General features: G+C 53.3%; 59 protein-coding genes and 1 other annotated feature. Of the genes, 29 read left to right on the forward strand and 30 right to left on the reverse strand.

Going from position 1 to position 55,840, the window contains the following annotated elements; genetic code table 11:
• The coding region (locus tag SJY36_RS00010; protein ID WP_386172125.1) for a recombinase family protein at positions 1–234 on the reverse strand (234 nt) is incomplete at its 3' end.
• A gap of 259 nt (positions 235–493) precedes the next feature.
• On the opposite strand from SJY36_RS00010, the gene SJY36_RS00015 reads away from it, so the two are divergent.
• The 5 genes from SJY36_RS00015 to SJY36_RS00035 all read left to right on the forward strand — a co-directional run bounded on the left by SJY36_RS00015 (position 494) and on the right by SJY36_RS00035 (position 4,212).
• On the forward strand, positions 494–895 hold the full coding sequence (locus SJY36_RS00015) for a UvrD-helicase domain-containing protein (RefSeq protein WP_386172128.1): 402 nt from the start codon (positions 494–496) through the stop codon (positions 893–895).
• A 51-nt stretch (positions 896–946) separates the two neighbouring features.
• Positions 947–1,704 (forward strand): IS5 family transposase gene (locus tag SJY36_RS00020; RefSeq protein ID WP_386172131.1). Its coding sequence is split into 2 segments (ribosomal slippage): positions 947–1,268 and positions 1,268–1,704, totalling 759 coding nucleotides; the frame shifts between segments, so codons are not numbered across the junction.
• Positions 1,705–1,731: 27 nt separating this feature from the next.
• The gene (locus tag SJY36_RS00025; RefSeq protein ID WP_386172134.1) at positions 1,732–2,178 is read left to right on the forward strand and encodes a hypothetical protein; all 447 of its coding nucleotides are present in this window, start codon (positions 1,732–1,734) and stop codon (positions 2,176–2,178) included.
• 11 nt (positions 2,179–2,189) lie between these two features.
• Positions 2,190–3,424, forward strand: a protein-coding gene (locus tag SJY36_RS00030) for an IS3 family transposase (RefSeq protein ID WP_386172136.1) whose coding sequence is annotated in 2 segments (ribosomal slippage) — positions 2,190–2,484 and positions 2,484–3,424 — 1,236 coding nt in all. Because the reading frame shifts where the segments join, the coding sequence is not laid out codon by codon here.
• Positions 2,477–2,593 (forward strand) — a sequence feature (AL1L pseudoknot). It overlaps the preceding gene by 117 nt.
• A gap of 104 nt (positions 3,425–3,528) precedes the next feature.
• Positions 3,529–4,212 carry a Tn7 transposase TnsA N-terminal domain-containing protein gene (locus tag SJY36_RS00035; protein ID WP_386172139.1) on the forward strand — a complete coding sequence of 228 codons (684 nt, stop codon included), beginning with the start codon at positions 3,529–3,531 and terminating at the stop codon, positions 4,210–4,212.
• 214 nt (positions 4,213–4,426) lie between these two features.
• Here the strand turns inward: SJY36_RS00035 and SJY36_RS00040 are convergent, their stop codons facing one another.
• Complete coding sequence (locus SJY36_RS00040; RefSeq protein ID WP_102877914.1) at positions 4,427–4,675, reverse strand: hypothetical protein; 249 nt, start codon at positions 4,673–4,675, stop codon at positions 4,427–4,429.
• A gap of 174 nt (positions 4,676–4,849) precedes the next feature.
• On the opposite strand from SJY36_RS00040, the gene SJY36_RS00045 reads away from it, so the two are divergent.
• The 14 genes from SJY36_RS00045 to SJY36_RS00110 all read left to right on the forward strand — a co-directional run bounded on the left by SJY36_RS00045 (position 4,850) and on the right by SJY36_RS00110 (position 16,488).
• Positions 4,850–5,254 (forward strand): hypothetical protein, encoded by a 405-nt coding sequence (locus SJY36_RS00045; RefSeq protein WP_244915716.1) that lies wholly within the window; start codon positions 4,850–4,852, stop codon positions 5,252–5,254.
• Between the two features lie 46 nt (positions 5,255–5,300).
• Positions 5,301–5,930 carry a lytic transglycosylase domain-containing protein gene (locus SJY36_RS00050; protein WP_386172144.1) on the forward strand — a complete coding sequence of 210 codons (630 nt, stop codon included), beginning with the start codon at positions 5,301–5,303 and terminating at the stop codon, positions 5,928–5,930.
• The gene (locus SJY36_RS00055; RefSeq protein WP_092841485.1) at positions 5,927–6,217 is read left to right on the forward strand and encodes a TrbC/VirB2 family protein; all 291 of its coding nucleotides are present in this window, start codon (positions 5,927–5,929) and stop codon (positions 6,215–6,217) included. Before SJY36_RS00050 ends, SJY36_RS00055 begins: the two co-directional genes overlap by 4 nt.
• A 12-nt stretch (positions 6,218–6,229) precedes the next feature.
• Complete coding sequence (locus tag SJY36_RS00060; RefSeq protein ID WP_092841487.1) at positions 6,230–6,508, forward strand: type IV secretion system protein VirB3; 279 nt, start codon at positions 6,230–6,232, stop codon at positions 6,506–6,508.
• On the forward strand, positions 6,498–8,861 hold the full coding sequence (locus tag SJY36_RS00065) for a type IV secretion system protein B4 (RefSeq protein WP_386172148.1): 2,364 nt from the start codon (positions 6,498–6,500) through the stop codon (positions 8,859–8,861). The genes SJY36_RS00060 and SJY36_RS00065 overlap by 11 nt, the downstream gene beginning before the upstream one ends.
• Before the next feature lie 217 nt (positions 8,862–9,078).
• Complete coding sequence (locus tag SJY36_RS00070) at positions 9,079–10,224, forward strand: lytic transglycosylase domain-containing protein (RefSeq protein ID WP_386172151.1); 1,146 nt, start codon at positions 9,079–9,081, stop codon at positions 10,222–10,224.
• A 53-nt stretch (positions 10,225–10,277) separates the two neighbouring features.
• Entirely contained in the window at positions 10,278–11,066 is a 789-nt protein-coding gene (locus SJY36_RS00075; protein WP_263954958.1) for a type IV secretion system protein, read from the forward strand.
• Positions 11,067–11,078: 12 nt separating this feature from the next.
• Positions 11,079–11,732 (forward strand): virB8 family protein, encoded by a 654-nt coding sequence (locus SJY36_RS00080; RefSeq protein WP_263954936.1) that lies wholly within the window; start codon positions 11,079–11,081, stop codon positions 11,730–11,732.
• 1 nt (position 11,733) lies between these two features.
• Positions 11,734–12,426, forward strand: coding sequence for a TrbG/VirB9 family P-type conjugative transfer protein (locus tag SJY36_RS00085; RefSeq protein ID WP_092841492.1), 693 nt, complete (start codon positions 11,734–11,736; stop codon positions 12,424–12,426).
• A gap of 2 nt (positions 12,427–12,428) precedes the next feature.
• On the forward strand, positions 12,429–13,799 hold the full coding sequence (locus tag SJY36_RS00090) for a TrbI/VirB10 family protein (protein WP_386172156.1): 1,371 nt from the start codon (positions 12,429–12,431) through the stop codon (positions 13,797–13,799).
• Positions 13,800–14,789: an ATPase, T2SS/T4P/T4SS family gene (locus SJY36_RS00095; protein ID WP_386172159.1), complete on the forward strand. Its 990-nt coding sequence runs from the start codon at positions 13,800–13,802 to the stop codon at positions 14,787–14,789.
• Complete coding sequence (locus SJY36_RS00100) at positions 14,786–14,992, forward strand: hypothetical protein (protein WP_299720546.1); 207 nt, start codon at positions 14,786–14,788, stop codon at positions 14,990–14,992. Before SJY36_RS00095 ends, SJY36_RS00100 begins: the two co-directional genes overlap by 4 nt.
• A gap of 11 nt (positions 14,993–15,003) precedes the next feature.
• The gene (locus SJY36_RS00105) at positions 15,004–15,393 is read left to right on the forward strand and encodes a hypothetical protein (protein WP_386172163.1); all 390 of its coding nucleotides are present in this window, start codon (positions 15,004–15,006) and stop codon (positions 15,391–15,393) included.
• A 15-nt stretch (positions 15,394–15,408) separates the two neighbouring features.
• Entirely contained in the window at positions 15,409–16,488 is a 1,080-nt protein-coding gene (locus tag SJY36_RS00110) for a type IV secretion system protein (protein WP_386172166.1), read from the forward strand.
• A 136-nt stretch (positions 16,489–16,624) separates the two neighbouring features.
• Here the strand turns inward: SJY36_RS00110 and SJY36_RS00115 are convergent, their stop codons facing one another.
• The 5 genes from SJY36_RS00115 to SJY36_RS00135 all read right to left on the reverse strand — a co-directional run bounded on the left by SJY36_RS00115 (position 16,625) and on the right by SJY36_RS00135 (position 24,306).
• Positions 16,625–17,992: an IS1182 family transposase gene (locus SJY36_RS00115; RefSeq protein ID WP_386172169.1), complete on the reverse strand. Its 1,368-nt coding sequence runs from the start codon at positions 17,990–17,992 to the stop codon at positions 16,625–16,627.
• Between the two features lie 83 nt (positions 17,993–18,075).
• Complete coding sequence (locus SJY36_RS00120) at positions 18,076–18,711, reverse strand: LysE family translocator (RefSeq protein ID WP_386172172.1); 636 nt, start codon at positions 18,709–18,711, stop codon at positions 18,076–18,078.
• Positions 18,712–18,868: 157 nt separating this feature from the next.
• Positions 18,869–21,037: a type IV secretory system conjugative DNA transfer family protein gene (locus tag SJY36_RS00125; RefSeq protein WP_386172175.1), complete on the reverse strand. Its 2,169-nt coding sequence runs from the start codon at positions 21,035–21,037 to the stop codon at positions 18,869–18,871.
• Positions 21,030–23,744 (reverse strand): relaxase/mobilization nuclease domain-containing protein, encoded by a 2,715-nt coding sequence (locus SJY36_RS00130; RefSeq protein WP_386172178.1) that lies wholly within the window; start codon positions 23,742–23,744, stop codon positions 21,030–21,032. Before SJY36_RS00130 ends, SJY36_RS00125 begins: the two co-directional genes overlap by 8 nt.
• Positions 23,731–24,306, reverse strand: coding sequence for a transposase (locus SJY36_RS00135; protein WP_386172180.1), 576 nt, complete (start codon positions 24,304–24,306; stop codon positions 23,731–23,733). Before SJY36_RS00135 ends, SJY36_RS00130 begins: the two co-directional genes overlap by 14 nt.
• 697 nt (positions 24,307–25,003) lie before the next feature.
• Here SJY36_RS00135 and SJY36_RS00140 point away from each other — a divergent pair.
• The 4 genes from SJY36_RS00140 (at position 25,004) to SJY36_RS00155 (ending at position 27,432) form a co-directional block, all read left to right on the forward strand.
• Entirely contained in the window at positions 25,004–25,711 is a 708-nt protein-coding gene (locus tag SJY36_RS00140; protein WP_092841512.1) for a ParA family protein, read from the forward strand.
• Positions 25,712–25,714: 3 nt separating this feature from the next.
• Positions 25,715–26,341 carry a hypothetical protein gene (locus SJY36_RS00145; RefSeq protein ID WP_386172183.1) on the forward strand — a complete coding sequence of 209 codons (627 nt, stop codon included), beginning with the start codon at positions 25,715–25,717 and terminating at the stop codon, positions 26,339–26,341.
• A gap of 390 nt (positions 26,342–26,731) precedes the next feature.
• The gene (locus tag SJY36_RS00150) at positions 26,732–26,962 is read left to right on the forward strand and encodes a hypothetical protein (RefSeq protein ID WP_263954946.1); all 231 of its coding nucleotides are present in this window, start codon (positions 26,732–26,734) and stop codon (positions 26,960–26,962) included.
• 53 nt (positions 26,963–27,015) lie between these two features.
• The gene (locus SJY36_RS00155; protein WP_092841516.1) at positions 27,016–27,432 is read left to right on the forward strand and encodes a hypothetical protein; all 417 of its coding nucleotides are present in this window, start codon (positions 27,016–27,018) and stop codon (positions 27,430–27,432) included.
• Between the two features lie 179 nt (positions 27,433–27,611).
• Here the strand turns inward: SJY36_RS00155 and SJY36_RS00160 are convergent, their stop codons facing one another.
• The 6 genes from SJY36_RS00160 to SJY36_RS00185 all read right to left on the reverse strand — a co-directional run bounded on the left by SJY36_RS00160 (position 27,612) and on the right by SJY36_RS00185 (position 32,946).
• A complete protein-coding gene (locus SJY36_RS00160; protein WP_386172187.1) occupies positions 27,612–28,211 on the reverse strand; it encodes a DUF6927 domain-containing protein in 600 nt (199 codons plus the stop codon).
• Positions 28,211–29,107 (reverse strand): ArdC family protein, encoded by an 897-nt coding sequence (locus SJY36_RS00165; RefSeq protein WP_386172189.1) that lies wholly within the window; start codon positions 29,105–29,107, stop codon positions 28,211–28,213. Before SJY36_RS00165 ends, SJY36_RS00160 begins: the two co-directional genes overlap by 1 nt.
• A gap of 1,274 nt (positions 29,108–30,381) precedes the next feature.
• The gene (locus SJY36_RS00170; RefSeq protein ID WP_386172192.1) at positions 30,382–31,839 is read right to left on the reverse strand and encodes a DUF4942 domain-containing protein; all 1,458 of its coding nucleotides are present in this window, start codon (positions 31,837–31,839) and stop codon (positions 30,382–30,384) included.
• Positions 31,836–32,168 carry a hypothetical protein gene (locus tag SJY36_RS00175; protein WP_386172195.1) on the reverse strand — a complete coding sequence of 111 codons (333 nt, stop codon included), beginning with the start codon at positions 32,166–32,168 and terminating at the stop codon, positions 31,836–31,838. Before SJY36_RS00175 ends, SJY36_RS00170 begins: the two co-directional genes overlap by 4 nt.
• Positions 32,165–32,575, reverse strand: coding sequence for a hypothetical protein (locus SJY36_RS00180; RefSeq protein WP_386172198.1), 411 nt, complete (start codon positions 32,573–32,575; stop codon positions 32,165–32,167). The genes SJY36_RS00175 and SJY36_RS00180 overlap by 4 nt, the downstream gene beginning before the upstream one ends.
• Complete coding sequence (locus tag SJY36_RS00185; RefSeq protein WP_386172200.1) at positions 32,572–32,946, reverse strand: hypothetical protein; 375 nt, start codon at positions 32,944–32,946, stop codon at positions 32,572–32,574. Before SJY36_RS00185 ends, SJY36_RS00180 begins: the two co-directional genes overlap by 4 nt.
• A gap of 482 nt (positions 32,947–33,428) precedes the next feature.
• Here SJY36_RS00185 and SJY36_RS00190 point away from each other — a divergent pair, with 482 nt between their 5' ends.
• Entirely contained in the window at positions 33,429–34,865 is a 1,437-nt protein-coding gene (locus SJY36_RS00190) for a tetratricopeptide repeat protein (protein ID WP_386172202.1), read from the forward strand.
• A gap of 631 nt (positions 34,866–35,496) precedes the next feature.
• Here SJY36_RS00190 and SJY36_RS00195 read toward each other — a convergent pair.
• The 3 genes from SJY36_RS00195 to SJY36_RS00205 all read right to left on the reverse strand — a co-directional run bounded on the left by SJY36_RS00195 (position 35,497) and on the right by SJY36_RS00205 (position 37,446).
• Positions 35,497–36,441, reverse strand: coding sequence for a hypothetical protein (locus SJY36_RS00195; protein WP_299720641.1), 945 nt, complete (start codon positions 36,439–36,441; stop codon positions 35,497–35,499).
• 87 nt (positions 36,442–36,528) lie between these two features.
• Entirely contained in the window at positions 36,529–36,897 is a 369-nt protein-coding gene (locus SJY36_RS00200) for a hypothetical protein (protein ID WP_092841435.1), read from the reverse strand.
• 198 nt (positions 36,898–37,095) lie between these two features.
• On the reverse strand, positions 37,096–37,446 hold the full coding sequence (locus SJY36_RS00205; RefSeq protein ID WP_092841437.1) for a single-stranded DNA-binding protein: 351 nt from the start codon (positions 37,444–37,446) through the stop codon (positions 37,096–37,098).
• 571 nt (positions 37,447–38,017) lie between these two features.
• On the opposite strand from SJY36_RS00205, the gene SJY36_RS00210 reads away from it, so the two are divergent.
• The gene (locus tag SJY36_RS00210; protein ID WP_299720636.1) at positions 38,018–38,386 is read left to right on the forward strand and encodes a thermonuclease family protein; all 369 of its coding nucleotides are present in this window, start codon (positions 38,018–38,020) and stop codon (positions 38,384–38,386) included.
• Between the two features lie 49 nt (positions 38,387–38,435).
• Here the strand turns inward: SJY36_RS00210 and SJY36_RS00215 are convergent, their stop codons facing one another.
• The 8 genes from SJY36_RS00215 to SJY36_RS00250 all read right to left on the reverse strand — a co-directional run bounded on the left by SJY36_RS00215 (position 38,436) and on the right by SJY36_RS00250 (position 43,853).
• Positions 38,436–38,615: a hypothetical protein gene (locus SJY36_RS00215; RefSeq protein ID WP_386172206.1), complete on the reverse strand. Its 180-nt coding sequence runs from the start codon at positions 38,613–38,615 to the stop codon at positions 38,436–38,438.
• Between the two features lie 362 nt (positions 38,616–38,977).
• Entirely contained in the window at positions 38,978–39,337 is a 360-nt protein-coding gene (locus SJY36_RS00220; protein WP_386172208.1) for a hypothetical protein, read from the reverse strand.
• Between the two features lie 226 nt (positions 39,338–39,563).
• Positions 39,564–40,031, reverse strand: a complete 468-nt coding sequence (locus SJY36_RS00225; protein WP_263955040.1) for a hypothetical protein — start codon at positions 40,029–40,031, stop codon at positions 39,564–39,566.
• On the reverse strand, positions 40,031–40,447 hold the full coding sequence (locus tag SJY36_RS00230) for a type II toxin-antitoxin system VapC family toxin (RefSeq protein WP_092841447.1): 417 nt from the start codon (positions 40,445–40,447) through the stop codon (positions 40,031–40,033). Before SJY36_RS00230 ends, SJY36_RS00225 begins: the two co-directional genes overlap by 1 nt.
• Positions 40,447–40,692 (reverse strand): type II toxin-antitoxin system VapB family antitoxin, encoded by a 246-nt coding sequence (locus SJY36_RS00235; protein WP_092841449.1) that lies wholly within the window; start codon positions 40,690–40,692, stop codon positions 40,447–40,449. The genes SJY36_RS00230 and SJY36_RS00235 overlap by 1 nt, the downstream gene beginning before the upstream one ends.
• Positions 40,693–40,834: 142 nt before the next feature.
• The gene (locus SJY36_RS00240; RefSeq protein ID WP_299720623.1) at positions 40,835–41,416 is read right to left on the reverse strand and encodes a DUF882 domain-containing protein; all 582 of its coding nucleotides are present in this window, start codon (positions 41,414–41,416) and stop codon (positions 40,835–40,837) included.
• Between the two features lie 139 nt (positions 41,417–41,555).
• Complete coding sequence (locus SJY36_RS00245) at positions 41,556–43,394, reverse strand: ParB/RepB/Spo0J family partition protein (protein WP_386172213.1); 1,839 nt, start codon at positions 43,392–43,394, stop codon at positions 41,556–41,558.
• Between the two features lie 63 nt (positions 43,395–43,457).
• A complete protein-coding gene (locus SJY36_RS00250; RefSeq protein WP_386172216.1) occupies positions 43,458–43,853 on the reverse strand; it encodes a DUF3768 domain-containing protein in 396 nt (131 codons plus the stop codon).
• A gap of 422 nt (positions 43,854–44,275) precedes the next feature.
• On the opposite strand from SJY36_RS00250, the gene SJY36_RS00255 reads away from it, so the two are divergent.
• A complete protein-coding gene (locus tag SJY36_RS00255; RefSeq protein ID WP_386172218.1) occupies positions 44,276–45,448 on the forward strand; it encodes a DUF3644 domain-containing protein in 1,173 nt (390 codons plus the stop codon).
• A gap of 220 nt (positions 45,449–45,668) precedes the next feature.
• Here SJY36_RS00255 and SJY36_RS00260 read toward each other — a convergent pair whose 3' ends face one another.
• Positions 45,669–46,184, reverse strand: a complete 516-nt coding sequence (locus SJY36_RS00260) for a hypothetical protein (protein ID WP_386172221.1) — start codon at positions 46,182–46,184, stop codon at positions 45,669–45,671.
• A 373-nt stretch (positions 46,185–46,557) separates the two neighbouring features.
• Between SJY36_RS00260 and SJY36_RS00265 the strand changes: the two genes are divergently transcribed.
• Both SJY36_RS00265 and SJY36_RS00270 read left to right on the forward strand, forming a co-directional pair.
• The gene (locus tag SJY36_RS00265) at positions 46,558–46,821 is read left to right on the forward strand and encodes a hypothetical protein (protein WP_386172223.1); all 264 of its coding nucleotides are present in this window, start codon (positions 46,558–46,560) and stop codon (positions 46,819–46,821) included.
• A 258-nt stretch (positions 46,822–47,079) separates the two neighbouring features.
• Positions 47,080–47,751, forward strand: a complete 672-nt coding sequence (locus SJY36_RS00270; RefSeq protein ID WP_386172226.1) for an SOS response-associated peptidase — start codon at positions 47,080–47,082, stop codon at positions 47,749–47,751.
• 8 nt (positions 47,752–47,759) lie between these two features.
• Here the strand turns inward: SJY36_RS00270 and repC are convergent, their stop codons facing one another.
• From repC to SJY36_RS00290, 4 genes are all read right to left on the reverse strand, one after another.
• Positions 47,760–48,995, reverse strand: a complete 1,236-nt coding sequence (gene repC, locus SJY36_RS00275) for a replication initiation protein RepC (RefSeq protein WP_386172229.1) — start codon at positions 48,993–48,995, stop codon at positions 47,760–47,762.
• Positions 48,996–49,600: 605 nt separating this feature from the next.
• Positions 49,601–50,365 (reverse strand): hypothetical protein, encoded by a 765-nt coding sequence (locus SJY36_RS00280; RefSeq protein WP_386172232.1) that lies wholly within the window; start codon positions 50,363–50,365, stop codon positions 49,601–49,603.
• A gap of 203 nt (positions 50,366–50,568) precedes the next feature.
• A complete protein-coding gene (locus SJY36_RS00285) occupies positions 50,569–51,579 on the reverse strand; it encodes an RcgR family putative quorum lactone hydrolase (RefSeq protein WP_386172235.1) in 1,011 nt (336 codons plus the stop codon).
• A complete protein-coding gene (locus tag SJY36_RS00290) occupies positions 51,569–53,365 on the reverse strand; it encodes an RcgA family putative transporter (RefSeq protein WP_386172238.1) in 1,797 nt (598 codons plus the stop codon). Before SJY36_RS00290 ends, SJY36_RS00285 begins: the two co-directional genes overlap by 11 nt.
• Positions 53,366–53,637: 272 nt before the next feature.
• On the opposite strand from SJY36_RS00290, the gene SJY36_RS00295 reads away from it, so the two are divergent.
• Positions 53,638–54,639 carry an IS30 family transposase gene (locus SJY36_RS00295; protein ID WP_386172241.1) on the forward strand — a complete coding sequence of 334 codons (1,002 nt, stop codon included), beginning with the start codon at positions 53,638–53,640 and terminating at the stop codon, positions 54,637–54,639.
• 491 nt (positions 54,640–55,130) lie between these two features.
• Here SJY36_RS00295 and SJY36_RS00300 read toward each other — a convergent pair whose 3' ends face one another.
• Complete coding sequence (locus SJY36_RS00300) at positions 55,131–55,784, reverse strand: DUF2848 domain-containing protein (protein ID WP_386172244.1); 654 nt, start codon at positions 55,782–55,784, stop codon at positions 55,131–55,133.
• Positions 55,785–55,840 lie beyond the last annotated feature (56 nt).

The following is a 55,840-nucleotide window of genomic DNA, read 5'->3' on the forward strand; positions in this document are numbered from 1 at the left end:
TGAAATCAGGTCCGCAATAGACCGCCCTACCCTGTCCAGCTTCCAGACAACCAAAGTATCGCCTTCGCCCAACAGATCCATCGCCTCGGAAAAACCTCTCCGGGTCTCTGCCACCGTCGCTCCGCTCTGCGCCTTGTCAGTGACGATGCGACCGCACCCGGCTTCAGTCAGCGCCTCGATCTGTAGATCAAGGTTCTGTTCGTCTGTAGACACGCGTGCATAGCCGATTTTCATGAAAGCTTTGTGCATCAGGTTTTTGCGGCAGTCCACCTCAAAAGAAATCAATGACTTGGCGGAAGGCAAAAAAGTGCCGCAAAAAGGGTCGTTTTAGCAACAATGAACATGATGGCTCGTTTGCCCAGCAAAGAGAGAACTGCTTCTTCGGATCATTCTGTTAGACAGGCTTCAACATAGTGTCGCAGTGCTACGTTGTTAAACGATCAAGACAGGTCCACAGTAGCACAGAAAAAATAGTCATTGAGAGAAAAGTATTTTGAATTCATCAGCCAATCTTAGCCAGAAAAAGGCTATCGAGCACTTTGATGGTCCAGTGTTGATTATCGCAGGCCCTGGCTCAGGTAAAACCTTTACACTTGTTGAGCGCGTCGTGGCGTTGATAGAGGCCGGAAAGGCTACGGCAGAAACCCTTCTAGTCGTAACTTTCACAGAAAAAGCGGCACAAGAGCTAACAACCCGAATTTCAAACCGATTGCTGTCCGCTGGGCTTAGTTTCAACGTCAACGAGATGTACATTGGTACTTTTCATTCTCTATGCCTTCGCGTCTTAAAGGATCATAGCGAGTTCACGAGGTTAAAGCGCAGTTTCAATCTTCTCGACCAATTTGATCAGCAATACTTTCTGTACCAACGGCTAGGGTCAGGACCCATTAATTGATTGAGGTTGTCGCGTTGTCATGATTCATGATCCCCAATCTTGGGGGATGTCATGAGCAACTTATACTGGCTTACGGAGGCGCAAATGCAGCGTCTCCGGCCTTACTTTCCAAAGAGCCGAGGTCGTGCCCGCGTGGATGACTGTCGTGTCCTGAGCGGCATTATCTTCATCAATCGCAATGGGTTAAGGTGGTGTGACGCACCAGCCGAGTATGGCCCACCAAAGACGCTGTATAATCGCTGGAAGCGTTGGAGTGATATGGGCGTGTTTGCCCGGATCATGATGGGACTGGCCGAGCAGGCCCCCGACAACAATACCATCTCAATCGACGCCACCTACCTCAAGGCACATCGTACTGCATCCAGCCTACGGTTAAAAAAGGGGGGCGAGGACGCCTAATCGGGCTGACCAAGGGCGGAATGAACACCAAGTTGCATGCTGTCACTGACACCAGCGGTCGCCCAGTCCGCTTGTTTATCACTGCAGGTCAAGTCAGCGACTATACTGGCGCTGCGGCTTTGATGAATGGCCTGCCAAAAGCCGAATGGCTTCTCGCTGATCGAGGGTATGATGCTGATTGGTTCCGCGAAACCCTTGTAAATAAGGGTGCAAAGCCCTGCATCCCGGGACGCAAATCGCGCAAGAAGACCGTCAAGTATGACAAGCGACGATACAAACGCCGCAACCGCATCGAAAGGATGTTCGGCAGGCTCAAAGACTGGCGACGTGTCTCAACCCGTTATGACCGCTGCCCAAAGGTCTTCCTCTCCGCAATCGCCCTCGCCGCAACCGTCATCTTTTGGTTATGAGTCCTGACCCTAAAAGAGTTCAAAGGCATGGCGATGTTTCGCACCCCGAAGTCGAAGGTCTTTGTTCTTCAGGCCACGATGCGCTGTTTCCGTTCAATCGGCGAAACCCAACACACAGCCCACGTATATCTGTCCGCTGAGAACCTTCAGATCTTGAATGACGAGCTCAGCCAAAACTTCAGGCTTTCTGCGGACGACCTGAACAATGCAAACAGCCACAAACAGCGGTATGACATCTTAGTCAAGGAACCGGTCGAGAGGATCAAGCTGCAACGCGTTCGCCGTTCTTTTGAGCTGATCGAGAAGGAACTGGCTCCAAATCAGGAGCTTGGCATCAATCGCGCTGATAAGAGTGCTTGGCAGATGCTGACCGGGAAGTACAACCTTCTCGAGACCGTACAAAGCGGCATCGAACCCTCTCAGATTGGTAAAATAAATCGCCCCGAGTTTGTCGGAGACCATCAACTTAAGTAAGGATGATGGTTATGACAAAAAGCAAAATGGCAAATCGCTACTCGCCAGAGGTCCGCGCTCGCGCGGTCCGAATGGTGTTCGAGCATCAAGGCTCCTACGAAACGCAGGCGGGCGCGATCGCGGCCATTGCACCCAAGATCGGCTGTATTCCCCAAACCTTGAGCGGATGGGTCAAGCAGGCTGAGAAGGACAGCGGCATGCGCGACGGAGTGACAACCGAAGAGCGTGATCGCATCAAGACGCTGGAACGGGAAAACCGTGAGCTGCGCCAAGCGAATGAAATTCTCCGCAAGGCATCAGCTTATTTTGCGCAGGCGGAACTCGACCGCCCACTCAAGCGATGATCGGCTTCATTGATGATCAAAGGGCTGTTTACGGTGTCGAGTCAATCTGCAGGGTGTTGCCGATTGCGCCGTCAACTTATTACCATCGTCTGGCATGCCTCGCTGATCCGGCCAAAGCTTCTGCCCGGTATCAGCGGGATACAGAGCTGCGCCCGGAGATCAAACGTGTCTGGGATGAGAATTATCAGGTCTACGGGGTGCGCAAGGCCTGGCATCAGTTGAAACGTGAGGGCTTTGAGGTTGCAAGATGCACGGTGCAACGGTTGATGAAACAGATTGGCATCCGTGGGGCTGTGCGGGGCAAGGTGGTCAAAACAACCGTGCCTGACACGTCAGCGCCTTGTCCGCGTGACAAGGTGAACCGCGTGTTCCGAGCACCAGCTCCGAACCTTCTCTGGGTCAGCGATTTTACGTATGTGTCGACGTGGCAGGGCTTTGTCTATGTGGCCTTCGTCATCGATACGTTTGCTGATCGCATCGTCGGATGGCGGGTCTCACGATCCGCCAAAACGGACTTTGTTCTCGATGCTTTGGAGCAGGCCCTGCATGACCGACGGCCGGTCCAGAAAAGTGGATTGGTTCACCATTCGGATCGCGGCGGTCAATATTTGTCCATTCGTTACACCGAGCGTTTGGCTGAGGCTGGCATCGAACCGTCGGTAGGCAGCGTCGGGGATTCCTATGATAACGCCCTCGCTGAGACAATTAACGGTCTCTACAAAACAGAGCTGGTCCATCGCCAAGGACCGTGGCGCAACATGCAGGATCTGGAACTGGCCACCCTCGGCTGGGTCGATTGGTTCAACAACCGGCGTCTACTTGGTCCCATCGGAAACATCCCGCCAGCAGAGGCTGAACAGAACTTCTATGCACAGCACGACGTGCTCGATATGGTCGCGTGAAATGAAGCTATAGGTCTCCGGTAAATCCGGGGCAATTCAAAACGGCTTCCTCCAAGACCATCGACCGAACGGAACTGAGGCAGAAAGTCGAGTTCTCGGAGATCATGCTTGTTTCCGAAGTCGCGAGGTATTTGGGGCGCAGCCCGTTGGAAATCGAGGCGATCCTTCAGTCCACTGGTGAAGGCATTCAGAACATCCTCGACGCGATCAATGAATATAACGAATTGCTCTACGACGTGGTGATCCCGCGTCTCTTTGGCCTCTTGTATGATTTGGAGCAACACGAGATCAAAGAAGAACATGAAGTCGAACTCGTGCGATTGCCGGAGAACGGCTCATACTCCGTAATGGCTGATCCAAAGCTTGTGGTGAGAGATGACGATGTCGAAGATGAGCTTGTTTCCTCGAAATCGTTTCACCTTGATACATATGCCTTTGACTCGCGGCCAGAACAGACGCTCTTTTGGGATTTGATCCGAGAAGGAGCCGTCAAGAAACTGTACTTCACCGGGATGCTTACCCACGGCCAGTCGGAGTTCTTCATCCAGTACGTCGATCCGGAGTCAAGGATGGTCCGAAGCTATTATCCCGATTTCCTATTCGAAAAAGACGACGGGACTTACGTGATCGTTGAGGTTAAAGGTGATAATATGATCGACGATCCCATTGTACAGGCCAAACGCGAGTACGCCGAGCAAATGGCTGAAGCGTCAGGTATGGAATATGCGATCATTCGGGGTACGGATGCAGAGGCTCATAATTTCAGCTTTCTATTACCAGCATCGTAGTTGAGGAACTTGCCACGGTTTCAAACATGGAATGCGCTAAGATTTGATTCAATTCAATGTGTAGTCTCATCATTAAGAAACTGCGCCAACTCGGCATATTTTGAAGTGATTTTCGCGGGATTTCTTGTGTACGTCCAACTGTAGCAAAAGACCTCCACACTCGCATGAGGTACCGCAATGCAGGTGCAAATCAAGTCAACTGGTAGGTATCGCCTCAATTCGCCACTTGCTGAACGAAGCGCCCATATTCCTGACTGACTTCCTGCGCTTCCGTGAACGCCCTCGCCCGTTCACCCTCCATGCATCGAAAATAGTCTTGAATATTTGTGATGTAGTGCTCGAAATCTTGTCGGATAAGGTCTTCATATTCACGCGTGGAGGCCGGATCGCTCGGTACAAATGGTCTGGACGGTGCCAAACACGTCTCGGCTTGCGCCGAATGGGCCATAAAAACAAACCACATTATAACAGTGTATGTCTCTTTCTTCGACTTAGACATGATGCTTGTGCCCCTAAGATACTTGGAAAAATTCATCCTGCTGCTTAAAGGTAGTTTATAGAGAGACTTTCATCGAGTGACAATATTATAACTTGATGCTGATCTTATAAGATTGTATTGCGGTGGTACCTGAGAAGGGTGCCACTGCTGCTGACCATGGAGGTGACGCAGATCGTGGCGACAAACATAAACAAAGAAGCCCCTAATGTGGTCACAGAAACACATTTCAAGACCCTTGTTGACAGCGGTTATCAAGCAGAGGTTGTGTGCAAAACCAAAGCTACAAAGAAAGCTGCGGTTTGGTACGGCATCTGGATTATCCGCGTCGTCAACAAGGAACGCACTTACGAAAAGCTGCTCGTCCCAGCCCGCAAAAAGCTCGGCGACGACGACGAAATTGCAGTCCGTACCTTTAAGACAGCCAACGGCCTTATCTCGTTCCTCGAAAGCATGGGCTTCACACAAGTCAACATTCCGATGCTTGAAGGTGGTCGCACGCTGCACGCCCTGCCAGAAACGCCTATCGAGAGTAGCGACAGCTAGTCTTGCTGCTTTAACACTCGCCAGCACCCCTGCTCTTGCGCAGGGCATGGTGCTTGTAATGAACGGCGACGGCTCACTGAGTGAGTCTACTGCGCAAGACAATTTTGCACGAAATTACAATGATGGTGTCGGCCAAGGTTCAGCTGCCGAAGGGCTGCAATTTTTCGGTCAAGGCACCGCTGTTGATAGTGAGACAGCAGATGGCGACTTCCGCGTTGCCTCTGTTGCACCAACGACCGCTGTGCCACGCCCTGAAATTCTTCAAGCAATCGACGCAACAGCTATGCGCTACGCAAGCCACCCTGCCCTGCGTCGTGCTGGGCTTACGGTGACTGAATGGCGTTTAATGTTCCGAGCAAACATTGAAATCGAGAGTGCCTACAACGTCGGCGCTCGGAGTCAGGTCGGCGCAATAGGCCTTGGGCAACTCATGCCTGAGACAGCGCGGGACCTGAACGTCGATCCCCACAATTGGCAACAGAATCTCGACGGGTCGGCCCGGTATCTTCTCATGATGCTGGTCCAATTCGGGGATGCGCGATTGGCATTGGCTGCATACAACGCTGGCCCCGATGCTGTGACGCGCAACAACGGTATCCCGCCTTATCGGGAAACCCAAAATCACGTCAGCAGGGTGCTGGCTGTGTTTAACCGGCTAGAAGGAGAAAACTCATGAGGCCAAATACGACCAACGTGGTGACACTGATCGGTGTATTCCTGATGCTGGCACAACCGGCATTAGCGCAATCCATCGACCTCTCACCTGTCCAAAGTGTTCTGCAAGGCATCGTCGATGCGATTACCGGCCCGCTCGGTATCGTGATCGGCACACTGGCTCTGATCGGTGTGTTCTTGTCGTGGCTCTTTGGCATCCTCGATTTCCGTCAAGCCCTTTGGGTGATCATCGGGATCGCAGGCATCGCAGCCGCACCAACAATCGTCGCTGCAATCTGGACCACATAAGGAACACTAGGAATGGCTGCACAAGTGCCACTTTTCAAAGGACTGCTCAGACAGCCGAAACTACTCGGCTTGCCCGTTATGTATGCGATGGTGTGGTTGTTCGGCGGCGTTCTGGTGTTTCTGTGGACACAACATTGGGTGGTCGCGGTTCTTGCCGTGGCCGCCTACCCCGCTCTGCGTAAAGCCGCAGATTGGGACCCGAATTTCTTGGACGTGGTTGTGACGACCTTGCAGGAAACGCCACCCACGACCAACCGCAAAATCCACGATGGAGATAGCTATGCGCCTTGAAGATGGCTTTGACGCTGCATCGCTGTTGCCCCATTGGGTTGCGAAGGAAAAACACCTCGCACAGATGCTTCCCTATGTCAGTCTGGTAGACGATCAAACGGTTCGCACACGCGGCAATGAACTGTTTCAGTGCATCCGTCTCGATGGCATCAACAGCTACACCAAAGACGACGACGAACTGGACAAGGTGCGTGATCTGTTTGCGCAAATCGTTTCCGATAGCGGCCACCAGTTTGCATATTATGTTCACAAGGTTTCCAAGCCCATTGATCCCACAATGAAGCCTATTGAGGGTGATAGCTTTGCGGCGGCGGTCGATGAACAGTGGCGTGACTTTCTGGAAAATGCCGGAATGCGGGATAAGACCCTCACGCTGACAATCATGCACCGGCCCACAACTGCGAAGAAGGTGCCGTTCTCGCCAAAGAAATCCATTGAGGTTTTGCGCGAAGAAACTGCGAAACGTATGCGCGCGCTGCGCGAGGCTGTTGGCTTTATCAGCACCACATTCGTAGACATGCAACCGCGTCTGCTGAACGCGGAAAGCGGCGAACTGTTGGGCTTCCTTGGCAGTCTCAACACCGGCGAAGAAACCCCGCTCTACCTCGGCACAAAATACGGTGTGGTTGCGGATGCTGTCGCCAATACTCGGGTCACATTCAAGGGCGATAGCTTTGAACTGACTGGCGGTTCGGTCGGTAAGAAAATCGGCACAACATTAGCGATCAAAGATTATTCCGAGAGAACGCCGTGCACGATGTTCGACGAACTCAATCTGCCTATCGACATGGTGATCACGCATTCTTTCACGCCAGTAAACAGCAATACGATGGATGATCGTATCAAGCGTCAGATGCGCTTGATGCAAACCACCGATGATGGCGCCGTGACGCAATATGAACAACTCGCCGCCGCGCGTGATGAACTTCTCAGTGGCCGTCTCAGCTTTGGCGATCACCATATGTCGGTGACGCTCTTTGCCAATTCTGTTCCTGAACTGGATGACTTCACGGCGGAGATACGCAGTAGTGCGCTAACGCAGGGTATGAAAATCATCAAAGAAGGCTTCGCGTTGCGGACCCACTACTTTGCCCAGCACCCCGGCAACTCGGTCAAGCGCAGCCGCAAGGCAATCGTGACGAGTAAGAACTTCGCGTCATTTGCAGCGTTTCACCGCACCCCGTTGGGGAAAACCGGCGATAACGTGCCTTGGGGCGTCCCGATCACAATGCTCCCCACGCCCGAACGCTCCGGCTTTTGGTTCAACTATCACGAAAAGGGCTCACCTGACGCGGAACCTACGGGCGGTCACACGCTGATCTTTGGTCGGCAGGGTGCCGGTAAGTCGGTCTTGTCGGCTTTCCTTGCCACGCTTGCTCGGCGGGCCGGTGCGCGGGTCTTCGTCTTTGACTACCGCCTCGGTATGGAAATGGCCGTCCGCGCAAACGGCGGCACATATTCTTCGATCAATGCGGGCGAACCAACAGGTTTGAACCCGCTGTGGACCGAGACGGATGTTGAAGGTCAGGCGTGGATGAACGAATGGCTTATGTCTTTGTTTAGCCGCGATGATAAGTCATACACGCCCCTGCAACGCACCAAAATCCAGGAGGTGATCCGCCAGAACGCCGAAGCCGCCGATCCGTCCTTGCGGAATTGGGATGATCTGGCGTCTCTGTTCGCGGCAACCGATGATGATGGCGACTTGCAACAGCGGGCGCGTGAATGGGCTGCTGACGGACGTTACGGTTGGATTTTCGGCCAGAACCTTGAAGACAGCTTTTCGCTGGATGGCGATTTTGTTGGCTTCGATCTAACAGGCATTTTGGACGATTCCAGTGAACGCGAACGCATGGCTGTGCTTTCGTATCTGTTCCGCCGTGTGGAACGGACCATGAAAGACCTCAAGCCAACCCTGATCATCGTGGATGAAACATGGAAGTCGCTCGACAACCATTACTTTCGCGAAAAACTGGAAAGCTGGCTCTTTTCCGTGCGGAAACAGAATGCGGTCGTTGTGATGATGACCCAATTCCCAAGCCAACTCAAAAAGACCGGCGTTGCAGAGACCATTTTGCAAGCGGTGCCGACGCAAATCTTGCTTCCCAATTCTAAAGCGAAGGCGGCTGACTATGACCTCCTGAGCCTCGAAGACAAGGAACTTGATGTGATGCTCACAACTCCAAGCGCGTCGCGCCTGGGGCTTGTGAGAGACGATCAAGGGTCAGTTGTTGTCAATGCTGATCTGAGCGCCCTTGGGCCGCTGCTAACAATCCTCGGCGGGATGAAAAAAGGAGAACAGTTGGTGGGTGCCGATTACCGCCAACGTCCAGACTTTTGGAGAGTCAAATGACAAGAACTGTATTATTGCTTCTCGGCCTCGCATCGCTGTCAGCGTGTGGTGAGTATCAAGGCTTAACGGCAAATTGCTTCGACAACACTTCTGATGTGGTCACACGTTCGGCCAATTCAATGAGCTTTTTGCCGCAATCCGGTGGGCGCTTGTCTACTTCGACTGCACCCGTTGACGATTGCAACTTCACCCCTCTGGGTGGACCGGGGGGCCAGTGATGCGCCCTACCCTATCAACAACGGCTCTTTGCCTAATCTGGGCAACATCATCGTTCGCTCAAGGTGTGCCAACGGTTGATGGGGGCCTGATCATTCGCAACGAAGCCGCCAACCTGCGGCGTGAGGCTGATCTTGCGACACAGGCCGAACGTCTTTCGACCGCCGAGGCCATCGCGGAAATTGAAGCCGAACAGCTTGAAGTGCTGCAGAACATCCTCGACGCACAATCCAGTTTTGGTGGGCAGAATATTCCTGCAATGGTTCAAGGTCTCGAAGACGGCGCATTACCAGAACAATCTGCTGACGCCCTTTACTCACCGACCGACACCAACCCTGCTGGGAATCAAATGTTTGGGGACGCAAACCTGAACATCGAACAGCTTATCATCCGTGTGGCACAGGAAACGCACGGATTGAACGGCGTCAATCAGGCAGGTCTTTCGGTCGTACAATGGCGTTGTCTTTTGCAAGCTCTGATCTGGCAGGAAAGCCGGTTTACCATCGGCGCGCGGTCGCCAGTGGGCGCGTTCGGCCTAACCCAGATTATGCCACCTACGGCGGGTGATCTGGGTATCTACCCCGCTTACTATGACAGCCCGTATTTGCAGGTTGAAGGCGGCGCACGGTATCTCGCGCAGATGCTTCGTATGTTTGATGGCAACATCATCCACGCGCTTGCTGCCTATAACGCTGGACCGGGCAACGTCCAAAACTACGGTGGTGTTCCGCCTTTCCAAGAAACCCAGCATTATGTGCAGGTGATCCCCCAGAAATATAACGAATATCTGACCCGCGTTGGTGGGATTGATGCTTTGGGAACCATCGACCCTGCGTTGTTGGCGAACTCCAACCTGTCCATTACGGGCAGTGGTGCGAGTTTCTACGCTAATAGCTCGATGCAGAACGTAGAAGCTGCGGCCCTTCGCATTCGCAATATCGTGCAGCGGATCGGCCAGACCGAAGACATTCAAGAGTTGATGGCTCTGAATACCTATGCGCGGGCCGAACTGGTCAGGTTGGTGTCCGTGCTGACCCGTCTCAAAGCTGCCCGCACACGTCCTCTGAGTGATGCTGAAATGGCTATGGCTGCGGCTCAACTCAGAGAGCAACAATTTATGGACTTCACATTGGAGGAACTCGACTAATGGAAAAATTCACCCAACCCCGTGCGTTTCTGCGTCAAACAATCATTGCAAGCATGATCGGCACAGCCGCATTCGTTGCCGCGCCCAGCCTTATGGGGGGCGGCGCGGCCTATGCGCAGGGCGTCCCAACGGTTGATACGCAGAACATCGCACAAGAAATTCAACAGCTTCGCCAGATGATTGAAGACGAAGTTCTGCAAAACGAACAGTTGCGCCAAGCTGTGGCACAGTTGGAGACGTTGCGCGAGCAATACGCCCAACTACAGGATACCTATGCCGCGCTGACAGGCCTGATGGATCTTCCTGAAATCATCACGACGCAGTTCGAAGACGAACTGAACGGCCTGCTCGATCAAGAATTTGGTGACATTATGGGCACCATCGACGCGATCCAGAACGGCGACTGGTCCCAGCTTGCCGGAAGTGGATCCGGTGAAATTCAGACGCAAATGACGCGCGTGTTGGCCGATGCCGGTTTCGATGAAGACACATTGTCAGAAATGGCAAACAGCGGCGTTGCCGGTGCTGAACGTGCGGCCCAACAGGCGACGACTGGCGCGGTCATGTCCGCGGCGGCGCAGAATAGCTATGAGGACGCCGGACAATCGCTTGAGCGCGTGGATAGGCTCGTCGGCATGATTGGTGACATGGAAGAACTCAAGGACAGCGTAGACCTCAACACACGGGTCACGGCTGAACTTGCAATCGCTCTGGTTGCCCAATGGCAGTTGGAAGCCGTGCAAACCGTCGGCGCTGGTTCGACTGGCGTACTGGATGCCGCGACCTTGGCCGAAGAACAGCAATTCATGGACTTCACGCTGCCAACTTTGAGCGCAGATTAAGGAAAAAAGACATTGGCTACTGAACAGGAACACATCGAAGAAGAACTGATTTACGGCGCTCGGCGTCGTGAACAGTTGTGGCAAAAGCTCGGTCTGGGCGGCATGGCGTTTGGAATTATTGGGTGCTTGTCAGCGGCGGCGGTTGCTGTTCTCGATGTAGACCCTGAGCCAGTTGTCGTCCCCTTCAACCCAGAAACCGGCATGGCTTTGCCTAATGCTCAGGTGCAAACTCAGCGCATAACGGAAAATCAGGCGATTATCGAAAGTGTCGCCTTCCGTTATGTGACTGACCGCGAAACATACAACCAGCTCGACAATGACGTGCGGGTTCGGAGCATCCTTGAAAGGTCAGACGGCGCGGCGCTCGCTTCTATGCGGGCGCTTTGGGACAGCGCCAACCCGAACTATCCGCCCGAACTTTACGGAGACAATGCGCGTCTCGAAGTTGAGGTTTTGAGCATCAACCGCATTGGCGTCAACCGTGCGCAGGTCCGGCTTCGCAAACGCCTGACTTCAAATCAAGGCGTCCAAGCCGGTTTGTTCACCGCCACAATGCTCTTCGAATTTAGACCCGAAGAACGTCGATCCATTGATGACGTTTGGAGCAACCCATTCGGGTTCACGGTCACAGAATATTCTATCCGCTCAGACAGATTGGAGAACTAGGATGAATGTATTGAAGCCAACCATTCTGTCGCTGGCGCTGGCTCTTGTAGCCGGTCCGGCACTTGCGGAATACACACCACGATCCGGCCCGAACGATAGCCGGGTTCGACTGGCCACCTATCAGGAAGGCCAAGTTTACCGTCTCAGTGTAAGCCTGACGCACGTTACCACGGTAGAATTTGGCGAAGGTGAGACAATCCGGTCGATCATCGCTGGTGATACGGAAGGTTTCCAGCTTGACGGTGTTCCTGGTGGACGGGCGTTCGCAGTGAAACCCAATGCGCGTGGTGTCCATACGAACATCACGGTCTACACCAACCGTCGCAGCTATTACTTCAACGTCACAGAAGCATCGTCACCGACATACTATGTCGTTCAATTCCGTTACCCCGAAGATAACGTGCAACGTGTCAACGCGGTCGCGCAGCAAGCCCCGAACTACAACTACGCTGCAAGCAGTCAGACAGCTTTCACCCCAACATCGGTATGGGACGATGGCACGTTTACCTACTTCCGTTTCGCACGAAACGCACCAATCCCCGCGATTTTCCGGTCTACCAACGGACGTGAACGGACGGTCAATTCTCAGCAAATCGAAGATGGCGTCCTGCGCGTGTCAGGTGTCAGCGGTCAATGGGTTCTTCGCCTCGGCGATGAAGTTGTCTGCATCCAAGTCACCAATGGAGGGACATAATTATGAGTGAAGCAGATGACCTCAAAGCGCGGCTTGCTGCATTAGAAAATTCGGGCGGCGGCACTGGCGGTAGAAAAAAACCGTCACCCATAGTCGCAATTGCTGGCATCGGCGGCATCGCAGCCCTTGGCGGGCTTGCTTTTGTTGCCTTGCAGCCCGAAACCGAAGCGCCAATGCCCGTCGCACAGCCCGAGGAATTTCAGTCCCAGGGCGACGGCTTTGGTGAGATTGCGCCGTTCGTCCCCCCTGCCCCACCAGAGCCAGAGGTTCAAATTGTGGAAACACAGGCCGAACCGAACGCGGAACTTCTCGCGCAACTCGCAGCTTTGCAGGCCCAAATCGAGGCCATACAAAATGCGCCCGAACCCGTTGTTGAAGAAGACACGGCGGCGGCTGACGCTATCAACGCTTTGACAGAGCAAATCTCAGCTTTGCAAGCATCGTCTGAGGCAGCACAACAGCAATTCCAAGATGAACTGGAAGCCCGCGACCGTGATCTTGAACGGCTGCGCATGGACCTCGAATTGGCACAGCTTCAATCGCCTACACCCGCTCCGCTTGGCCCGTCTCAAGACGAACTCTTGGAAGCTGAACGCCAACGTCTCGCCCGCGAAGAAGAAGCGCGGCGGATAGCGGAACTCGAACAACGTCGTGCAGCAGAACTGGCATTTCAAGAGGCTCGCATTCTTTCCCCGACTATCGCTTTCGGTGGTGGTTCGGGGGCTGGTGATACCGAATTGAGCGAACGGACATTGGGCGCTGTTCAGGATTTCGTTGCCAATGGTGCGCTGCCTACGCAGGTTACGCAGGCAGAAGTGATTGCAAACCCCGCAAACACGGTCGTTCAAGGCACAATGATCCAAGCCGTCACCGAAACGGCGCTAGATAGCACCCTGCCCGGCCCGATCCGTGCCATTATCTCTGACGACGTGCATTCCTTTGACGGGTCGCGTGTGCTGATCCCGCGTGGATCACGTCTCATTGGCCGGTATCAGTCCGGTGTGGAAATAGCGCAGCAACGTGTAACTGTGGCTTGGGACCGGATTATCCTTCCTAATAACCAAACGGTTGTCATCAGCTCTTTCGGTGGTGATGAACTCGGCCGTTCCGGTGTGACCGGCGTTGTCGATACCCGCTTCGATGAACGCTTCGGGTCGGCGGCGTTGATTTCCTTGATCACAGCCTTGCCCGGTGCAGCCGCAGCGCAGGTCGAAAATGATACTTCCGCAGAAGTCCTAGAAGATGTTGGGGATGATCTGGCGGATAGCACAGACTCTGTTCTCAACGACTACCTTGCGATTGGTCCTGTGATCTATGTCGATCAAGGGTCGCGCATCACGGTCATGGTCGACCGTGACGTGGAGATTTTCTAAATGGCAGGCAACTATTTCCAAGTCACGCTGGACAAGCTGCCAGAAGCAAAAAGGGCTGATGCAATCGAAATTTGCATCAACCCCGATGGCTCGATCTGGGGCGAGTTTCAGGGCGATCACTTTATGAGCCGTCTCGATACCGTCTGGGACACTCGGCAAATCGGTGATCTGGCAACGCAGATTGCGGCAGCGGCGGAAACCAAGATCAGCCGTGATAAGCCTATTGTGTCGTGCAGCGTCGATTACCATGGGCGGGCTGTCCGTGCGCAAGTGATCCAAGATCCTGTCGTGCGCGGCGGGTATTCCATCGCCTTGCGGTTCTTCTCAACCATGTCGCTCGATGACATTAAGCTCAAATTCCTCTTTGGTGAGGAGATCAGTCTGGAAAATAACCGCAAGGAACGGAATCTAGAACTTCGCAAGATTGTTCTCGCCGGTGACATTGATGCTGCGATTAAATTCTGTGTCGATAAGCGGCTGAACGTCATTGTCTCGGGTGGCACATCGACTGGTAAAACCGTCGCTTGCCGCAAGATCATCAATTACATTGACGAGGCCGAACGGCTGATCACGATTGAAGAAGCGGCGGAACTGGTCCCAACGCAGCCAAACACGGTCACGCTTATCTCGAACAGAGACGTGCCGGTTCAAATGGCTGACGTTCTTTTGACCTCCACCCTTCGAATGCGGCCTGACCGGATCATTCTTGGCGAGGTGCGTGGGAAAGAAGCTTTGACCTTCCTTGAAGCGATCAACACGGGGCATGGTGGCTCGATGACAACGCTCCACGCTGAAACGCCCCAGTTGGCGGTTCAACGCCTTGCTATCGCGGCACTGAAAACAGATGTGCCGATGACTTACCAAGATATGATAAGATACATCGAAAGCTCGATTGATGTTATTATTCAAGCCGGTCGCCATGAAGGTAACCGGGGCATTACTCAATTCTATCTACCGGGCGAAACAGATCAGGAAGGAGACGGAAAATGATCTATTTTGAACATGAAGTTTTGACCTTCGGGACAAGCACGAAGAAAGAAATTAACGCTATGGCAGCGTCTTTGAAAGACTGGGGCGCGGCTGGCTATGAAGTGGTCAGCGTCGTTCCCATCCAAATTGGCGGGGCGATAGTAACCGTTTTCCTCAAACGGGAAGTGGTCGTGGAAAACGATAGTGATGGTAAGGCAGCATGATAAAATCAATATTGATCGTTGCAGCACTTGTTAGCGCCGTCGCCAGTGGGGCGGCGGCGCAGTCCGTTTCTACCAATAGCAACAATGACTATGCTTTCTGTGAAAACCGGCCAGATCGACCAGCCATCGTGGAAGACATGCCATTCCGTGAAGCCCACCGGGGCATTCTTATTCAACGCCTGTACGCCGCCAATGCGCTGGAGAGTGTGGTCGAGCGGAATGATTGTTCGTGTGAAACACGGTTTCCTTCGTGGGATAGTGCTGTCGAACAGTATCTCGAACTCTACGCTGGTATCGAAGATAGGCATGAAATTCGGTCTTTGACCTCTGAGTTTACCCGATCAATCAATGACTATCGCAAGCTGGCTCGACCAATCTGCGAAGAAGTCGGAAACTGGTAGGGGAGAAACGAGAAAATGAGTGTTGTTACGTTCTTTGTCGAAACTGCCGACAACTTCTTGGACGATGCCGCAGAAACGCAGTTTGGTTCTGTCGCCGCGACCGTCGGTACCCTTCTAATAGTCGCAATGACAATCGTTGTCTTGATGGTCCTGATCAATGCTGTTTTCCAATATAAATCTATGGATGGAAGGCAAGCATTCTGGCTAGCGGTGAAGCTAACCTTAGTTGGGGTGTTTGCAACGAACTGGGCTCAATTCAATTCGTTTTCCACGGCAATACTCAGTGGCATTGACAGTATTGCCGGTTCCCTTGTTGCGTCGGTAGGGGGAGGAACCCCTGGTCCGTCAGGCACATTTGCAGAGGAATTTGATGGGATCATTGAACAGTTTGGACTCTACATGAATGCGATTGGTGACAATATGCACTGGATGATGGGCGCTTTGATGGGTGCCATCGGAACTGTGTTGTTGTCGATCTTGGGCGGCCTAGCCGCCTTCTTCCTCATCGCTTCACGGTTGATGATCGCGTTGCTCCTTGGACTCGCCCCAATCATGATTTTCCTAACGCTGTTTGAAGTGACCAAGGATTACTTCGCGCGATGGCTTTCGGCACTCATCTCTTTTGCGATGTACCCTGTGTTTATTGCAGGCGTGTTTGCAACAATCATTGGCGTCTCCAACGCCTTGATTAATGAGCTCGGTAGTCCTGACGGTGCATCTAATATTGGTGCTATCCTTCCGTTCTTCATGATGGTTTTCATGGCAAAAGGCTTTATCCTTGCAACGCCATTTTTGGTCCGAGCGGTCTCAGGCAACATCGTCATGCCTGCACTTAACAGCGGGTTAGGCGGCGCATACCAGTTTGGGGCGGCGGCGCTCGGTGGTAAACAGGCTCAAGCTAGAGCAAGCGTTGGCACGGCAACCGGTGCTGAATTGATCGCGTTGCGTGGCCGGAATATGCTTGGCATCGGCAAAACAGGCAGAAGCCAGAAGTCAGCAGCGAATGACGCGAAGCCTGCGCCTCAGCCAACCGGCACTGGCGCCCAACAGCATCGCTTGAAAGAGCGTGCTGACCGGCTGACCGGAAAAAAGTAGAAGACACATCAAACAGCAAAAGGGCCGCTCATAGAGCGGCCCTCAGACTGCTGACAAACCCGTCATATTTTGGCGGGGTTTTGCTATGGGTCGATGATTTGGCGATGGGATTTGAGGGCAAGCGTCCTCCAGCACCTCATGCGGGGCTGGTTTTGTCTCTTGCGTCCATCACTGTCGCGATCTTCTTGATGTTCTGGGCGGTTGCGGCGAGCAGACACTGCCATTTGGCACCTGTGATCCCTCGATACCTTGCGTATCGGTGTCCGAAGAGTTGTTTGGCATCGGCGAATGAGCGTTCGACAGTTTCTTTTCGTCGCGCGTTGAGGCGTTTTCCCCAGTCTGTCAGGCGATGCGCATCGGTCCGGTCTCTTGCATCGGCCCAGACATGGCGGGTGATGGTTTTCTGCGCCTTGGGATTGGTAGTGCAGGACGCCAACAACGGGCAACCTTTGCATTTGGATGGGTCGCTCTTGTAGTGGCGATAACCCTCACGATCCGTGGTGGCATAGAGCAAGGCTTGGTCTTCTGGGCAGCGATAGACATTCGCGCCAGAATCATATGTGAACGCGCGCTTGCGCATCATGCCTTTGCGGCCCGAAGGGCGCAGGTAGCCCGTCACACCCAATACATCGCGTTCTTCCAATCCTTGGGCAATGGCTGCATTGGCATAGCCAGCATCAAGCCCTACGGCTTTGATATCCAGACCGAACCGTTCTTTCTGACGGTCCAACCTGCCCAGATAGGGAATGCTGTCATGCACATTGCCTGCTGTCGTGTGGGTGTCGGTGATGATGTTGTGCTTGCTGTCCACGGTGCGGTGATCAAGGTAGAAGAAGCCCTTGGGTTTGCCGTCACGCACCATGTATCCCGCATCAGGATCGGTGCGGCTGATCTTGGTTTCCTTGATCTGTGGCTCACGCGGCTTGGGCTTAAGGGGCTTCTTGCCATGAGCCGCACGATCCACACTCACAGCTTGATCAAGTGCATCCCAATAATCTGCACGGCTTTTGGTAACCAATTCCACATCAAAGCGACCCTTGTTGGCCGAAGCCTTCAAATGTGTGCTGTCAGTGTAAAGAACAGTGCCATCCACAAGCCCCTGCGCAATGGCCTGTTCCACAATATGGTCAAAGATGTTCTGGGCAATATCAGTGCCGTCAAACCGCCGCCGCCTGTTCTGGCTGAAGGTGGACGCGTCAAACACCTTGTCCGTCAGGCGCAGTCCTAGGAACCAGCGATAGGCTACATTCACTTCGATCTCGCGCATCAACTGCCGTTCAGAGCGAATGCCGAACAGGTATCCAATGAACAGCGCCTTGAACAAAACCTCAGGGGCAATTGGCGGTCTGCCATTGTCTGGACAATACAGCCCCTCAGTCAGATCGCGGATGAAGCCAAAATCAATCGCCGCATCCACCTTGCGCAGCAAGTGATCGACAGGAACCAAACTTTCAAGCGTGACCATCTCAAGCTCGGTCTGGTGGGAAGTGGGACGTTTCAACATGACAATGTTGAATCAGGCGGGAAGCAACGGATCAAGTAAGCAATTCAAACCATTTAAAAGTGGCGTAATCGAAGGCCTCAGTATTATTGGGTTCGCATTGTCGAAACCGCTACTGAGGCACCCATTCCAACGAACAAGAGTCCAAAGATGCCATTGATCCACCTTTGAAACTCGGAAAAAAATCTAACTGCAGGTTTGGTTGAAAACACCGCCGCAGTGACTGCGTGCTGAACAGCGCTTTGGAGACTGCAAATAACAGCGATCACCACCAAAAACACCAAAGATGCGTCGGCAGGAACAAACGTCGCAAATACAGACCCAAAAAATAGGGCTGCTTTAGGGTTGGTCAAAGCAACAATCGCCCCGGTTTTAGCCGACGCCCTCAATCCAGTGTCCGCAACAACAGAAAGCTTCAAATCACCCTTGCTCGAAGCCGCCGACTTCAAAGACTTCGCGCCTAACCAAATCAGATAACTGGCTCCCACAAGTTTCAGCATCGTGACAGCGGTTGGAAACAATTCAAACAACAGCGTTGCGCCAGATAAGGCCAAAATCAGCCAAAATAAATTACCTACGGTTATGCCTATTCCAACGGCAATGCCATGAGGTCGGCCATTTGTAAGCGATGCGCTCATGACTGCTACCATGTTTGGGCCAGGTGAAAGCCAGCCTGCGACTGTAGCCGCAACAATCGCACCAATTATCGCTATAGCATCCATGAAAATCTCCTTCGTCCAACAATTAGGAGATCATTAGCAGGTGAGGGGCAACCCGTCATGGCTAAAGGCTGCACAGCTCACTTCAAGAGGCTCTTACCTTTGTCAGCAGTCTGAGGGCCGCTCATAGAGCGGCCCTTTTGCTTTGTGCTGACCTCGATCACTCAGCGGCAGTAACCTTCACGCCCCCCTGCCCTTCGCTCTCGAACTCGGCTTCAATCGCCGCAAGAGCCTTGTCTGTGTCTTCGATAGCGGCAATGTCGGCGGCAGTTGGGGCCTGTAGGTTCAAACTCTGCTGCACGGCCAAATCAAGCTGGCTCTGTCTATCATCAAAGTCTCTGGTCGCTTGCACAACCGCCTTGGCACGTTTCCGGCTGGAAGTGGGCAACGTGCCTTTGGATGGAATATGAGACGCCGCACCAACGGAAACCGCCTTCGGTGCTTCCCGCTCGGCCTTCTCTGACACGTCTGCACCAGCTCCGCCCTCTGGCATGGGGTCTTGGCCTTTACCGGGCTTTTCCATCGGTGACGCCGGTTGGCTCTCTGGCATAGGCTCTTGGCCCTTCACCGGCTTGTCCATAGGGGTTGCGGGTCGATCAGTCTCTTTGACCGCCGGTGAAGCCTCCGGGGCTGGTCCAGTAGCCTTCGCCTGCTCCGAAAGAGAAACCTTGTCCAAAGACGTTTCGGGGAACGGCAACTCACCCTTCTGCGCCGAATGGATGCCTTTGAAGAACGGATCATCGTAATACTTGATGCGTTTGGCTCTGATAGGCATCTGTGCGTCCACCACAATGATAATATCATCCAAAGGCAAGCGACGTGCTTCGTCTTCGGGCAGCAATGACACTTCCTCTGTCCGCTCCGACATGCTGCGCCCTTCGAACGGGTTTTTCCCGATGGACCGCGACCGCGTGACAACCCGCTTCGTGGTTTTACCCACTGCCTTGCTCAATTCCTCAACGGTTTTTTCATCCGATGGCGTCAGATAGAGTTTAACGCCCGCGTTACCTTGCAAGGCACGGCGGGTGTTCTCACCATAAATTTCGTCCAACGCTGGAATGGTCTGCGTGACGATAGCCAAGTGACCCTTATAGGAACGTAAAGTCTCTATGCTGTCAGTCACAATCGGCATTTTTCCAAGGCGGTTGAACTCGTCCAGCATGATCATGACCGGCCACGGCTCGTCCGGGCCAGGTTCTTTGTCCTGCATGGATGAAATCAGATCAGAAAAGAACAGCCGGATAAGCGCAGCCATTGGTTTGACCATATTTGGTGACACCACCAAAAAAACAGAAAAAGGCTTCTTACGGATGGTCCGAAAATCAAAATCCGAAACCTGCGTGGCCTTGTCGATCGCCGGGTTGCTCCACTGGTCCAAACCAGACGTCATAAGCAACGACACATAGGAGGTAAGTGTGTCATTGTTGGTTGAAGCCATGCGTTCAAAGATCAGCTTACCGGCGCGGTTCTGAATCTCGTCACGGCGCATCATGAACTCTTTTTGCTTGTTACCACCGCTGGCCGTGATCCGGTAAATCTCCCCAAGCGTGGGTCGCTCTCGCTCGAATGCCAAAAGGCCGGCTGCAACAAACAAGTCGATCCCGCCCTTCAAGAGACCTTGAACGCGGTCACTGTCCGCTTGCAGAAAAAGTGACGCCAACAACTGCAATTCCATCTGCTGGCGGTCGGGATCTTCTAACTCAGCAATCCGCAGCAAAGGGTTGTAGCGATGGCTGCGCCGGTCATGCCAGTCGGTTGGCGCAAAGCGATAAACCTTGTCACCCTCTGCCGCTCGATGCCGCGCAGTTGCTTCAAAGTTCTCGCCCTTAACGTCCAGGACCACAGCTGACCCTTTGAAGGTAAGTAGATTCGGAATGACAAAGCCTGTGGTTTTACCTCGGCCTGTTGGTGCCACGATCAACGCATGTGGAAAAACCTTCGAGCTGATCAGCTTGCCGTTGCCTTTCGGTTTTCCCAGCTTCCCGATGATAAAACCTGTTCCTGGTTTGCTGAAAAACCCGTTCTTCCGCATGTGCTGCGCCCTCTGCCATTGAGTGCGGCCAAACTTCGTCAGGGCATTCCCTGACAAGACCGCACTCAGCAAAAGGCCGGTCACGCCGAAACCACCAACGATCAGGTTAACCAGTCGAAAGTCGTCCGGTCGAAACCGCTGCAATCCAGTGTAATTTTCCGCAAGCCAGATGAAGTCTAATTCACCATTCATGCCGTAATCGCGAAACGTCAGAAAAGCGGTGGCGACGACATAGCCAATCGCCAAGAACACGGCTGTAAGAAGGAAAATACCCGCTGCGATTTTGCCCTTATCCATGTGTCTGCCCCTTTTCTGTGTCTGCGCGAACCGTCTTCAATCGCTGTGCATCAAATTCCTCTTCGGCAATTTCTGAGACGACTTCGCGTGTCGCCTCACTGTTGGCGGTCTCGGCGTCTGATTGCAGATAGGCTTTGGCTGCGTACAAACGGTCAAGACGTTCATCAATCACGTTCTCCAAGGCGTCCGCATCACCGTTGCGCAATGCTTCAAGCTGTTCATCATCCAACTCGCGTTCGATCTGGTCACGGAACGTCTGGCTGTCGACGTCACCATCAAACGGACCTTCGATCTTTTCAGTCCGCTCATGCTCGATCACGCGGCGCATTTCAGCGGTTTCAGCTTGATCTGTTCGGTATGGCCGAATGGCATTGTCAAACTCACGCACCCTTGCATCAGAAAACTCTCGGGCCTGAACCGCGTCCCGTTCATAATCTGGATCGTTAAGACGGTCTGTTTCGGGCTGATTGTCACGGGCCAATCCATCGCGCATCTGCTCACCATGGCGATCCGCAGTATCCCGCAGGTAAGCGTCGATCCGCCTTTGATCAGCGGTCGTAACATCGGCATCATTGCGGCTCTCAGCCAATGTCGTGAATGCGGCACCCATTGCGGCACCATTAACGACCCCACCCGCTTGGTTACGTTCAACCGAGAGGGCTTCGAAGCGGGAATACTCGTCGGCTCGCCCGTCAAACTGTTCACGCACGCCACGGTCAATATCAGCAACAATTTCTCTGTCCGACATATCTGCACGCAAGGCGTTGTTCTGATCTGCCTGAACGTATGTCGCGGGCTTCTCCATATCATCGCCAAGTTTATCCCATGCACGGGACGCAAGCTGCGCGTGGGCTGGTGACTTCGCTGCAAAAGCGTCGAACTCGGCCTGACGGTCCTGCTGCAAGGCTTGGTCGTTCTCGCCGTCTCTGAACTCCTGTGTGTGAACAAGGCTCTCCTCAAGCCGTTCAAACTCGCGTCGGTCTTCGCGGGTCATTTGAATAAGCTCTGGATTATCAGCGATCCGTTCTTCAGCCCGCTCCGTCATTTGGACGGTGTAGCCACCAATGACCGACGCAGGCATTCCAGCACGCTCCATCGCCTTCATGTTTTGATTGAATGCTTCCGTCACGGCCTCCTGACGGTCAGCCCCGGCGATGCCTGTCGCCTCGGCCCTATCAATACCGCTTTCTGTTGCTAACCGCTCTGACGCTGCTTCACGATAGGTCTCCGTCGCTGCGTTTTCGCGCATGGCATCAAACTCGGCGTCACCATCATCCAATACAACACCGTCGTCTTTGATCACCTCGGCGCGTTGAAGTGCCTCACCCAGACGTACATGCGCCTGATCCAGCTTTTCAGCGGCAACCTCCAAGTCAGCCTTACGCTCAAGGTTTAAGCCTTCGGTATCTGCGATTTTGGTGAGGTCATCCGCAATCCAACGCTGCTCCAAAGATGCGTTGTTGGCCCCCTGCTCTACTCGCGCAATGACGGCATCTGATGAAATGCCCGTTCCCCGCAACGCAGTCTCAATCTGCGCCCGTGTCTCAGGCTCGCGCATGGCACCAACGCCGTCTTTGTTGATGTTTATTTCTGAATAAACGCCGGTGTCTGACGGTGCGGTTGTCAGCTTCGATGAAGCTGTGCCAACGGGGTTCAAGTGCGCAACCGGCTGCAATGCGCTGTCCAATTGTTTTTCCATCCGTGGCCGATCAGCCTCGGACGCACTTTGGATTTGGCTTTCAATCCGATTAAGACGATCTGTGAGGCTTGTTTTCAGATCATCGAAACTCTGCTGGTTCTCCATGTAAACGTCTCCATCTATTTGTAATTGGCCCCCACGAGCAAGGACTTCACCTGCCCAGAAAAGGGCATTTGAAATGTCTTCCCTGTTGTCGCTGGTCGCCTCGGCGGACAACGAAAGGTAGACTTTGGATGTGGTAGCGATTTCAGCCAACGCGCGGTCGAGGTCACGTCCAACCCTCTCCCGCTGAACCGGCTCCCGGCCCTCTGCTTTAGCGTCGTAAATTTCTTTCGTGCGCGGCGCATAGGTTGCGTCCCCACGGTCAAGCCTGCGCGTAGCCTCAAGGCGAACCCCAACCTTTTCGGCATGTTCGACCATCGAAAGGCGAAAATCATCATAGTTGAAGTGATGATCCCGCCCCAGATAGAAATACTCGCCTTCCTGGGAACGCCGGTTCAAGACGATGTGGGCGTGGGGATGATCACGGTCCTCATGAACGGCGATGATGTAGTCAAAGTTGCGGTCGTCATTCTGAAAATGTTCTCGACACACAGCCGCGGTTACGTCCCGCACGTCTTCTCCGCTCGTCCCCTGCGGATAGGACATGAGCATGTGTGTGGTGTGGCCCATCTTTGGCCGGAAACGATCATCCCAACGGCTCGAAAATCTATCCGTAAGACCTTTGATTTCGTCGCTCGATAGCGTTTTCTTCCCGTCCAATACGCCACGACTATCTACGATATGCGATGACTTGGTAGTCAGGTATTCAAGCTGGTTCGAAAGCTCTGCCTTGGTGTGCGTTCCGCCAGACTTAATAGCCTTGAACACGGCAGCACGGTGGCCCTTGGCCGCACGGATCATCTGAGGCTTTTTCGCATGAAGGCCTTGCATGGACCCCCGCACCCGGCTCCAGCCTTCGCGGAAAATCTCGCCCGTCACGGACTGGACGGCATCATTCCTCGCCATCGGCCAGCTCCTTCAGGGCGTCAGTCACCAACATGCTGATCCCATCGGTCTTGCGACGGGTCAGAAGATCTACTTGATCCGCAAAATCCAGAACGAACCCCGCAAGGTTCCGCATCTGCGCCAGACTTGATGGACCAAACGAAGGCCGCAGACCTTTGTTGTTCGATTCATTCATCCGCTTTGCAATCTGGGTGACGTTGTTCCCGACACGGTTCAACGCCGCTCGAAAGGCTTTCAACTCATCAGCCAAATGCTCGTCAGGTTGAAAAACTCCGTTCGCGGACTGGATCAATCGGCGCATTCCATCTGACCGGTTACTGATCCCGTGCCGTGAAAGCACCACTTCAAACGCCCGTAGTTCCTCTGGTGTGACGGTCGTTCCAATTTGGGCCGTGCGGATGCCGGTATCGCGGCGGCGCTCTTTTTCGCGCTTTACGGTGTATTGGATCGTTCGCGGTGTAACCGAGTATCGCTTCCCAAGCACTCGAGCAGAAACGCCGTTTCGCGTTTCACGGACGATTTCCAATCGCTCCAAATCAGTCAAGCGTCGGCGACCAGCCATGCGAACATACAACCCCTATTTCCTGCCATCTTCTATACAATCACTTAGGCGTTGACGCAATTATAAAGATGCATCGCATATTATAACATTGTCAAAGCCGTTAAAAGTGATTGTATTCCGTTTCAGACGGCCCAACGGGTCGTCGTGTCGAGCCAGAGGCGAGACCGCCCACAACCGAAGGTGCCGGGCCAAGCCAAAAATGCGCCGCCTGACGGCCCAACAGCGCTGTTGGCCCCCACCCTACCAAAAAACACGGCATGGGCCTCTGACGGGACGGATATACCCCCTCACACTGCATTACATTGGATAGCGAGACCCTCTTTCGGTGTGAAGCAGACAGATTCACTGTCTGAGGCGGCAAGCAATCAACAGGACACAAGAAACACGACACAGCATCGACACCATTAAGAGAGCAGGTAACAAGCGACACGAAACACGACACCTTAAACACGTCACAAGCTACACGCGACAAGATACCTGCAACAGGGGACAAGCAGCAAGACACCGAACAAGGAACAAGCGACACCTGACAAGATACACCGACCACGTGACAGGGGACACGCAACACGCGACATGTGACACGAAACACGCAACAAAACACCGAACAGGATGCACGCGACAAGAAACAGTAGACCCTCTACCAGCAACACGATACCAAAGACACGAAACACGCCACACGATACAAAGGACAAGATACATGCCCAATGATGAAATGAAGGTCATCTCGATCATCACACGAAAAGGCGGCGCGGGAAAAACAACACTCGCACGGGCATTGATCAGCGCGGCCATGGCGAAAGGCAAACGCTGTCTTGTGTTTGACGCCGACCCGCAGCAAGCCCTAGCTCGGTGGGCAAACAAACTGCAAATTGAAGACCCACTATTCCGCATTGAGCCGTTGACGATGGTGAACGAACTTTCTGAAAAAATTGAACATGCGTACGAAAACGACACTGCCGATTACGTCTTCATTGATACCATCGGCGCAGCGGGCGCGTGGGCAGACGATCTTGCGGTTGAAAGCGACGTTCTTGTCATACCAATGATGCTGAGTGACGACGATCTTGAAATCACAACAGATACGTTCAACTGGTATGTGGGGCTACGTGATCGCGCCGAAGACGCCGACGCCTTACCATCATTCCACGTTGTAATGTCAAACGTGCCGGCCAAGCAAAGCAAGGCAGAGCTATCAATTGAAGAAAAAGCTATCGCACAATTTCCGGTGATGGATGATTATTTCATGCAGCGGAAACAGCACAAAGACGCATCGGCAGAGGGCTTCCTCCACCATATTGCAGAGAACCGGCGGAACGGGCCAAGCCACTTACGGGTTCAGGCAAAACACTTTGCAGAAGCGCTCGAGGAAGCAACTTCAATCCTTGATGCTTTGACGGGGGGTTAACGTATGCCACGCAAGAAAAAGACCGCACTCAAGGGGCGCGATCCGGCTTATACATCAGACTTTTCGCAGCCCTTGCCGACAAACAAGCTCGTTGTCGAAGAAACTCCGAAACCCGTGGTGTCAAAACCTGTCACTGAGCCTGCAAAGACTCTCGCAGCAAGTCCGTCACCCAAACCAACGGTGAAGCCAGAGATCAATAGCGCCACGCAAGCTCCGACGAAACCAGCACCAGCAGCAAAACCGAAATCAGAACCCCCAACCCAAGGATCAGGCGACAAACGCGAAATCGCCCTGTCGGCTGCGGTCAAGCTGGACCAACAAAAGCAATTGGACGCGTTGGAAACAAAAGGAACTCCCGCGAAAATTGCTATCACCATGGCAGGGCGTCGGGCAGTCGAGCAATTTGAACCAAAACCTGAGTATGTGGAAAAACAAGACGTCCAACGAATGCCAATGCGGCAAGGGTATAAAAGCACAAAACGCATCGATGCAAGTTTGCTCGATGCCCTCAGAAACAAACATGATCCACACCGTCTATCCTCCGATAGTGCGATGATGCGAGGTCAGTTTGAACCACTGTTCTGGTCCTGTCTTGATGCTGTTATCAAAGAACTGAACAGCAAAGATTGATAGAAGGCGCGATGCGCCCCAACATTTTTAAGAGGGAGAAGGAGTTTCGGCTTCCTTCCCCCTGAAACAAAATAGACAGGGCCGTGTCCTCGCTTCGCTGCGGGCCGCACCAACCCTGTCGATTTGGTTTCACCCCCATCCTCTCATGCTCCGCGCAAACTCGCGGATAGGCGATGGCCTACCCGACTTCGAATTGTGGGTCGGGCAGGAAAATCGCTGTTAACAGTGAATGCAGAGGAAAATCTATGGGACGCAAAAAACGACTTTATGCTAAACCAATAAAGCGAATTTTGGATCGGAAAACACGCACTGTCGTGGGCTGGCTTTATGAGTGGAACACTGGCGCTCAGGTTCCCATGTGGAAGGATGGCAAGAAAACCGACGTGATCTATGAGTGAGGTAGGGCAGGGCGGACTTTTCAAACTGGTGGCTGACTACGGCACCAGCGAAAGCTGGCTACAATCATCGAACGAACACACTTTGCGCATGTTTGGAAAGGACCATCACAAGTCCGCCAAAATCACGCCGGAACTCACATTGCAGGCTCCTGATGGGTCCGTGATCGCAACGATGGATCATTGGGCTTACGAGTGGAAAGAGGCCGACAAGGGCGCGGCGTAGGCTTTCAAAACGCAAGCAAAAATGCTAGACTGCTTCCCAAAAGGAGGCAGTCGATGCGTATTGTCAAAACCCTTATTTCTATCACCTTTCTGGCATCCCTTCCGGTGTCGGCTCTTGCCTGGGATCACGAAATGGAACGCGGGGTAGACCTCTACCAAGCGGGCGATTCTGATGTGGGCGTTTCCTTGGTCTGTGACCCTAATTCGGTCTATGGAACAACGGTCAGTGCCGTGATGGTTGCATTCGGTGCCGATCCCGACATAAGCGCCGTCACAACATTCCGGTTTCCTGATCTAATCAGGATTGATGCTGCCATGATCCACGGTCGTATCTCAAAGGCTGAAAATCAGGATGGCGTTTGGGAACCGCTCTTGGCCGGTCTGCGGGCGCATAGCGCCGTGGAAATTTCCTTGAACGGCGAAATGCGCACCGTCGCGCTCGGCGACCCGTTGCCTTTCACCTGTCTTTGATCTGGCCCACGGGGCCAGGGCGCGAAGCGCAAGGCGGGGCAGGGGGCGGGCGCAGCTCGTCCCCTGCCGCGTCACCAACACCATCTCATGAAAAAGCCCCCACCTATTCAGGCAGGGGCAGTATCGGCCAAGTGGGCCAACAGGGAGGGGTTTAAGGGCCGCTTTTGCGGCTCCCAGTGTTAAAGCGGCTGTTCAACCTTGACCCACGCCCGTTGCATGAATTTGCTGATACGCACCTGCGCACCTGTTTTCTGACAAAGAAAATACGTTGTTGCGCGGCGGTATCCGGCAAAACGCTCTTTCTTTACTGTGAAGGTGTCGCGCTCGATGCCGTCACTGAACGTCAAAGGCTCAGCAAGCTGGATGGTATCACCATGGATAATCTTGCGGCCTGCTAGGGCTGCGGTTGATTTGCAACGCTCACGCCATGAAAGGGCGTATTCCTTGGTTGTGGGCGATAGCATGTCGAGCAATTTTTGCGGGGCCTGTGCCTCACATGGCCCCATGCTTTCCTCCATATCTTTGTAACACCATTCGCCATTGTTGCGGCTGGTAAGGATCACGGCGGCAAAGACATAGCAGCCTAACGCGTCGGTCTCGTAACCATAGGTCTCTGGGCTATCTGGCTTGGGTGTCACTTCTACGGCCAGATACCAAACTGACCCCTTGCGGGTGGTGAAGACGGGCCGCATGGCCCGGTCTTCATTCTCGAACGTCACCAATTTTTCAATCTCGGCGCGTTCGTCGCGGGGCGGGGTGTAGTGGCAGGTCCAGCCCATTATGCTGCCTCCCCTTGTTGTGTTGCTTCAGTCGCTGCCACGATATAATCCACGGCTTTCTGTGCTTCTGACGCGGCTTTGAAAATCAGGTTTTTGTCGTCCTTCAAGGCTTTCAACCAAGATTCGACGTATGCCGCGCTCTGGTCAAAATCTGGCTCGATGCCAAGTTTCACGGCAAGAATGCAAGCGCCGATTTCTGCGACAAGTTCCTCGAATGCGTAGGCGCTGCGGTCGTTGAATTTCTTGATCCGGTCCAGCCGCTTTTCGCCACCGCTCCAATGCGTGATTTCATGGCCCAAAACCCCGTAATACTTGGCCGCGCTGAAAAACGTAGCGATTGGCGGCATGTGAACGTGATCCTCGGACGGGCGATAGTAGGCGCGTGGCTCGTCGGTTGTGATGATCTTCGCACCTGTGTTGGCAAAAAATGCCTCTAGGTCTGCATCTGGCTCGGTGCCAAGATCGCGGGCAGGATCCGGCAAAACGTAGTATTCGGCGGGCAAACCTTCGATTTCATCCGCGTTGAATACGTTGTTGCACTTGGCAAAGGGAACGCGGGTTTTGCCTTCTCCGTCTGGTGCGTCGTTGCCCTCGGTGTCCTTCTCAAACGTGCCATAGAAAACAGAACGTGCAGCCTTCGCGCCTTTCTTGACCATGCCGCCCAACTCCTGCGCCTGACGGAAAGTCATCCACCGTTCGGACGAATAAGCGCGCTCGGATGCGGTCGCCCACAACATCAAAATGTTAATCCCGCGATATGCCTCGCCGTTGTGACGCACTGGCAAAGCGGCTGACCCTGCGCCACCTGTCCACGGCTTGCGCCAAGGTGGTGTGCCTGCTTCGATCTGCGCGACGATTGCATCTGTGACGTGCTGGTGAATATCTACTTTTGGCATAACCTATCATCCTTTGTGGTGTCTTTTGGGACTGTGCGCCCAATGGTTCGGGTTTTTTGGACAGCGCGAATGCGCCTGCTCCTGAAAACCTGAATGCGATGAAAGGAAGGATTAGGAGGCTCCAAGCCTAATCGACGGGGGGTGGTGCGGCCCGCAGCGCAGCGAGGACACGGCCCCCGTCTATTCGACTTGGAGACGGCGGTATCCCTACCGCAGACGCCCCGCAGTGGCGTTCGGCTTGTCCGAACCCCAAGGGGCCAATAACAAATCAGGGCCAAAGGCCCGTAGGGCAGGGGGTTATCCAGTGCGGGTGAAGGCGGCTCGATCGCCTGAGCCCCAAGCCACAGCATTCCCGTAAACGAAGACACCACATATCGAAGTGTCAGGATTGTGGGTAACGCACTGCCCGCCCAAGGCGAAGCGAACGACCGTTACCCGCAGGGCTGATCGGCGCGGCCCAGGGCGAGCATGAGACAAAGGAAGTGGGGCGGCTCAGAGAGACGGCCCGGCGACTATTGGATCAGCTCGTATCGGGGCGCGGTGTTCTGGTGGAAGCCGCTTGCGGCTGGAACTAGGGCGCGGTGGCCCGCCCAAGGGGCGGGACATGGGCCACTAAACGTCCTGCTATGTCTACTTAGGTTTCGGTATCCAGCGAAAGTGTCATGGAATCTGCCTCGATCATGGGGAAGGACACTTTGGTGAAACCGCAGTCTGTTAGAAATGACACGATCCCGGTCACGGTCTTGAACTCACGAACGCAGATTTGCCCAGAAAGCCGAGAACGGGCCGTGACAAGCATCTGTTTAGACCCGTCAGGATGATGGGCCTCCATCGTCCAAAGACCGTGCCAGGTTGACGCTTTTCGCGTTGGCGTTTGGGTGCAGCGGATTAGCAATTTTGAGCCTGTTTCGAGGCAGTGGCGCAAAGCGACTTCCGTGATCACGTTTGGTATGGGGGCAAGTGCTTCCGACAAAGAACAATCCAGTAAATCAGACAATGATATGTTATTGTACCAAGCTCCGTCGAAACGACAAGCTGCAAAGGGGGCTGTCTGCCCCCGCGCCCTGCAGGGCGCTCCCCCGAGGATTTTTAGGGGAAGATGAATGAGAAGAATACAGGACTAAACCACAAGTCTAAGCGCGATGATTGCGACCTTGAGGACGGCGCAAATTATGCAACTTGCCTTCACTGCAACAACCCCTTTCGCGTCAGTAATGGGGTGATGACGCCCGATGCCACAATCTGTGATGTGTGCAACGGGCGCTGATCCAATATCAGTTTTGCTTTGTGACCTTGAAAATCACGGTGTTGATGTTGGTGCCAGCCTCGGCAAAACTCTCGGTGGGTAGGTCTGTGAACATGCCCCAGCTTCGCCCACCATTGGCCTTCTCGGCCCATCGGCGGAATTGAATATGGGCTTTGCTTTGACCGACTTCAGCGGATGCCGGAACGATGGCGATAAGCTGGCCCCCGAATTTCAGGAAGTCATAGGCATGGCGCAAGTGGTCCATCCAATGCGTCCGAAAGAAGGGTGGATTCTGGATCACGGCGTCATAGATCGGGTTCGCGGGCTGATTCAAGAAATTGCCATGTATCACGCTGCATTGTGGGCCTTCATGCTCCCGCAACTGGCGCACCCTGTCCGCGTGTATCTCGATGGCCGTAACCTTGTGGCCCTTCTCCAGAAGCGGCCTGACAAGGTGGCCCGTGCCTGCGCTTGGCTCAAGGATATGTTGACCTTCCTGATAGCGAAGGTGATCTACAATCCTGGCCGCTGCCTCGGCGGGCGTGTGGTAGAATTGCAGGTCTTTGGACGGTAGGTTTGTGCGCTTGGTAAAGGCGGCGCTGTCTTCGTCCTTGGGGGCGGCGTCGGGGATCACTTCGCCGTAGTAGTCGGCCAAAACCTGATTGGCCTTTGTGACCAGATCATCGCGGGTGAACCAAAGGTGGGCATTGCCGTTCATGAAGCCCCGGATGCGAAAAAACCGGCTTTCGGTCAAAGACTGTTGCGGGCCATAGCCGCGCCGGTCGGCGTCGATCTCTTGGATCAAGCCGCGACCGGCTGGCGCTTGTTCGTCCAGCTTGGCAAAAACACGCTCCACGTCGATGATGGTTTCTTCGGCCCATGATCGGTTGAAGCTACCGGAATACTCGGAAAAGGCACGATCAACGATCATGCGTGAACCGAGTTTGAAGGCGTCGTGTGATTTGAAGCGGCTATCAAGCCGCGCAAATGCGACGGCCAGCCCCCGTGCAAAGGTCAGATCGGCATTGCACATCCATGTTTCAAAAGTGGCGCGAACGTCCTGCACGGTCACGGGCGGGACTTCCTCGCGCAGGCCTTGATCGAACTCGCGTGATCCGGTGGCGTCCATTAGGTCGCGGATGCCTGTTTCTTCCAACAGGTAAGACCAGACGGATGCGTCAAGCTGGCGGCGGTAGGTTTCAACCGACTGCGCCGCGTCAAAGCCTTGCTGTGAAAGGTGTTCGTAGTGCTTGTTGTGGGTCCGGTCGATGCCCCAATACTTCCGGCCGCATTGGGCCTTACGGGCGAAGGCGTTGGCCTCGTCGGTGAGGGTATAAGCTGCTTCAAGGGTGGCGGCGGCTTCGGTGATCTTGGCAAGTGCTGCATCGCGGGCAGCAACAATATCTTCGATTTGCGAAGTGACGGCGGGCAGGCTCGATGCCTGTTCGCTGTCGTCGGCCATGATTTCGGGGGCTTGCATGTTCATGCGCTCATTCCTTCAAATAGATCGGCTTGGGGGTCGGTTTTTGGTGCCACGGGCTGCAAGGGGTCGATGCCCTTTGCCTCAACCGTGAATTTCCACTCACGCTGCCGTTTCTCGCCCCAATCGGTTGTGTAGTTTTCGCTGATCCTAACGCCGTAGATATTCGGCAAGTCTGCATCGGCTGTGACGCAATATCGCTTGGGTGATCCTTTGTATCCAAGCCATGCGTTATGGTGATCCTGTCCGCGCAGGTATTCGATGCAATCAAGGATATTGCGTTTGTCACGGGCGGTTAGATGGCCCCCCGTGATCTTGAAAATGCTCGGCTTCATCGCATGGAATCCTTGTCCTCTGCGTCTTTCTCCGCGCGGTAGTATTGAAAGGCGTTCTTGTCGTGCCTGTCGAATGCAAGCGTGCTTTGATCTGCAAGGTGGCGCAGGTCACATAGGGCATATGTGAGCAGGTCAGGGACGCTATCCACGCCGTATAGTTCGGCAAGGGCGGATAAAATCCGGTCGCTCTGACGTTCCGCCACCTGTCGGGCTTCGGCGTTGCCGTATGTCAAAGCCTCTGGCGAAAGATGCTGAACTGTGACGCCGCAACATGCAACGCCTGTGGTGCTGTCGGCATCCAAAAGGCGCAGCAAGTCGTTATGGATGGCTTGGCCTTGACCTTGGCGACTGTCCTCTGCGGGACAGTCATAGACCATTTGAGCGGTGATTGTGATTTCTTCTCTCATTGGCCCGCCTCCGTCCAGTCGGACGCCCATGCATCCATTGTGGCGATGGTATCGCCCTCTGGACCAATCAAGGTCATGTCTGGTTTGATTTTTGCCGCTTCGTGGTGATCTTTGCCAAACGTGCGCAGCATGGTTTCATCAGAAGATGAGAACTCATGAACGGCTGTGTCATAGTCAGCGCGAAGGGTGAAAATGCCAATGCCATGCGTCCCGGCAAAGCGCATAGCGCCTTGTTCGGTGGGGTGTGTGTAGATATTGCCATCAGCACCGACATAGGCCCAGCGATCAAATTGGGCGGCTGTGTTTGTACCGTTCTTTACGTCGTTAATCGCCGCGCGTAGGTGCGCCGGATTTTCAAAAACCTTCATCATATCGTGTTCCTTTGTGGTGTGATCCGTTCTGGTGTTTCCCAAAATCGGACAAGGGTTCTGGAAGGACCGCGAAGCGGTGCCTCTCCTGAAACCTTGGCCCTCGCCGAGAGCAGGGGGGGAACCGATGCAATGCTGAAATCCAGCCCAAAGGGGAGGGGGATCACCCGGCAACGCAGCCCTTAGGGACCGTTGGTGGGGACACCCCTTTGGGCGCAGTATTTCGGGGTTGCATTGGGGGACCGGCGGTCCCCGAGACGTCGTGCAGCGGCGTTCGGCTTGCCCGAACCCCAAGCGACCAGAAAAACCGGATCGGTGTTAGATGCCAAGCAAAACCGACTTTTGTGTCAGATCTTCGCAGACCCTCGGCCGTGTTGGTAAAAATGCGCGTTCTGACTGGTGACGTTCATGATATTGGGTCAGATTAGTGAAACAACTGCCTATATTTGATGGACTTGTCGTCAAGAGCTAAACTATTCAGGGGATTGCAATTGATCTTAGGGGCTTATTACTACCGCGAAGACTATGGAGTAGTCCAACTTGACTATCCATGCGACACGGCAATCGCCGCCAAGACACACTATCTGCGTGCGCTTCATCCGAGCATCAAGGAGGATTATGTAAGGGAGCTGCTTTCTCGCTTTCGTGGCCAAGACAACCCTGAGACGATGCTGTTCATTCAGGAACTCTGCATGATGGCCGACTGCCTTTACTATGGGCTTTTCGGTTGTCACGACATTCGGCGTGCCACTGCGCTCTATCGATATTGCGATGAAGCGGGCTTTGCCCGTGCTTCTCACAATCTCGGACTTATCAAACTGAAACAACGCAAGTATCAGGAAGCCCTCGCTGCGTTCGAAAAGGCGGCGGTGACGCGGGCTGACTCTTGTCTCAACCTTGCACTTCTTCACAAATTTCTTTGCAACGAGCACGAAAAAAATGTTGGAGACGCGCGAGATTCACATGCGCCCATGCCTGAAGATGACCCGGAAATGTTTGCTTTTCCCTATAAGATTGCCCTTCCGGACTATTGGAGCAACCTGAAGTCCCATGCGGAGCGCGGAGATGCAAACTGTGGGCGGTATCTTGAGAACCAGCTCTACCGTGCCGCATTCAGAAGTGACAATGGGAGTGAATTTACTAAAGGTTTCGAAAACTTGAAGTCCAGAGCATATGCAGGCGACCCCATTGCGATGCGCAGTTATGCTTGGGAGGGTTTTCAAGGTTCTGAAAGCTTTTGGATGAAGGACCGCGACTTTATCAAAAAGTGTGGACCGACAGACAGAGGGCACCTTCATTATTGGCTGAGGTCGGCCGCGCTCACCAATGACGCCAAGGCCTGCATCCAATATGTTTCCTTGCGCTCAAAGAACCTGTTGGAAAGCGGCTTTGATTTTCCGGCGGGTGATCTTGATCTTTTGAGGAAAGCAGCAGGATACGGTGCCCATGAGGCGCAACAACTTCTTGGCATCGCAATGATGAGCGGAAAGCTGGGCTTGTCTCTGCAAGATGAGGGTTGTTTTTGGTGGCAACTGGGCCACAGGCAAGATTCCGGTCTGATCAGACCTGACGAAAAGCACGCGTTGAATTCGTCTGGGATATCTTATGGGAATGATACGATCTCCGACTTCCACTCTCCATTCAGCAAAAATTTAAGCTCTGAGCACTTCAATCTTCATGAAGGACTGATGGCATCAATGACAAGAGCGCGGGGCGAAGATATCGAGGCACGTGTTCAAAATTGGAAGCCAGCTCCGATGGACGGCTATATAGATGAGGTCTGGTGGTCTAACGTAGACAAAAATCCATATTTCAAGCCAGCAAAAGGAAAACTACAAAGCCGCATCGTCGATGCAGCTATCCTAGCGCAAGCTTCTTTCTATGACGACGCCATTGAGTATTCAGATTGGCTGGATGACTAAGCCGAAGTAGGCAAAAGAGCAAAAATTTCATCTGTTATTTTGAGTGCGGCGTTCATGCGATAATTGCGCTGACAAAAGAACATACAGTTCACGAGCTTCAAATGGACAACTGCTCTGCCGATGTCCGCTTCGACGACTTCTTGAGTTTCTTGCCGCGATGCCGCAAATTTTTCTTGCCATCGTTACTGTTTTTCGCTGCGGATAGCATCCGCATTCAAGCGGCCGTTAACTTCGAAAGGACCAAGGTCGGCTCTGTCCGCACAGCAGACCCTCGCGCGTTCTATAGCGAAGGTCCTGTGTGGGTCGGTAATGCGCGGCGCGTAGGTCGGGATTGCTTGGCATGGTCTTCTGACAGGCCGCGGAAACTCCGTAGATCGGGTCGCTTTCGCGCGGCATTCGACAATCGGGCGAGATCCGATGCACAAGGCGAAGCGAACGACCGTCACCCGAAGGGCAGATCGGCGCGGCCTAGGGCGGGCATGATGGAAAGGTGGCGCCTGGCTCTGTAAGAGACGGGCCCCATCCTATTGCATCAGCACGCATCGGGACGTGGTGTTCTGGTGGAAGCCGCCTGTCGGCTGAAACTAGGGCGCGGTGGCCCGCCAGGCAGGGCGGGGCATGGGCCTAACCTCTACTGATGTGCAGCTTTTGCCAGCAACGCTTTGCGTGACCCGAAGACTTCTCGCAGGATCAACGCCAAATTTTCATTTGTTGCGCACAGATCAGCGTCTTCTGGGCCTTCATGCGCCTCCATCATTGGGCGAATTTCATCATCTTCGACCAACTGGATAAATCGTTGTTCATCGCCTGCAATATCATCAAAAGTGTCGCTGCCAGTGATGGAAATGGCGATCCGAACTGAAGTCCCAGCTAAGGCAACTTCTTCATCTGTGAGGTCATGGGCTTCGCCATACCAATCTGGGGAATAAGGAATATCGAGACAAACTTCGTCGGGGTGAGGGTGCAAATCGCTTCCGCCGGAAAACGTGGATTGAACATTTTTCCAGCTGGTCAATTCACTCTTTAGGAAGGTGTAAAAATCAACATCAAACCGTGCAACGCTGCCCTCGCGCTCGATGCAAAGCTCCATCTGCATATCGTGCTGTACCCAAAGATGAATCCAGAAATTGGTTTTGCCAATCTCTTCGTCTGGCGCTTCGGGGACAACGTAGCAGAAGTCATCCGGACCTGAACTATAAGCGTGAGCGGCTATGTCGGCGAAAAGGCTTTCGTAGAAGCCCTTTGAGACCGGCATGAAGCCGCGCCGCATCTGCGTAACAGTAGGCAGGCTGATGTATTGATGGGCCATGTGTTCACCGTCATCTTCAACGGCCAGATCATTGTAAGCCGCAGCGACAAGTGCCGCGAAGTCCTGCAATCGGGCCAGCTTGTTGTAGCTTTCAATGACAAGATCGTCGGGCATCGCCATCTTCCCGCTGATCCATTTTTTGATGGTATCGAGGCGGACACCGTAGAAAACAGACGCTTCTTTTTGGGAAAATCCAAACCGCGAAATAAGCGTGGACGCTTCGTTTGGCAGTTTGAACGGATAGTCGGGAATTGAGATTTCAGGCATGGTTGGTCCTTGAATTTAAGCGGCGCTTTGGATTTGAAACCAGACACGGCGGTTAAGACCACCGAGGGTAGACAGATTATACAATGGTCAGTCGTTAGGGGCAACGGTCTCAGTTTGGATTAATTCAGCCACGATCAAGCCGACAATGCTGGCATAGGTCATAGCACCATCTGGCTGCTCGGATCGTGACAGCGATTTTGCAACGTCTTCTGGCCGCAGGCCGTGTTGCAAAAGAAGCGAGAACATCACGCAGGCGTCTTGAACCTGAAATTCAAGCTGCGACCCTGATTTGAAGCCCGCGGAGTAGAAGACTTCGCGGGGCCTCCCATTTTCCTTTGGATCATATCCGACCGACAGGTGTATATTATGACCGTCTTGCGTTGTGATCTTGCGGGTCTCGGTGAGCCGCCTCGATGGCAGGTTGTGACGTGGATCAGGCGTGTCTTTGTATTCCATCGGCTTGTCCTTCTGAGATGACCTTCCCGGCTATCCGGCTGGAAAAACCCTTTGGGTTTTTGTCGCCGGGAAGGATCCTTTGGTGAGAGGGCCGACCGGAAACGTCCAATCCTTATTCCCGTTATCTGCGACCGAAAACGTCCAGCCGACTGACAAGCCCGTGGGGGCGGTGGTGGGCCGGAAGGCCCACCGAGGGCGTTAGCCCTCTTGCTTTTTCGCTGCGCGGCGGCGTTCATCCTGGCTCATGTTATCGAAGTCGTCAGCCGCAAGGGTCATGCCGTATTCGGTGCCACCGGAGCTGTTTTCCCAGCTTGTTTGGCGGAGCGTTCCGCGAACGTGGACCAAATCACCGGGTTGGGTGTTTTCTTTCACCCACTTGATGACGTTCTCGTTGAAGATCGTCACTTCGTTCCAGTAGGCGTTTGGCTGAAAGTCGCCGTTGTTGTCTTTGCGACCGTATTCGGCGGCAACTGTGACCCGAAGGGTGTTGCCAACATCTTTGGTCTTACCTACGCGACCCATGATCTGAAATTCTGCAAAGGTTCTCATTGTGGTGTCTCCTTGGTGAGAGTGTTTCGATAAAAACGGTCAAGCGTGTATTCGATGCGATCAAACCAAAAAGCGGAGGGTCCGAACGATATTATAATATTGTAAATTATTCTAATTCGGATGGAAACCGTTTTTTTGTTTGAAGGCAAAGGCGTAGCCGGAGCCGGTCGCTAAGAGAAAACTAAGTGAAGTTCCGTTTGAGAAACACGTCCAAAGGGGACACTTGAGAACCGTCGCGTTCAGTTTTTGGAAAGGCCGGGTAAGACCGAGGATGTTGGTGACTGTGCAAGCGTGATCAACACAGAATACAGCAAAGACAGCAACGGTACTGGCAAACGCGGAACGTGATGGGGATCTTCGACACGGACGGAAATGGATGAAAACCCCCTCCCGATTGAGCCATGTTTGTGGCATGGTTTGGCAGAGGGATAACCTTGTTTGGCAAGATGGTATGATCATAGCTGACACAGACAACAGAAGCGGAACGCACCTCAGAGAAACAGCAACGTGGCTCTACACCTCGATGTGGGGCAACCGGCCACTGCTCTCCTGTTGGGCATTGCAGGCTGGAATGGCGTTGGCGCTCATTGCAGGGCAGGTGGACGCTGAAACGATCAATCCTGCGACGGTCTATGTCGTTGATGGAGACACAATCCGCATGGATGGCGATAGCTGGCGTCTCGTCGGACTGGACACCCCAGAGACGTATGAACCGGGCTGCGACTTCGAGCTGGCCCTAGGACAGGCCGCAACTGCGCGATTGCGCGGGTTGATGGCGTCCGGACGTGTCGTAGAGGTGATCCGATTGCCGGGGCGTGACCGCTTCGATCGGGGATTGGCGCGGCTCTTTATCGGGGGCGAAGATATCGCAGATATTCTGGTCCGCGAAGGGCTTGCACGGCCTTATGAGGGCGGCAGGCGCTTGGGATGGTGTGGGTAGGATGCAAGCGGGAAACGCAGAAAAGCGGCCCGGAAGGGCCGCTCTCGTGTCAGCCAAAGCCGACCAGTGAGTTTAGAACAACGATGACGCCTACGACGATAGCGAAGGTGAAACCTTGCACCGTCAGGACCGACTGAAAAACGTCGGACTTCCTGACCATGTTGCTCTCGATGTGATCAAGACGCTTCATCAATGTGCCAAACTGTGTTTCGGTCATATTCTCGCTCATGGTGAGTTCCTCTGTGATATAGGTGAAAAACCGTCAAAAAGCAATGAAATCACTGCCCCATGCGGTCGCAGGCATTTGGACACGCCACGTCAAGGACGGCCTGCAAGGCCGCGTGCGAGCTGCGCCCTCTTTGGCGCGGCGACGTCCTTTACGGGTGTGGGATAATGCAAAGACCGTGTGGGGTGGTGTAGTCTGGCCCTGTCCCGCGCAAGGCGCGGCCAGGTTAACAGCCAGACCCGATCTGCATTGTTCGTGCTTGGTGCAACAAGTGGGTGGGGATGGAGCGCCGGGGGCGCGACTTCTGCGTGAACAACGCAGGCCCGTGTCCACGGGGCATCGCCCTCGGGATGTCGGGCAAACAGTCACCCTTCGTATCGGGAACGACGCACAGTTACAGCTGCGAAAATCAGACCGACGCAGGCAAAGCCACCGATGATCATGGTTGCAAGCCAGAAATCATCCGGTCGGGCGGTGCGCACCGGGAAATAGCTGCGGGCCAACCATGTCCAATCGACAGCGGCAGTGAAACCGTAGTCGCGGAAGGTCAGATATGCGGTTGCGCAGGTATATCCCAAAACACTGGCGACGGCGGTGACAATGATGGTTGCTGCGACAGCTTTACCTTTCATCAACTTCATCCCACCGCATAATTTCATCCAGATCTGCATCAACTGCCGCCCGGTATTCGCCATAAGGGTTGGCTGGGCCAAACCGAATGCCATGCTGCCAGAAATTTCCGTCGCGGCCAGAGAGCCACGCTTGATGAATCTGGGATCGTGCAAACATGCGCCTGAACCATCTTGGCAAGGTGCGGCCTCCGTGGCCTTGGATGTAGACCCATAACAGGAAGCGCCCATAGATCGTGGTGGGGTTATCTATCACTGGTCTCGATCTCAGGGGACGCCAGCTGAACCAGTGCAGCCTTCATGAAGCGGTCATATTCAACACTCATGTTTGGTCCTCCAAAAATACCTTCGTAAGCCCGCGTGCGGTCTTGATGTGGGGGTGTTTGGTGCCGTTGCTGAGATAGTCTTCAAGCCGCGCCCGTAACTCGCTGTTTTCAGGCTGTATCATCATGTCACGATTAACGTCTGCTCGTCGCAATCGCATTTTCCACTCGGCGTCTTTCGCTGGATCGTATGGATCAGCGTCAAATGCTTTCTCAATGACTGCATCTGCTGTGGCGCGGACGTACTCTTGGTCAACCAACCCGTCGCTATCAAAGCGCCAAAGTGATCCGTTCTGCCACGCAATATCCCCGTTATCGTAAATGAGGGCAGTCACCGCCTGCATGATCTTGCCTGACAGTTCGGCATAACCGACCTCGCCCCTATAGATCGCCATAGAGCTGGATAGTGGCATTTTGTAGGTCATTTCCGACTCTGGATCACGTAGAAAAAATGCACTCTTTGTCATTACGCCATATCCGTTTTTGCAAAATCATCGCCCTTGTAGAGCAACGGACTGTTGAACGCTTTTGCGCAGGCGTAGGCAAAGCAATCGCCAAAATTCAGATCAGCTTCATGGCCGACAAACTTGCCGTAGCAGGCTGCGACCGCCAAGGCTTTGTCGCCGATAGTGCCTGTGATCGTGATTTCGTTTGCATTGATGCTATGGAAAAAGGTTTCGACAACAGTGCCAGCCGCTTCAAACTGTTCTGGTGTCGGACGCACCTTTCCACTTCGGGAACGGGCCACGGCAGCAACGGCCTCAAACTTGACCAACGGCGATACATCAAATTTGCCGTTGTGGGCCTCCATGCGCTTTACGATTTCCTCAAAGCCAGCTTCACGATTGATGATCGCAACGACTACGGACGCATCAACAAACATTACTGGTCGCTCCAAATATCGTCAGCAAAGGCCTTCTGGTCGAAGTCAGGATCAACGGGACCGATTTCGTCAGCTTTGGCTTGCACGGCGGCAATCTTCTCCATCAAGGGAACCTTGCGCTGGATGGAAGCCAAACCTTCAAGCAGGGCTTTGCGCACGGCTGCGGTCTTAGAATCTGCGCCAGACAATTTCTGATACTTGATAGCCAAGTCGTCCACGCTGTCGTCTTTGATGTAGAGGGGCATGATAGGTATATCCTTTCTTTGGCATGAGTATATCCCACATAGGATATTCTGGCAATACTAAAAGGATATACCGAAAAACGGCCCCGCTGCAAAATAGTAACTGCAAACGGGGCCAAGTGCATCCTCACCACAAGGAAACTGTCTATCCACTCCAACGCCGCCCCTCTGGACCAACATCAATGTGGGTAAAATCGGCGTAGCGGCCTAGTCCATGAACCCCGTAGGACTCGGCGTAGCCAACAACGAGGGCAGGGCTGACGCCAACCATGTTGAAGTCACATGCTCGGCCTTGGACGTGTTGCGAATTGCGGGCTGCGCCTTCGATGGTTGCGTTGCGGCTGGCAGTGCGGAACCCTGAATTGACCAGTATCAGTTTGGGTTCTGCAAAATCGAGCGACATACGCGTTTGGATCAACGCCAGATCGCCAAACAACAGTGGGTCAATCTGGCGGTGCGCACCGCCTGCACGCCAGTCGCGCCACAGCCAATTCAGCTGTTGAAGGTTACTGTTGTCATATCGCTGGCCGGTGCGGAAACGCACGGCCAGCCTGTCCCCATTGGTGTTCGCAACCAAGATACGATCATAGCCAATTTCTGCCCAAGGGGTATCTTGAGCAATACAAATAGCCGGTGCCGCAAGCAGCATGGATGCCATCACGGCTGTCTTTATGAACTCTCTTTTCGATTGCATTGCTATGTCCATTTCCCAAACGGTGGGGATCATCGTATGTGTAAACGCAACAAAACAATATTACAATATCGTCACTTCATTGCCATATTGCCACTACACAAGGGAGCCGTGAGTTAACGAGTGTCTTGGTTTATCAAGGGGGGCAGGGCGCTTGTGCGCCCCGCTCCGTGCTTCAAACCATGCCTTCGGGCAACCATGCTGCGATGCGGGCTTCTTGGGTCTCTGTGACGCCAAGGGCCTTGCGTGTTGCTTCGTCGCCAAACAGCCTTTCCAGCTTCGCGGCCTTTTCGCCCTTTTTCAGCCCCGCAAACGTCTTGGCCGCGTCGTGGCTGTCCGTTAGGTCCAACAATTCGTTCCACAAGTCGATCATGTAAGGGCCACCAACACGGCTAAAGAAGTTCTCTGCGGTCGGCGTGAAGTGTTCCCGCGTGACCTTCTTCGTTTTCTCGTCAATCAACTCGCCAAGATCGGCATGTGAAATTGAAAGCTGCCCGATCAGGGCCCGCACAAGCATATCCATGCACTTCTTATGGCCGCGCTTGCGGAATGCGGTGAAGTCCTCGGCCTTGCTGCCCTTGCTCTCAACCGGTTCGGGCAACGTCAGCCGCTTGTCCTGCGTGTAACCTGTCTCACATTCTGGCACGTTCGCCAGATAGGGCAGAGACACGTCATAGGCATGAATGCGCTGCCAACCCTTCGATTGGGTCAACTGGAAAGCCAGTAGATCAAGGGCAAGGGTCGGGTCGTCCAGTAGCGCGTTCTGACGTGCGCCAATGACGATCCGGTCAAGGTCTTCCTGCAACTTCGCAGAAATGGGTGACTTCTTCGGTGTCTCTTTATGCGCCGATTTCTTCAAGACGCCCGCTGCGATAGCTGCCTCTTGATCTTCTTGCCGCACAAGCCCTTCAATCACCTCTACATCTCCGCTGTGGTCAACGTAGATCACAACGCCTGCATGGGCATGCTGCTCTGCTGTGAAGCCCCCATCGGCCTTTGCCTGCAATTCCAGAAATTCAGCCGTTCCAGCTTCATCGCAAGCGTCACCGTTTACCAGTTCGCCCAACTCGTCGTAGCGGTCACTTTCTTCCTCGGTCAACACACCTTCGACCTTGTAGACCCGCGCCATCTTCGTACGATTGATCGTATCGCTATAGACATAATCGTCCGTGATACCCTCGCCCCAAGTCCATCCGTTGTCTGCCGCGATCTGCGCGGCGGTGCTGGCAAGCTTCGCCTCAAAGCACCCCTGCAAAATCGCGGGATCGTCAAAGATCGTTTCATCTTCAAACAGATCGCCGCCGACACGGCCACCTGCGGCTTTGTAGTCCTCAACGCCAACAAAAACAGCGCGACGGTCACTGCCTTTTACGTGATCAGGCTTCAAGCCTTCCTTGATCTGATAATCGGACATTGCGCCCCAACCCTTCGTGCCGTTCGCTTTCACACGCTCCAACACTTCAAGGGTCAGCTTTTCGTCATTGCTAATCGTGAACGCCTTGGCTTGGGACATGCTGATTTCGCTGGCCTTCAACGCATCCAAAACATCCGTGTGCAGTCCTGCCATTGCCAAGCGGCGATAGACCTTCTTTTCGGTCGCGCCATATGCCACGGCGATCTGTCCTGCGGTCAAACCTGTCTTCTCCAATGCGCCGTAGTCGCGGATTTCATCGGCAGGGTGAAGGTCTTGGCGTTGTGCGTTCTCACTGGTCGCCCAGAGTTTTGCGGTATCTTCATCGGCTGCAATCTGAACCTGCACGTTCTGAAAGCGCGGATCGTCCTGCAACAAAGCAAGGGCGCGGTAACGCCGCCCGCCAGCAACAACACCAACGCCATCGGTACCGTCATGGCGGAACCCTGCAAGGTTATGGATCAGGCCAGCGATTTTGATGTTCTCGGCCAGCGATTCGATTTCACCTTCGGAAACCACTGTGCGCGGGTTCAAAGGAGAAACATAAAGATCAGCAAACGCTACGGTTTCGGTGATCTGCGGGATTGTTGTTTGGTCAGTCATTTTTCTATCCTAGATATGGTGATGGGTTTGGGGGGAACGCCCTTCGTCGGGCGCTCTCGATTTTCAGTAGTCAGAGGGAAAAAGGATCGTCATGACCCGCTTGGTTTGCTCCAAGTCGGTTGGGTCTTCGGCTCCATATTCAAGCTTCCAATCGTAGAGGTCGATCTTGAACCAAATGGTCTTGGTCTCGCCGCCTACGGTGATTTCCACCGCACCAAAACAGTGATCCCCATAAGGGTCGTTATCTTCGGTAAAGTCAGAAAACTGCTGGATTGCCTGCATCAGTCGTACCATCCAAGCAGGGCTTAATGCTGCCACTGCTCGCGTCATGACGATCTGGCCGGGGATCGTAAAATCCGCCCCCCATGTATTGCGAAAACGGTCATTGTGTTCCGCGATCAGCTTGGCCTTTTCCGCCGCCTCAAAATCTTCTTCGGGAATTGAAAGCGCATTGTTCATATCGTGTTCCTTTGTGGTGTGGTCCGTTCTGGTGTTTCCCAAAATCGGACAAGGGTTCTGGAAGGACCGCGAAGCGGTGCCTCTCCTGAAACCTTGGCCCTCGCCGAGAGCAGGGGGGGAACCGATGCAATGCTGAAATCCAGCCCAAAGGGGAGGGGGATCACCCGGCAACGCAGCCCTTAGGGACCGTTGGTGGGGACACCCCTTTGGGCGCAGTATTTCGGGGTTGCATTGGGGGACCGGCGGTCCCCGAGACGTCGTGCAGCGGCGTTCGGCTTGCCCGAACCCTAAGCGACCAACAAAGACTCAGGGTGTGAAACGTCAGATGACTTTGACCTTTCCGTCAAAAACTGACCTAATTCTCGAAACCTGATCGACAGTCGTTGAAGCCGTCGCCGAAAATAACAGAAAGATCATAGGGGTTGGCACGTAGAACCGGAAAAACGCTTGAAAAGTGGGAAGTGGCAATTGTGAAGGCGATGCTGCAGAAGAACTACGTACCGCAAGACGTTCACGCTTATTTTTCAAGACCAACACGCTCTGTGAACCAAGCTCGGATATCCCAAATCAAAGATGGGAAGATGCATGCGGCTATCAAACCGGCAAGCGACGTCGAACTGGACGCTTTTCTGAATGCATGGCCGGACATAGACCCAGCAACGGGGCTTCATCTCAAAGGTGACGAGTTACTGGTCAAAGCTCGGGAAGCGATGATAGCGGCTGTTCATACATTCAACAGCGCCGGTTTGTTTTTCCGCGCAGAACTTTTCATCGTCACAAGTGTCATTGCTTGGACGTATCTGATGCATGCCTACTACAAGCGGGAAGGCGTGGACTATCGGTACAAGAAGGCTGGGATCGTCCAGAAAACGAAGCACGGTGCTGACAAGTATTGGGAACTAGGACAATGCCTTTCTCATGGTGGGTGTCCGATTGAGAAGGGCGTTGTTGATAACCTCAACTTCCTTACAGAAATCCGGCATGAAATCGAACATCAATCCACTGACCGGATTGACGCCGCTCTCAGCGCCAAGCTGCAAGCGTGTTGCATCAACTTCAACGATGCGATCAAGACCCTATTTGGCAAGGAGTTCGCATTGGAAAAGCGGCTACCTATAGCACTTCAATTCGTCACCTTCGATGGAGGCCAGCGGGCCAGTTTGGTTGGTCAGGATTTGCCACCAAATGTAGCGACGGCAATGGATGACTTTCACAATGGTCTGACTGATGCGGAACAATCCGATCCCAAGTTTCGCTATCGCGTGGCCTTTGTACCAAAGGTGGCGGGCAAGGCGTCAAAATCTGACTTGGCTGTAGAGTTTGTCAAAGCTGGAACACCGGAAGCAGAAGATGTTGAGAGAGTGCTTCTGAAAGACACAGAACGACCAAAATACCGCCCGACGGCGATAGTTGCCAAGGCAAAGGCCGCTGGCTTTGCACAGTTTGCAATTTTTGATCATACGCAGCTGGTGAAACAGCTCGACGCTCGTAGCCCTGGGAAGGGATATGGCGTCGAGGTTGCCGGTCAGTGGTATTGGTACGATGGGTGGTTTGAGAAGGTCATGGAAAAACTTAACGAAGGATGGACCCGTTAACAAAAGGGGGTCTAACTTTCGTCAACGGACCGTGCGCCGCGCTTCAAAACGGTCTAGACCGTTTTCTTGACTTTGTGGCCACAAAAGCCTATACCCTCTTTAGGCGTCCGGCTGCGTTGCTTCCGGCGTCATGTGCGCCCTTGATGGCCGTGTATACCAACGGTAAGGCACGAATGTAATTCTCGGAAGGCTCAACCATCAAAGGTTGAGCCTTTTGAGTTTAAGGCACTCTTTCGTTTGAAAACAGGCACTTCCGGGCATAGTAACTGGCCCGATTGAATTTTTTACTAGCATACATATTACCGGTCTTCGCATAGACACTCAGAACTGTCAGCAACACTCCGGGCGGGCTGGGTTCAAAGCAAAAAAACACGGCCCACGATTCGCCTTCTACGGGTTCAATCAGGATGAGATTTGACCCTTTGTTGAAGTCCTGCGAAATGCCAGCGTGACCATCTGCTACAACAAAGTTCTTCATAACTTGGGGCAGCAAAAGCGACACCGCGTAGCGATCTGGACAGAACGTGCGCCAAGTTCCACTATGATCTTGCAAGTCACGGCGTTGCCCGTGTGTTGCTCGATCTGAAAAAACATGCGTAGAGAACCGGAGTACAACGCGAAGGTCACAACCATCTTTGCTTTTGCCGACCATATCATATCCCTTTGCATCAAGATGCCCTAACGAATGGGTCTCACCTTCGACAAAAAGCGGCTTATGGATCAGAGGAATAGACATCCAAGGCGTTTAACCACCTCGTACCGATTATTCCATAGCTATAGCGGCAATGCTGCGCATGTGTCCCAACGCCTTCCCTCAAAACTGAGATAGAAGGGGCTGTCTGCCCCTGCGCCCTGCAGGCCGCTCCCCCGAGGATTTTTTGGGGAAGATGAATGAAACGATTTTAAGGGTAGATTGGCGGACAACACCCTATCGGTGTGCGGGATGGGTACATAATATTGTTGTATTATAAACAATATTGTAATATTGCAGAGAGCTGCGGACCTAGCAGGGATGCGACGGTGCGTGGAAGGTGAAAAAAACTCCGGTTGGATTTACCGAAAGGGCCGGGACCGCAAGGTTTCGGTCCTTTTTCTTTGAGAGGACGCAAATGAAATTCGTTTTGATATTGGTGCTGTTCAATTTTCAGTCGGGGTCAGAGGTGATCACAGCGGAATTTGACGACATGCAAGCCTGCGAAGACGCTGCGCTGCGCAGGTTTCAGGGCGTGGACGCTGCTGTCGAGTTGCGGACGCTGGTGCCTGTCGAGGGTGCAACCGTGCTCGATGGCACGATGATAGCCTATAATGCTGATGGTGCGGAAACGGGAATGTATAGTTGCAGCCCATCACGCTCGACAACTTTGGGAGAATAGAATGCTGGAAGAACTGAAGTGGGCTTGGGCGAAGATCGTTACCCTCTGGGCAGATCGGGCCTGCCCTGGGCGGGGATGCAGCGAAGGAAATGGCGCGGCTCTGTAAGAGACGTTGAATGACTATCGCAGCACCAGGCGCAGGGTGGAGCTGTTCTGGGTGTAAGCCGTCCTATGCCGGCTGAAACCTAGAGCTGGTCGCACGCTTGCGTGCGACGCCCCAAAAATTTCACTATAAGGGTGAAGAACGGGGCCCAAACAATGTGCAATCTTTACTCCAACACCATCCCGCAAGAAACGATGCGAAGGCTATTTGACGTAAAACCCGAGAATGATCAGCTCGGAAATGCGCAACCTCTGCCAGCAATTTTTCCAAAAGGGGCCGCTCCAATTATCACTCTTGACGCTGGTGGTGAGCGACGCTTGGAAATGTCTCACTGGGGTTTCGTGCTGCCGCAAAAATCCAAAGTGACGGGAGAACCAATCCAGCCCAAGGCCGTGAACAATGCGCGTGACGACAAGCTGCTGACTTCGAGATTTTGGAAAACCAGCTTTGAAACGCGGCGTTGTCTCGTTCCTGCGACCAGTTTTTGTGAGGCCAAGGGAAAAAAACCGGCGACGTATTACTGGTTTGGGCTGAAAGGTGAAGACGCGCGACCGCCGTTTGTATTTGCCGGGGTTTGGCGGTTTTTCAAAGGCCAATACGGACAAGAAGAACGGTCGCTGGTGACATCCTCGATCATTACGACAAAGCCCAATGAACTGGTGCGCGACGTGCATCCAGACCGAATGCCCGTGATCCTGTCGCCTGAAAATCTCGAAGTTTGGCTTCACGGTTCGCCCGAAGATGCCTTTTCGTTGATTGCACCTTTTCCATCCGAACAAATGACGATCCACAAGCACGGGGAAGCGCTCAAATCTGACGCTGGATAGCAAAACAATCATCTGTTCTGCTCATCTTTGCGCTCGGCCAATGCTTTCAAGCTACCTACAAGATTCAGAGTTCCGTTGCGGGCTGCACTGGTCATACCCCGAAGGTATCCGCCGGGGTTTTGAACACGGATTTCCGGTGTAAACCTGTTTGCATCCGTGATGATCAAGGCGAGAAGGGCGTCATTGTGACCCATCACTTCGCAAGCGTCACGCCACGCCGTTTGATTTATGCCCAATTCGGGAAGCATCTGCACGGCTGCAGCAGAAACGTCATGCTCGGTGGGTTGTCGTCCGCAGGTCCTCGCGTCGATGTAGAGCTGCATGTCCGGTGATGCGAGGCCATAAAGGATCGGTCCTGATAGCTTTAATCGAATTTCGCCCTTGCTTGTCTCGCACGACTTTTCATTATTTTTTTCTCTGCAATGTTCAGGGCCGTTAGGCTCTGAACCAACAAATCCAGAGTGCGTGGGCTTGCCCGCGCTCCTTTTATTCACGCTTGCGTTACAGACAGGATTTAAGTCTTGGGTTGTATCTTGTATATAGGGGGTTGCACTTGTGCTGCACCCGTGTTGCATATTTTGTGTTTCATCAAGCAAAATGATGGTTTGCTGTGTGAGTAAGTCGGCCTCTGCGACGTGCTGACGAAGATCGTCCATGTCGATCCGCCTCAGTTGCCGTGCATCCGGCCACGCTTCGTATTCAGCTTCGATCTGCGACGTGTCGGCCCCAAGGTCGGCCAGGTCATTGATCGCGGCCTTTAGGTGGCCCTTGTGGATGCTGCGTGTGTTGCACAGGAGGTTGCGCTCTTTGTTTAGCGCGTCCTGTTGGTGCTGGTGCGCCAGCATGGCGGGGACCAGGGCGATTGCGCACGAGAAGAACACACCGCACCCATCAAACCCTGACCTGCCGCCATGCGCCATTGTGCGTTTGTCGATCAGGCCCACGTCGGCAAGCCGCTTTTCATGTCGGGCGATACTGTAACGGGATTTGCTGCGTCTCGCGGCAATCTCGCCCTGCCTACGGTAGCAACAGGGTTCGCGGTCCGGCGACTTCCAGTCGCTTGGCCGGGGATCTTCGGCCATGCGGACGAAAGTGGAAATTTCCGCGTCAGTTAGATTGAACATCGTCGGTGCGACGTTCTCAAACAAACGGATGAAGCCGTCACGCTCCATGCCGTCTGGTAGGGTGGGAAACCCTTCGGTGTGGTGATCGTATTGCTCAATACGAGCTGCAATGCTGTGCATGTCTCTGTCCTTGCTCGGTTTAAGCCGGGCGGAAGCAGGCAATTCTTTATGGTTCGCACAAATGCGTTTTTAGTTGCCAGCTTTGGAAGGGGGTGATAAAACCGAGATCAACAGCTTTTTTGATCTGCTAAAGAATTGGCGTTCTTTGGTTTCAGAACCCCCCCGTTAGGTTTCCGCCTTGCGGGGGTTTCTACTTTCTAGGGCTGTTCTCTCCTTTCGATTCTCTTTTTTCCGACGCTCTCAGAATACAGGGTATTGGCCGTTCGGCTATAGTACCTACTGTATGATGCGCCTTGGTCTAACTCTTGTGGCGTTTGGAAGGGTCAGACCAAGATGCAGATGTAGCGAGCGCACAAATGCGTTTTTTTCTTGCTTGCCATGTGGGTGGGGTGTTAGAACCGGACTTGAAAATTCTTGTAGCCGCTTGGGACGCCAATCCCTTGGTTCTAAACCCCCCGTACAGGTTAACCCCTCTGCGGGGGTTTCTCGTTGTACGGCGGGAACTGCTCCTCTGCCTGTTGATTCTTATTATTTGTGAAGACAGGCATACAACGTCTGGATGCCTGTCGCAATTATAGTATTGTTCGTTCGGCGTCATACTACGCCTAGTAGTTGACCTGCTCGAAGCCGTAGTTGCCTTCATAATCCCGCCATTCCACGAAAACAGAGCGATGGAAAATTGACGGGCAGTTGCTTGGATAGTTCTCAAGCCCCGTGTGCGCTGCAGGAAGTGAGCGATAGTCGCTTGATCCGGTCCAGCGAAAATCGCCCTGTGTCCCATAGGTCCCGACGCGCATGGAGAATGATCTGTTGCAATCGTCGTCGCGCCCGCTTTCGCGCTGGCTTGCATAAGTGACGTTGTAGACCCGGATGGACCTCACAAAATTGAACTCTTGCCCACTGATGTCGATGTCAGCGCCGCCCCCATCTTGAACAAGTTGCAACGCGTAGCCTTCTGGGAGAGGGGCCGCAGTCCCGCCGCTGCGTCGAACAACGGCGGGCTGTGGCTCAAGCGCGAAATCCGTGAGTGGTGCGCTTGGGTACGACTGCTGTGGTGCCACATCGTCCAACTCTAGGAGAATGTCGTAGATGCGGTCGGCAGTCAGGGTTTCAGGATCAACAGTGTAGGCCGCGCCCATCGGACAGCGCCAGATTTGCAACGGGGGTTCAACAGGCCAAGGTGTGATCCTGCGGATGAACTCAGCGCGGGCGCGAGCGCATGGGACAGATGCGGGCCAGCCTCCCGATAAGCATAACAAAATTGCGCAATCAATCTGATAGGTCTGGGCTTGCGCGCGTTCCGATGCCGCTGCGATGCCGACTACGGCGGTTGCCAGTGCCAGTGCGCTTGTGCGGAGAATGTTCTTCATGATGTTCCCCTTTCGAAGTAAGATATTATAACGTCGTGATACTGTTATAATATTGTTTAATCGAAAGAAGGGACTTAAATCAAGTGATTGTCGTGGGTCAGTTCGCGGCTAATGTGTCATTTCACCCTGTTCAGCAATGGACGTCAATGAACGTAGGCTTTCGCTTAGCGTAGGATTCCACACTCTCCCACAATGGACCCAGGTTACAAGCGGGGTCGCTTAAGTAACCGCTTCAAGCCCCATCCAGCCACAAGGATGTGGGGTGGTAGTGCCAAAGAATAGTGACCACAATTTAGCTCCGATAAGCTCGGTTTGGCTCCAGCTTCTAGCAACTTATCAATGAACGGCTTCGATATGTTTGGCAGTACAACCGTATCCCTCTTTGCCAAAACGGCATGAAGGTCTAAGTCCGGCCGTGCCAATCTATCAACGTAGTTTTCCAAGTTGAGTGGACCCCAAGCCGATCTGAGAGTGGGAAGATCAATCTCTGGTTCAAGGCTTTGGCGTATCTTTTGCGTAGCACGACCTGTCCAAACCATGTCCGCGAGACTACCCGCAGTCAAAAACAACGATGCCTTTTTTACAGATGGTTCGTGCGCTGCTACCAGTCCCGCAACCCATGATCCTAGGCTCATACCTAGAACCGAGACATCGCCATATCCTTCAGACTTTAACCAGCCTATCAATCTACGCCCATCAAGCACTGCCTGCCGCATAGACTGCATTGTTCGACCGAGGTTTGAACTAAGAATGTAGTCGGCATGATTTGAACCTGGGCGACTGCGCTCAAAATGGTAGGGCATGGCAATCTCAACAACCGTGATGCCCCGTTTTGAGAAAAAGCTCGCGATCTGACGGTTACGCTTGCTTGCATTCCAGTGATGGAAAACCACTAGAGCATGATCGAATGATCCGCTTTCTGTCACTTTCGCCCAAACTAGGTTGTTTTCCTCGATTTCTGTAGAAATCCTTGAGGGAAATTTGATCCACCCATTGAATATTTCAAAACCGGAAATGCTTGAACTAGGATCATCAAAGAACGTGCTATCGTCTACGGCTTCTCCTGCAAGTTCACAAAAATCGGCGAGGCTGGACGTTTCCCCTGCGCGCGGAAACGCAACCTTAGCGTCAAGTTCAAATTCGGCAGTTTTCTTTACTTCATCGCCACGCTGCGCCCGCTGTTCGTCCCAATTATCCAACCATTTATGATACAATCTGATCACCCTTCCGTCCGCCCGCTGTTCGTTTACCTAAATCGGGATCAAAGAGGCCATACACAGCGATCATAATTCCGAAAAACAGTAGGATCGAAAAGCCAGTAAAAGCCCCGATCATTAGATAGCTAATTGTTAAGAGAGAAATGATTGATGTCATTTTCACCCAGGCACGATGAAACGAGCTATCAAAACCAATTCTTATGGATCCATACAAAAATGGGATGCAGGACGCCAATGTAACCAACAGACTAGTGTAGTGTGTCGGCCGACTTAGTGTATTCTCAGGGTTTGTTACCTCTGATCCGCCCAACGCTGAAAGTATGTCGTCCACCAGCCAACGTGGAAAACTTGTTCCGCTCGATGTCAAATAGAAGCTTTGTAACTTCATGCATGTTGCGACCATGATCCCCAAAAGAGTGCAGCGGAATATCCCACGCATCACTCGCAAGCTCACATCATGAGTGTCCTTTTCTGAGGCATGTTCTGAGTGACGGGCAATGTCCCAGAGGTCGTAGGCCAGCGTATAGAGCAATATGAGCCCGACAAAGAAAAGATAGAAACAGAGACACATGTACAGGTAGGCCAACCCTGTGAATCCAAGAGCTTGCGGCACCGATATGGCGTCTGGACGCACGAGCGCCAAAGTCCCCCAGTCAATAGCGTAATCGCCCCCTCCGCTGGTCAACGAGGTAAAGCGAACACCTATCCATTGAAAAAGGCCCGCGAAGCCGACGCACATGACAAAAACAGACCAGTACGTTAAGGATGAACCCTTAATCCTACGAGACCAATCAATCACACTTCTCTCTCGATCACCCTCCGCCAAGAACGTCAAACGTCCTTCATTTTTCCAGAAATGGATCAACTCAATAACGAATGCACAAAACAGCGGTAGGAAGACCATAAATAAGATCGTCCAATTTGGTGCCCAGATGAAACCGACTTGCTTCAAAGACGCACCTGTATCGCCATAGGTAACACTATGGATACCTAAGAAATACGACGATAGCCCAAGCGCTACAGCGCCCGCAAAGATGCAGGAGGGTAGGTCTAGTGGTGAACCAGAGAAAAATGCTTCGGAACGCCTTGCAAGACTGAAGCCTCGTATTTTTTCTGGAAGAACAATGGTTTTTGCGCTCTTTTCTTCCGGCGGATCGGTTGCCTGCTTTTTCTTCGCGGCTCTTCTTTGGCTTTTCAGTCGTTCTTTGGCTGCCGTAAGTTCAGCTTGCCAGAGACTAGTGGCTTCGGGATCGCGACACCCAAAAATCTGTGCAAGCCAACGTATGTTATCTGCACCTATACCATTGTCGTTTGCTTGGAACCAAAGTTGAACAGTGCGCAGGTCGATACCTTTGTTGTTGCCGCTAAGATCGCAAATGGCTTGGGTTAGCGTTTCAGGCGTCCAAGGGCCATCTGGGAAGCCATGCAGGTCCAATGGCCGGCCTGCACCCTCCGCCGCAAGACGAGCAAAAAGTCGCTTAAAATTGTCCCGACTTCGCTGCGGTGCAACAAAATATTTCCCGTTCATATTCAAAATGTTGCAACTCTTTTTTTCGTTCTCTTTCGTTGTTTTGCATTCTTTATCGTGCGTCCGCGGAGATAGTAAGCACAACTGAAGCGCGAACCTTATTCGGCGCTTTTCAGCCAAAATCTGCGGGGAACTTAAAGTGACAAATTCTGCTGACACAGCAACCACGACAAAACTAAAAGTAATGCCAAAAGTTTCGAAGACGACACGAAGTGAGTCTGAGGCGCGTAAAACCGCCGAACCGATCAAGTTCATTCTTGATCAGGAGACTCGGGACGTCGTTGGGTGGCTTTACAAATGGAACACCGGCGCACTCGTTCCGATGTGGAAAGATGGCAAGTGTGAGAATGTCATCTACGAATAATCTTTGTGAATGCAGAGCATCGAAAATGTTAAACTAAGGTCAGCACTACTGACTTATTTAACATAACCCTGATTATGCGATAAGTCAGTTGTCACCGGCGCGCGCTACCCCCAACTGCGACTCTTGTTAGAAAACAATATGTTATCTGACGAGAGGAATTGATATGGGAACGACTTATAAGCAGTTGAGTATCACAGAACGTCGCAGAATAGAACGCTGGAGGCATGCAAAAGTCCCTGTTGACGAAATGGCGCGTGTCTTGAGGCGCTGCCGGTCGACGATTTTCCGCGAGCTGAAGCGCAATCATTTCTCGGATGAAAGCATGCCCAAGCACGACGGTTATTACGGTGCCGCAGCTCAGCTGATGACGGCGGATCGGCGTGCGCGCGATCGCAAACTGATCAGGCACCCTACTTTGTGCAAGCGTGTGATCGATCTGCTCAAAAACGGCTGGACACCCGAACAGATCGGGAACCGGATGATCTTTGAAGGTGCCAAGCCACGAGTTTGTCAGGAAACGATTTACCGCTACATTTATTCCAAGCAAGGCCAGCGTCATGATCTGTGGTGGTACCTGCCAACGCACCGTGTCGCCAGACGGCCACGGCGCACCAGACGGCGCAGAGAACCAAAATTCCACCGCGATGTCAGCATCCTGTTTCGCCCCGATGATGTGGCGCACCGCCGCCAGTTTGGCCATTGGGAAGGTGATTTGATGCTGTTCAAACAAAAGCTTGGCCAAGCCAATGTCACTTCGTTGGTCGAACGCGTCAGCCGGTTCACCGTGATCCTCAAGAACCCGAACAAGCGCACAAAGCCCGTCATGGGAAAGATCATGAATGCGATCCGTGACCTGCCCCATCAGGCGCGCAGGTCAATCACCTTTGATCGCGGAACCGAGTTTATGAGCTGGCCACATCTGCAGGCCGAAATTGGTACACAGACGTGGTTCTGTGACCCTTCCTCTCCCTGGCAGAAAGGCACTGTCGAAAACACAAATCGAAGGCTCAGACGCTGGCTTCCACGAAAGCGAGACATCCGTGCCATGTCGGATCAGGACATGAAAGAGATCTGTGATCGTCTCAACAACACACCCCGCAAATGCTTAGGATGGAAAACGCCCGCCGAGGTGTTCCGCGAGAAAATGATGGAAGAGTTACAATGAGACCCCTACCCTGACGCCGACAAGAGTTGCAGTTCACGTATCGCTCACATGACATATACTCCCCGTTCCAGAAATGTGAAGCACATCCCCGTTTGATGGCAATCGGGGCAGCGCAGCCGTTCGCTGCGGCCCGCACGAACTGACACAACGCGGACTTTGCCGTCATTCGTTTTCTGAGCTTCGCTGACGCAGTATAGTTTCGCAGGTGCGGCACTTGTTTCGCCGCATCGCAGCCCACATCACCGAAGCAGCCGTTCAGGCCCAACAAAAGTCACCAAATCGGAACCGCCCTTTCGCTGCACGCTGGACCAACACTAAGGGCGCGGACGTAGGGTGACTTCGCTGTAGGCTGCGTAACTGTCCGCTTCTTGCAATCAGCCACGCGTTGTACGCTTCAAGCTTGACTGTTGATCAAGCCTAATAATGGACCGCAGCAAGTTTATTGAGGAATGGTAAACAATTTATGCAATCCGTGTGGCGTTGCGCAGATTTCACCGGATACTTTCGAGCCATTCAGACCTATATTGAAGCTCAATTCTATTTTCCAAAACGGGATCAACTAACTCGGCACGAAACTCAGCCGCTGGGCGGACGTCCCCAATAGCTGGTAGTGTTCCGCACAACATGGCCGATTGATCGACGTTTTCAATTTGGGAACCAAGTGTTGCGAGTGGGAGAATTTGTTCTAGATGGCCATCCTGATACAACACCCACTCCCCGTTTTCTTTTATCCAGGATCGCAGCTGCATTTGATCGGTATGATCACGCACATGGTCGAAATCCCAAACCGCAGTTGCGCAGACCTTTGCGCAGGCTTGCTTGGACGCAGCGACTGATGTGGCCTCGAGTTCTCGATCAGTATGATCGGATGCCAACCCCAACCAAAACTTACCGCCGTGAGTAACCAAAAATGGCTCCGCTTCGCCAGAGGTTTCGACTCCTAAAACTTGAACGACGTCAGCCTGGGTCAACAATGAACTCGACACTCGATAAAAGAGAGGAGTCATAGACGGAGGGGCGACGCCAATTTCGCTTAATTCATCAATGTGGTGTTGAACTGACGCATGATCGCGCCCTGTCCAGCCCGCGACAACAAGATGTTCAATGGCGATCTCAATTTGCGTTAATCCAGTGGAAAACTTCATTAACTATTCCTGATTGGAGGTTGCTCAAGCGTCTCTTTCATCGACGTGACGGCTAC

Origin of the sequence: Sulfitobacter sp. R86518, from assembly GCF_042466275.1 — a bacterium.
GTDB classification, from domain to species: Bacteria; Pseudomonadota; Alphaproteobacteria; order Rhodobacterales; family Rhodobacteraceae; genus Sulfitobacter; species Sulfitobacter pontiacus.

What these genes read in the sequence shown, in the direction of transcription:
- SJY36_RS00085 (WP_092841492.1), top strand. Translation starts at nt 11,734, where the DNA reads ATGAATGTATTGAAGCCAACCATTCTGTCGCTGGCGCTGGCTCTTGTA.
- SJY36_RS00165 (WP_386172189.1), bottom strand. Translation starts at nt 29,107, where the DNA reads ATGCCAAAAGTAGATATTCACCAGCACGTCACAGATGCAATCGTCGCG.
- SJY36_RS00060 (WP_092841487.1), top strand. Translation starts at nt 6,230, where the DNA reads ATGGCTGCACAAGTGCCACTTTTCAAAGGACTGCTCAGACAGCCGAAA.
- SJY36_RS00095 (WP_386172159.1), top strand. Translation starts at nt 13,800, where the DNA reads ATGGCAGGCAACTATTTCCAAGTCACGCTGGACAAGCTGCCAGAAGCA.
- SJY36_RS00135 (WP_386172180.1), bottom strand. Translation starts at nt 24,306, where the DNA reads ATGGCTGGTCGCCGACGCTTGACTGATTTGGAGCGATTGGAAATCGTC.
- SJY36_RS00070 (WP_386172151.1), top strand. Translation starts at nt 9,079, where the DNA reads ATGCGCCCTACCCTATCAACAACGGCTCTTTGCCTAATCTGGGCAACA.
- SJY36_RS00040 (WP_102877914.1), bottom strand. Translation starts at nt 4,675, where the DNA reads ATGTGGTTTGTTTTTATGGCCCATTCGGCGCAAGCCGAGACGTGTTTG.
- SJY36_RS00140 (WP_092841512.1), top strand. Translation starts at nt 25,004, where the DNA reads ATGCCCAATGATGAAATGAAGGTCATCTCGATCATCACACGAAAAGGC.
- SJY36_RS00270 (WP_386172226.1), top strand. Translation starts at nt 47,080, where the DNA reads ATGTGCAATCTTTACTCCAACACCATCCCGCAAGAAACGATGCGAAGG.
- SJY36_RS00245 (WP_386172213.1), bottom strand. Translation starts at nt 43,394, where the DNA reads ATGACTGACCAAACAACAATCCCGCAGATCACCGAAACCGTAGCGTTT.
- SJY36_RS00185 (WP_386172200.1), bottom strand. Translation starts at nt 32,946, where the DNA reads ATGATGAAGGTTTTTGAAAATCCGGCGCACCTACGCGCGGCGATTAAC.
- SJY36_RS00205 (WP_092841437.1), bottom strand. Translation starts at nt 37,446, where the DNA reads ATGAGAACCTTTGCAGAATTTCAGATCATGGGTCGCGTAGGTAAGACC.
- SJY36_RS00075 (WP_263954958.1), top strand. Translation starts at nt 10,278, where the DNA reads ATGATCGGCACAGCCGCATTCGTTGCCGCGCCCAGCCTTATGGGGGGC.
- SJY36_RS00290 (WP_386172238.1), bottom strand. Translation starts at nt 53,365, where the DNA reads ATGAACTTGATCGGTTCGGCGGTTTTACGCGCCTCAGACTCACTTCGT.
- SJY36_RS00130 (WP_386172178.1), bottom strand. Translation starts at nt 23,744, where the DNA reads ATGGCGAGGAATGATGCCGTCCAGTCCGTGACGGGCGAGATTTTCCGC.
- SJY36_RS00155 (WP_092841516.1), top strand. Translation starts at nt 27,016, where the DNA reads ATGCGTATTGTCAAAACCCTTATTTCTATCACCTTTCTGGCATCCCTT.
- SJY36_RS00170 (WP_386172192.1), bottom strand. Translation starts at nt 31,839, where the DNA reads ATGAACATGCAAGCCCCCGAAATCATGGCCGACGACAGCGAACAGGCA.
- SJY36_RS00150 (WP_263954946.1), top strand. Translation starts at nt 26,732, where the DNA reads ATGAGTGAGGTAGGGCAGGGCGGACTTTTCAAACTGGTGGCTGACTAC.
- SJY36_RS00175 (WP_386172195.1), bottom strand. Translation starts at nt 32,168, where the DNA reads ATGAAGCCGAGCATTTTCAAGATCACGGGGGGCCATCTAACCGCCCGT.
- SJY36_RS00180 (WP_386172198.1), bottom strand. Translation starts at nt 32,575, where the DNA reads ATGAGAGAAGAAATCACAATCACCGCTCAAATGGTCTATGACTGTCCC.
- repC (WP_386172229.1), bottom strand. Translation starts at nt 48,995, where the DNA reads ATGCACAGCATTGCAGCTCGTATTGAGCAATACGATCACCACACCGAA.
- SJY36_RS00145 (WP_386172183.1), top strand. Translation starts at nt 25,715, where the DNA reads ATGCCACGCAAGAAAAAGACCGCACTCAAGGGGCGCGATCCGGCTTAT.
- SJY36_RS00215 (WP_386172206.1), bottom strand. Translation starts at nt 38,615, where the DNA reads ATGAGCGAGAATATGACCGAAACACAGTTTGGCACATTGATGAAGCGT.
- SJY36_RS00115 (WP_386172169.1), bottom strand. Translation starts at nt 17,992, where the DNA reads ATGTTGAAACGTCCCACTTCCCACCAGACCGAGCTTGAGATGGTCACG.
- SJY36_RS00025 (WP_386172134.1), top strand. Translation starts at nt 1,732, where the DNA reads ATGGCGATGTTTCGCACCCCGAAGTCGAAGGTCTTTGTTCTTCAGGCC.
- SJY36_RS00225 (WP_263955040.1), bottom strand. Translation starts at nt 40,031, where the DNA reads ATGACAAAGAGTGCATTTTTTCTACGTGATCCAGAGTCGGAAATGACC.
- SJY36_RS00260 (WP_386172221.1), bottom strand. Translation starts at nt 46,184, where the DNA reads ATGTCTATTCCTCTGATCCATAAGCCGCTTTTTGTCGAAGGTGAGACC.
- SJY36_RS00055 (WP_092841485.1), top strand. Translation starts at nt 5,927, where the DNA reads ATGAGGCCAAATACGACCAACGTGGTGACACTGATCGGTGTATTCCTG.
- SJY36_RS00220 (WP_386172208.1), bottom strand. Translation starts at nt 39,337, where the DNA reads ATGGCATTCGGTTTGGCCCAGCCAACCCTTATGGCGAATACCGGGCGG.
- SJY36_RS00280 (WP_386172232.1), bottom strand. Translation starts at nt 50,365, where the DNA reads ATGAAGAACATTCTCCGCACAAGCGCACTGGCACTGGCAACCGCCGTA.
- SJY36_RS00110 (WP_386172166.1), top strand. Translation starts at nt 15,409, where the DNA reads ATGAGTGTTGTTACGTTCTTTGTCGAAACTGCCGACAACTTCTTGGAC.
- SJY36_RS00300 (WP_386172244.1), bottom strand. Translation starts at nt 55,784, where the DNA reads ATGAAGTTTTCCACTGGATTAACGCAAATTGAGATCGCCATTGAACAT.
- SJY36_RS00090 (WP_386172156.1), top strand. Translation starts at nt 12,429, where the DNA reads ATGAGTGAAGCAGATGACCTCAAAGCGCGGCTTGCTGCATTAGAAAAT.
- SJY36_RS00265 (WP_386172223.1), top strand. Translation starts at nt 46,558, where the DNA reads ATGAAATTCGTTTTGATATTGGTGCTGTTCAATTTTCAGTCGGGGTCA.
- SJY36_RS00210 (WP_299720636.1), top strand. Translation starts at nt 38,018, where the DNA reads ATGGCGTTGGCGCTCATTGCAGGGCAGGTGGACGCTGAAACGATCAAT.
- SJY36_RS00230 (WP_092841447.1), bottom strand. Translation starts at nt 40,447, where the DNA reads ATGTTTGTTGATGCGTCCGTAGTCGTTGCGATCATCAATCGTGAAGCT.
- SJY36_RS00160 (WP_386172187.1), bottom strand. Translation starts at nt 28,211, where the DNA reads ATGGGCTGGACCTGCCACTACACCCCGCCCCGCGACGAACGCGCCGAG.
- SJY36_RS00050 (WP_386172144.1), top strand. Translation starts at nt 5,301, where the DNA reads ATGGTGCTTGTAATGAACGGCGACGGCTCACTGAGTGAGTCTACTGCG.
- SJY36_RS00120 (WP_386172172.1), bottom strand. Translation starts at nt 18,711, where the DNA reads ATGGATGCTATAGCGATAATTGGTGCGATTGTTGCGGCTACAGTCGCA.
- SJY36_RS00035 (WP_386172139.1), top strand. Translation starts at nt 3,529, where the DNA reads ATGCTTGTTTCCGAAGTCGCGAGGTATTTGGGGCGCAGCCCGTTGGAA.
- SJY36_RS00235 (WP_092841449.1), bottom strand. Translation starts at nt 40,692, where the DNA reads ATGCCCCTCTACATCAAAGACGACAGCGTGGACGACTTGGCTATCAAG.
- SJY36_RS00125 (WP_386172175.1), bottom strand. Translation starts at nt 21,037, where the DNA reads ATGGATAAGGGCAAAATCGCAGCGGGTATTTTCCTTCTTACAGCCGTG.
- SJY36_RS00195 (WP_299720641.1), bottom strand. Translation starts at nt 36,441, where the DNA reads ATGCCTGAAATCTCAATTCCCGACTATCCGTTCAAACTGCCAAACGAA.
- SJY36_RS00100 (WP_299720546.1), top strand. Translation starts at nt 14,786, where the DNA reads ATGATCTATTTTGAACATGAAGTTTTGACCTTCGGGACAAGCACGAAG.
- SJY36_RS00240 (WP_299720623.1), bottom strand. Translation starts at nt 41,416, where the DNA reads ATGATCCCCACCGTTTGGGAAATGGACATAGCAATGCAATCGAAAAGA.
- SJY36_RS00250 (WP_386172216.1), bottom strand. Translation starts at nt 43,853, where the DNA reads ATGAACAATGCGCTTTCAATTCCCGAAGAAGATTTTGAGGCGGCGGAA.
- SJY36_RS00065 (WP_386172148.1), top strand. Translation starts at nt 6,498, where the DNA reads ATGCGCCTTGAAGATGGCTTTGACGCTGCATCGCTGTTGCCCCATTGG.
- SJY36_RS00295 (WP_386172241.1), top strand. Translation starts at nt 53,638, where the DNA reads ATGGGAACGACTTATAAGCAGTTGAGTATCACAGAACGTCGCAGAATA.
- SJY36_RS00200 (WP_092841435.1), bottom strand. Translation starts at nt 36,897, where the DNA reads ATGGAATACAAAGACACGCCTGATCCACGTCACAACCTGCCATCGAGG.